The sequence below is a fragment of the Marinobacter sp. X15-166B genome (genome assembly GCF_001752365.1).
In the GTDB taxonomy this organism is placed as follows: domain Bacteria; phylum Pseudomonadota; class Gammaproteobacteria; order Pseudomonadales; family Oleiphilaceae; genus Marinobacter.
The window spans coordinates 1,590,604-1,647,585 of sequence record NZ_MEIY01000001.1 but is presented as its reverse complement, the minus strand read 5'-3'; the positions used below and the strand labels follow the sequence as shown (position 1 = coordinate 1,647,585).

54 protein-coding genes and 1 pseudogene (2 of these 55 cut by a window edge) are annotated in these 56,982 nt (G+C 61.5%); 14 read left to right on the top strand and 41 right to left on the bottom strand.

The window, feature by feature from the left end:
• Positions 1–465, bottom strand: partial view of a phenylacetic acid degradation protein PaaY gene (locus BG841_RS07750; RefSeq protein WP_070057136.1) — the 5' portion only. 126 nt of this gene lie to the left of the window's left edge; the window shows 465 of its 591 coding nt (coding positions 1–465); its start codon is at positions 463–465; its stop codon lies off the left edge, out of view.
• A gap of 327 nt (positions 466–792) precedes the next feature.
• Between BG841_RS07750 and paaF the strand changes: the two genes are divergently transcribed.
• From paaF to paaZ, 12 genes are all read left to right on the top strand, one after another.
• The gene (gene paaF / locus BG841_RS07745; RefSeq protein ID WP_070057135.1) at positions 793–1,566 is read left to right on the top strand and encodes a 2,3-dehydroadipyl-CoA hydratase PaaF; all 774 of its coding nucleotides are present in this window, start codon (positions 793–795) and stop codon (positions 1,564–1,566) included.
• Positions 1,567–1,635: 69 nt separating this feature from the next.
• Positions 1,636–2,427 (top strand): 2-(1,2-epoxy-1,2-dihydrophenyl)acetyl-CoA isomerase PaaG, encoded by a 792-nt coding sequence (paaG, locus tag BG841_RS07740; protein WP_070057134.1) that lies wholly within the window; start codon positions 1,636–1,638, stop codon positions 2,425–2,427.
• Between the two features lie 3 nt (positions 2,428–2,430).
• Positions 2,431–3,951 (top strand): 3-hydroxyacyl-CoA dehydrogenase PaaH, encoded by a 1,521-nt coding sequence (paaH, locus tag BG841_RS07735; protein ID WP_070057133.1) that lies wholly within the window; start codon positions 2,431–2,433, stop codon positions 3,949–3,951.
• Positions 3,948–4,394: a hydroxyphenylacetyl-CoA thioesterase PaaI gene (paaI, locus tag BG841_RS07730; protein ID WP_070057132.1), complete on the top strand. Its 447-nt coding sequence runs from the start codon at positions 3,948–3,950 to the stop codon at positions 4,392–4,394. Before paaH ends, paaI begins: the two co-directional genes overlap by 4 nt.
• Positions 4,391–5,641 carry a 3-oxoadipyl-CoA thiolase gene (gene pcaF, locus BG841_RS07725; RefSeq protein ID WP_322853365.1) on the top strand — a complete coding sequence of 417 codons (1,251 nt, stop codon included), beginning with the start codon at positions 4,391–4,393 and terminating at the stop codon, positions 5,639–5,641. The genes paaI and pcaF overlap by 4 nt, the downstream gene beginning before the upstream one ends.
• A gap of 87 nt (positions 5,642–5,728) precedes the next feature.
• Positions 5,729–7,036: a phenylacetate--CoA ligase PaaK gene (gene paaK, locus BG841_RS07720; RefSeq protein WP_070057131.1), complete on the top strand. Its 1,308-nt coding sequence runs from the start codon at positions 5,729–5,731 to the stop codon at positions 7,034–7,036.
• A gap of 274 nt (positions 7,037–7,310) precedes the next feature.
• Positions 7,311–8,300: a 1,2-phenylacetyl-CoA epoxidase subunit PaaA gene (gene paaA / locus BG841_RS07715; RefSeq protein ID WP_070057130.1), complete on the top strand. Its 990-nt coding sequence runs from the start codon at positions 7,311–7,313 to the stop codon at positions 8,298–8,300.
• Positions 8,301–8,314: 14 nt separating this feature from the next.
• Entirely contained in the window at positions 8,315–8,596 is a 282-nt protein-coding gene (gene paaB, locus BG841_RS07710) for a 1,2-phenylacetyl-CoA epoxidase subunit PaaB (protein WP_070057129.1), read from the top strand.
• Positions 8,597–8,606: 10 nt separating this feature from the next.
• A complete protein-coding gene (gene paaC / locus BG841_RS07705; protein ID WP_070057128.1) occupies positions 8,607–9,371 on the top strand; it encodes a 1,2-phenylacetyl-CoA epoxidase subunit PaaC in 765 nt (254 codons plus the stop codon).
• A gap of 31 nt (positions 9,372–9,402) precedes the next feature.
• A complete protein-coding gene (gene paaD / locus BG841_RS07700; protein WP_070057127.1) occupies positions 9,403–9,960 on the top strand; it encodes a 1,2-phenylacetyl-CoA epoxidase subunit PaaD in 558 nt (185 codons plus the stop codon).
• Between the two features lie 13 nt (positions 9,961–9,973).
• Positions 9,974–11,053 carry a 1,2-phenylacetyl-CoA epoxidase subunit PaaE gene (paaE, locus tag BG841_RS07695; RefSeq protein WP_070057126.1) on the top strand — a complete coding sequence of 360 codons (1,080 nt, stop codon included), beginning with the start codon at positions 9,974–9,976 and terminating at the stop codon, positions 11,051–11,053.
• Positions 11,054–11,070: 17 nt separating this feature from the next.
• Complete coding sequence (paaZ, locus tag BG841_RS07690) at positions 11,071–13,116, top strand: phenylacetic acid degradation bifunctional protein PaaZ (RefSeq protein WP_070057125.1); 2,046 nt, start codon at positions 11,071–11,073, stop codon at positions 13,114–13,116.
• 69 nt (positions 13,117–13,185) lie between these two features.
• Here paaZ and BG841_RS17360 read toward each other — a convergent pair whose 3' ends face one another.
• The 6 genes and pseudogenes from BG841_RS17360 to BG841_RS07665 all read right to left on the bottom strand — a co-directional run bounded on the left by BG841_RS17360 (position 13,186) and on the right by BG841_RS07665 (position 18,445).
• Positions 13,186–13,890: an ABC transporter ATP-binding protein gene (locus BG841_RS17360; RefSeq protein ID WP_070058737.1), complete on the bottom strand. Its 705-nt coding sequence runs from the start codon at positions 13,888–13,890 to the stop codon at positions 13,186–13,188.
• A gap of 210 nt (positions 13,891–14,100) precedes the next feature.
• Positions 14,101–14,550: pseudogene (locus tag BG841_RS17355) on the bottom strand (hemerythrin domain-containing protein); the annotation flags it as partial.
• Between the two features lie 19 nt (positions 14,551–14,569).
• On the bottom strand, positions 14,570–15,328 hold the full coding sequence (locus tag BG841_RS07680) for an ABC transporter ATP-binding protein (RefSeq protein WP_070057124.1): 759 nt from the start codon (positions 15,326–15,328) through the stop codon (positions 14,570–14,572).
• On the bottom strand, positions 15,325–16,329 hold the full coding sequence (locus tag BG841_RS07675) for a branched-chain amino acid ABC transporter permease (protein ID WP_070057123.1): 1,005 nt from the start codon (positions 16,327–16,329) through the stop codon (positions 15,325–15,327). Before BG841_RS07675 ends, BG841_RS07680 begins: the two co-directional genes overlap by 4 nt.
• A gap of 2 nt (positions 16,330–16,331) precedes the next feature.
• Positions 16,332–17,207 carry a branched-chain amino acid ABC transporter permease gene (locus BG841_RS07670; RefSeq protein WP_070057122.1) on the bottom strand — a complete coding sequence of 292 codons (876 nt, stop codon included), beginning with the start codon at positions 17,205–17,207 and terminating at the stop codon, positions 16,332–16,334.
• 80 nt (positions 17,208–17,287) lie between these two features.
• A complete protein-coding gene (locus tag BG841_RS07665; protein ID WP_070057121.1) occupies positions 17,288–18,445 on the bottom strand; it encodes an ABC transporter substrate-binding protein in 1,158 nt (385 codons plus the stop codon).
• Between the two features lie 431 nt (positions 18,446–18,876).
• Between BG841_RS07665 and paaX the strand changes: the two genes are divergently transcribed.
• Entirely contained in the window at positions 18,877–19,848 is a 972-nt protein-coding gene (gene paaX, locus BG841_RS07660; protein ID WP_070057120.1) for a phenylacetic acid degradation operon negative regulatory protein PaaX, read from the top strand.
• Positions 19,849–19,937: 89 nt separating this feature from the next.
• Here the strand turns inward: paaX and BG841_RS07655 are convergent, their stop codons facing one another.
• The 13 genes from BG841_RS07655 to BG841_RS07595 form a co-directional block, all read right to left on the bottom strand.
• The gene (locus BG841_RS07655; protein WP_070057119.1) at positions 19,938–20,984 is read right to left on the bottom strand and encodes a Rieske 2Fe-2S domain-containing protein; all 1,047 of its coding nucleotides are present in this window, start codon (positions 20,982–20,984) and stop codon (positions 19,938–19,940) included.
• Between the two features lie 126 nt (positions 20,985–21,110).
• A complete protein-coding gene (locus BG841_RS07650) occupies positions 21,111–21,947 on the bottom strand; it encodes an SDR family NAD(P)-dependent oxidoreductase (RefSeq protein ID WP_070057118.1) in 837 nt (278 codons plus the stop codon).
• Between the two features lie 35 nt (positions 21,948–21,982).
• Positions 21,983–23,038, bottom strand: a complete 1,056-nt coding sequence (locus BG841_RS07645) for an alkene reductase (protein ID WP_070057117.1) — start codon at positions 23,036–23,038, stop codon at positions 21,983–21,985.
• A 9-nt stretch (positions 23,039–23,047) separates the two neighbouring features.
• Positions 23,048–23,677, bottom strand: coding sequence for a nuclear transport factor 2 family protein (locus BG841_RS07640; protein WP_070057116.1), 630 nt, complete (start codon positions 23,675–23,677; stop codon positions 23,048–23,050).
• 61 nt (positions 23,678–23,738) lie between these two features.
• Positions 23,739–24,509 carry an SDR family NAD(P)-dependent oxidoreductase gene (locus BG841_RS07635; protein ID WP_070057115.1) on the bottom strand — a complete coding sequence of 257 codons (771 nt, stop codon included), beginning with the start codon at positions 24,507–24,509 and terminating at the stop codon, positions 23,739–23,741.
• Positions 24,510–24,520: 11 nt separating this feature from the next.
• The gene (locus BG841_RS07630; RefSeq protein ID WP_070057114.1) at positions 24,521–25,252 is read right to left on the bottom strand and encodes an SDR family NAD(P)-dependent oxidoreductase; all 732 of its coding nucleotides are present in this window, start codon (positions 25,250–25,252) and stop codon (positions 24,521–24,523) included.
• A 70-nt stretch (positions 25,253–25,322) separates the two neighbouring features.
• Positions 25,323–26,801 (bottom strand): FAD-dependent oxidoreductase, encoded by a 1,479-nt coding sequence (locus BG841_RS07625; RefSeq protein WP_070057113.1) that lies wholly within the window; start codon positions 26,799–26,801, stop codon positions 25,323–25,325.
• 107 nt (positions 26,802–26,908) lie between these two features.
• The gene (locus tag BG841_RS07620; RefSeq protein WP_070057112.1) at positions 26,909–28,075 is read right to left on the bottom strand and encodes an acyl-CoA dehydrogenase family protein; all 1,167 of its coding nucleotides are present in this window, start codon (positions 28,073–28,075) and stop codon (positions 26,909–26,911) included.
• 10 nt (positions 28,076–28,085) lie between these two features.
• A complete protein-coding gene (locus BG841_RS07615; RefSeq protein WP_070057111.1) occupies positions 28,086–29,264 on the bottom strand; it encodes a lipid-transfer protein in 1,179 nt (392 codons plus the stop codon).
• Positions 29,265–29,282: 18 nt separating this feature from the next.
• The gene (locus BG841_RS07610) at positions 29,283–29,702 is read right to left on the bottom strand and encodes a MaoC family dehydratase (protein ID WP_070057110.1); all 420 of its coding nucleotides are present in this window, start codon (positions 29,700–29,702) and stop codon (positions 29,283–29,285) included.
• A complete protein-coding gene (locus tag BG841_RS07605; protein ID WP_070057109.1) occupies positions 29,671–30,807 on the bottom strand; it encodes an acyl-CoA dehydrogenase family protein in 1,137 nt (378 codons plus the stop codon). Before BG841_RS07605 ends, BG841_RS07610 begins: the two co-directional genes overlap by 32 nt.
• Positions 30,808–30,817: 10 nt before the next feature.
• The gene (locus BG841_RS07600; RefSeq protein ID WP_070057108.1) at positions 30,818–31,801 is read right to left on the bottom strand and encodes a bifunctional MaoC family dehydratase N-terminal/OB-fold nucleic acid binding domain-containing protein; all 984 of its coding nucleotides are present in this window, start codon (positions 31,799–31,801) and stop codon (positions 30,818–30,820) included.
• Positions 31,802–31,871: 70 nt separating this feature from the next.
• A complete protein-coding gene (locus tag BG841_RS07595; protein ID WP_070057107.1) occupies positions 31,872–32,657 on the bottom strand; it encodes an SDR family oxidoreductase in 786 nt (261 codons plus the stop codon).
• Between the two features lie 146 nt (positions 32,658–32,803).
• Between BG841_RS07595 and BG841_RS07590 the strand changes: the two genes are divergently transcribed.
• Positions 32,804–33,589, top strand: coding sequence for an enoyl-CoA hydratase (locus BG841_RS07590; protein WP_070057106.1), 786 nt, complete (start codon positions 32,804–32,806; stop codon positions 33,587–33,589).
• A gap of 79 nt (positions 33,590–33,668) precedes the next feature.
• Here the strand turns inward: BG841_RS07590 and BG841_RS07585 are convergent, their stop codons facing one another.
• The 21 genes from BG841_RS07585 to BG841_RS07485 all read right to left on the bottom strand — a co-directional run.
• Positions 33,669–35,243, bottom strand: coding sequence for a FadD3 family acyl-CoA ligase (locus BG841_RS07585; RefSeq protein WP_070057105.1), 1,575 nt, complete (start codon positions 35,241–35,243; stop codon positions 33,669–33,671).
• Between the two features lie 89 nt (positions 35,244–35,332).
• Positions 35,333–36,580: a helix-turn-helix transcriptional regulator gene (locus BG841_RS07580; RefSeq protein WP_070057104.1), complete on the bottom strand. Its 1,248-nt coding sequence runs from the start codon at positions 36,578–36,580 to the stop codon at positions 35,333–35,335.
• Positions 36,581–36,801: 221 nt separating this feature from the next.
• On the bottom strand, positions 36,802–39,201 hold the full coding sequence (locus BG841_RS07575) for an efflux RND transporter permease subunit (protein ID WP_070057103.1): 2,400 nt from the start codon (positions 39,199–39,201) through the stop codon (positions 36,802–36,804).
• Between the two features lie 9 nt (positions 39,202–39,210).
• Positions 39,211–40,185 carry a WD40/YVTN/BNR-like repeat-containing protein gene (locus tag BG841_RS07570; RefSeq protein WP_070057102.1) on the bottom strand — a complete coding sequence of 325 codons (975 nt, stop codon included), beginning with the start codon at positions 40,183–40,185 and terminating at the stop codon, positions 39,211–39,213.
• 268 nt (positions 40,186–40,453) lie between these two features.
• Complete coding sequence (locus BG841_RS07565) at positions 40,454–41,659, bottom strand: acetyl-CoA C-acyltransferase (protein ID WP_070057101.1); 1,206 nt, start codon at positions 41,657–41,659, stop codon at positions 40,454–40,456.
• Between the two features lie 10 nt (positions 41,660–41,669).
• Complete coding sequence (locus BG841_RS07560; protein WP_070057100.1) at positions 41,670–42,140, bottom strand: MaoC family dehydratase; 471 nt, start codon at positions 42,138–42,140, stop codon at positions 41,670–41,672.
• 31 nt (positions 42,141–42,171) lie between these two features.
• Complete coding sequence (locus BG841_RS07555) at positions 42,172–42,969, bottom strand: SDR family oxidoreductase (protein ID WP_070057099.1); 798 nt, start codon at positions 42,967–42,969, stop codon at positions 42,172–42,174.
• Between the two features lie 2 nt (positions 42,970–42,971).
• Positions 42,972–44,156, bottom strand: a complete 1,185-nt coding sequence (locus tag BG841_RS07550) for an acyl-CoA dehydrogenase family protein (RefSeq protein WP_070057098.1) — start codon at positions 44,154–44,156, stop codon at positions 42,972–42,974.
• Positions 44,153–45,349, bottom strand: a complete 1,197-nt coding sequence (locus tag BG841_RS07545) for an acyl-CoA dehydrogenase family protein (RefSeq protein WP_070057097.1) — start codon at positions 45,347–45,349, stop codon at positions 44,153–44,155. The genes BG841_RS07550 and BG841_RS07545 overlap by 4 nt, the downstream gene beginning before the upstream one ends.
• Positions 45,350–45,364: 15 nt before the next feature.
• The gene (locus BG841_RS07540; protein ID WP_070057096.1) at positions 45,365–46,249 is read right to left on the bottom strand and encodes an SDR family oxidoreductase; all 885 of its coding nucleotides are present in this window, start codon (positions 46,247–46,249) and stop codon (positions 45,365–45,367) included.
• Between the two features lie 22 nt (positions 46,250–46,271).
• Positions 46,272–47,426, bottom strand: coding sequence for an acetyl-CoA C-acetyltransferase (locus BG841_RS07535; RefSeq protein ID WP_070057095.1), 1,155 nt, complete (start codon positions 47,424–47,426; stop codon positions 46,272–46,274).
• Positions 47,427–47,430: 4 nt separating this feature from the next.
• Positions 47,431–48,489, bottom strand: a complete 1,059-nt coding sequence (locus BG841_RS07530; protein ID WP_070057094.1) for an acyl-CoA dehydrogenase family protein — start codon at positions 48,487–48,489, stop codon at positions 47,431–47,433.
• 11 nt (positions 48,490–48,500) lie between these two features.
• Complete coding sequence (locus BG841_RS07525; protein WP_070057093.1) at positions 48,501–49,667, bottom strand: acyl-CoA dehydrogenase family protein; 1,167 nt, start codon at positions 49,665–49,667, stop codon at positions 48,501–48,503.
• 27 nt (positions 49,668–49,694) lie between these two features.
• Complete coding sequence (locus BG841_RS07520) at positions 49,695–50,447, bottom strand: enoyl-CoA hydratase family protein (protein WP_070058736.1); 753 nt, start codon at positions 50,445–50,447, stop codon at positions 49,695–49,697.
• 8 nt (positions 50,448–50,455) lie between these two features.
• The gene (locus tag BG841_RS07515) at positions 50,456–51,565 is read right to left on the bottom strand and encodes an NAD(P)H-dependent flavin oxidoreductase (RefSeq protein WP_070057092.1); all 1,110 of its coding nucleotides are present in this window, start codon (positions 51,563–51,565) and stop codon (positions 50,456–50,458) included.
• Complete coding sequence (locus BG841_RS07510) at positions 51,562–52,473, bottom strand: enoyl-CoA hydratase (protein ID WP_070057091.1); 912 nt, start codon at positions 52,471–52,473, stop codon at positions 51,562–51,564. Before BG841_RS07510 ends, BG841_RS07515 begins: the two co-directional genes overlap by 4 nt.
• Complete coding sequence (locus BG841_RS07505; RefSeq protein ID WP_070057090.1) at positions 52,470–53,279, bottom strand: CoA-transferase subunit beta; 810 nt, start codon at positions 53,277–53,279, stop codon at positions 52,470–52,472. Before BG841_RS07505 ends, BG841_RS07510 begins: the two co-directional genes overlap by 4 nt.
• Before the next feature lie 11 nt (positions 53,280–53,290).
• A complete protein-coding gene (locus tag BG841_RS07500; RefSeq protein ID WP_070057089.1) occupies positions 53,291–54,166 on the bottom strand; it encodes a CoA transferase subunit A in 876 nt (291 codons plus the stop codon).
• Positions 54,163–55,065 carry a VOC family protein gene (locus BG841_RS07495; RefSeq protein ID WP_070057088.1) on the bottom strand — a complete coding sequence of 301 codons (903 nt, stop codon included), beginning with the start codon at positions 55,063–55,065 and terminating at the stop codon, positions 54,163–54,165. Before BG841_RS07495 ends, BG841_RS07500 begins: the two co-directional genes overlap by 4 nt.
• 203 nt (positions 55,066–55,268) lie before the next feature.
• Entirely contained in the window at positions 55,269–56,213 is a 945-nt protein-coding gene (locus tag BG841_RS07490; RefSeq protein ID WP_070057087.1) for an OB-fold domain-containing protein, read from the bottom strand.
• A gap of 2 nt (positions 56,214–56,215) precedes the next feature.
• Positions 56,216–56,982, bottom strand: the 3' portion of a protein-coding gene (locus BG841_RS07485; RefSeq protein ID WP_070057086.1) for a thiolase family protein. It continues 445 nt past the right edge of the window; only the last 767 of its 1,212 coding nucleotides appear in the window; its start codon lies off the right edge, out of view; the stop codon is at positions 56,216–56,218.

Here is a 56,982-nt window from a genome sequence, read left to right as displayed (position 1 = left end):
GCCGCGCAGCTTCCAGCCCACCTCTTTCTCACTCAGTTGACGCACCACCTTGGCGGGCGAGCCCACGATCAGTGAAGCCGGTTCACAACTGAAGCCGGCTTTCACAAAGGCCGCGGCTCCCACAATGGAGCGTGCCGCAATCACGGCTTCGTCCATCACCACGGCGTTCATGCCCACCATGGCATCTTCTTCGATCACGCAGCCGTGCAAGACCGCGCCATGCCCTATGTGGCCATTGCGGTGGATTACCGCATCCCGGCCGGGAAACGCATGCACCACGCAGGTGTCTTGCAGGTTGGCGCCCTGCTCCATCACGATGCGACCAAAGTCGCCGCGCAGCGACGCACAAGGGCCGACATAACAATCCGGTCCGATATGCACATCGCCAATCAGCACGGCACTCGGGTGTACATAAGCAGACGGGTGCACCACGGGCGTGACACCGTCAATCTGGTAACAGGGCATAAACCTCTCCTTTTAACGTGTTTGTAGTTTTACATGGGCAACAGACAATTTTGTATCAAAACCCCGACCCTGTCGCGCTGAAACAGTCGCCGGCGCCTCTGCGCTGTGCATCCGGGACGCCGAGGTACGCTCACCCGAAATAAACGCCCCTCACAATCAACATCTTGGGGGTAAAGCTCACCAGTACCCGACCACCCACCTGCAACGTGATACAAAAAATCACCCCTAGAGCTATTGACCGGTATCAATTCAAACCTATACTCTTCTAGAACTCAACGGGTAGGCATCCATACCGACAACCAACAACAAGGTCAGACCGGAAACACTATGCCACAGATACTGCTCTCTCACGGGCCGGATCAGGGCGTTCGCCTGTTAACACTGAATCGCCCCGAAGCCTTGAACGCCCTCAACACCGCCCTGCTTGAAACCCTCAGTGAGGCGCTGGACGCCGCGGAAGCGGACCCTGACACCCGTGCGGTGGTTATTACCGGCAGCGAGCGGGCGTTTGCTGCCGGTGCCGACATCAATGAGATGGCCGCCCGCGACACGGTCGGCATGCTGACCGACCCCCGTGTCCAGCACTGGGCCCGTATCGCACGTTTTACCAAACCCCTGATCACTGCGGTGAACGGCTTCTGTCTGGGCGGTGGCTGCGAACTGGCCATGCACGGCGACATCCGGATTGCGGGCCACAACGCCCGCTTTGGCCAGCCGGAAATCAACCTGGGCATCATGCCCGGGGCCGGCGGCACCCAGCGGCTGGTGCGCGCCGTCGGCCAGTCTCTGGCCATGCAGATGGTGCTGACCGGCGAACCCATCAGTGCCCAGCGGGCCCTGGAGGCGGGGCTGGTGAGTGAGGTGTGCCAGCCGGAACTGACCGTTGAACGCGCCGTCGCGATCGGCCGCACCATCGCCTCCAAGGGACCCATTGCGGTGCAACTGGCTCGCGAGGCGGTCCAGCGTGCGGAGGATATGGATCTGGCGGCCGGCCTGCGGTTCGAGCGCCACGCCTTTACCATTCTGGCCGCGACCGACGATCGCCGCGAAGGCCTCGAGGCTTTTCAGAACAAGCGCAAGCCAGCGTTCTCCGGGCGTTGACCCCGGGTTCATTCACCACTTCCATCCGCCGCATGGCGGCGGGTGCCATGGCTACCACAAGGATTTTTCATGACCGAGCAGAGCGTGCTTCTCGATATCGATCAGGGCATTGCCAAAGTGACCCTGAACCGCCCCCAGAGCCTCAACAGTTTTAATGTTGACATGCATGAACAGATGCGGGCGGCGCTGAAAACCATTCGCAACGACGCCAGTGTGCGGGTTCTGTTATTGACCGGTAACGGACGTGGATTCTGTGCCGGTCAGGACTTGTCGGATCGCAGCGTCAAACCCGGTGAAGCTGCACCCGATTTGGGGTTGTCCATTGAAAAATACTACAACCCGCTGCTGCAATCCCTGCGGGATTTGCCCATGCCGGTTGTCTGTGCGGTCAACGGCGTCGCCGCCGGGGCTGGTGCCAACATTGCGCTGGCCTGCGACATCACCCTGGCGGCCCGCTCCGCCAGCTTTATTCAGGCGTTTTGCAAAATCGGCCTGATTCCTGATTCCGGCGGCACCTGGACCTTGCCACGGCTGGTCGGCATGGCCCGCGCCAAAGGTCTGGCGATGCTGGGCGACAAACTGAGCGCCGAACAAGCGGAACAGTGGGGCATGATCTGGCAGTGCGTGGACGACGACGACCTGCAGGCCGAGGCCATGAAGCTGGCCCGCCATTTTGCCAGCCAGCCCACCAAAGGCCTGGCGCTGATCAAGCGCGCGCTGCACGCCAGCGCCACCAACAGTTTCGAGGAACAGGCGCTGGTCGAGCGCGACCTGCAGCGCCTGGCCGGGCGCACCAACGACTACCGCGAAGGCGTAGCCGCCTTTATGGAAAAGCGCGCCCCCGAATTCAAGGGGAACTGAACCATGCAACCACTTGCCACTGAGATTGCCGTTGCCGTGATCGGCGCCGGCGCCATGGGTTCCGGTATTGCTCAGGTGGCCGCTCAGGCCGGCCACCGGGTGCTACTGCTGGACCAGCGCGAGGGCGCCGCCCGCGCAGGCCGTGAGGGTATCGCCAGACAACTGCAACGCCGGGTGGATAAGGGAAAAATGCCCCAGGCGGCGCTGGATGCGCTGCTCGATCGGATCCAACCGGTGAATACGCTTGACGAACTGGCCGAGGCCGGGCTGGTCATCGAAGCCATTGTCGAAAATCTGGACATCAAGCGCAGTTTGCTGACCGAGCTGGAAGGGGTGTGCACGGCAGACACCATTCTCGCCACCAACACCTCGTCCCTGTCGGTCACGGCTCTGGGCGCCCACCTGGCACACCCCGAACGCCTGGTGGGCATGCACTTTTTCAATCCGGCGCCACTGATGGCGCTGGTGGAAGTCATCAAAGGTCTGGCCACCAGCGACCAGGTGGCCGATTGCATCTACGCCACGGCGGCCCAGTGGGGCAAAAAGCCGGTCACGGCCACCTCCACCCCCGGCTTCATCGTGAACCGGGTGGCCCGGCCGTTTTATGCGGAGAGTCTGCGCCTGCTGCAGGAACAGACCGCCGATTGCGCCACCCTGGACGCCATCGTACGCGAGGCCGGCGGGTTTCGTATGGGGCCGTTCGAGTTGACCGATCTCATCGGCCACGATGTGAATTACGCGGTGACTTCCTCTGTGTTTAACGCCTACTACCAGGATCCCCGCTTTTTGCCCTCACTGGTCCAGCAAGAACTGGTGGAAGCCGGTCGCCTGGGGCGCAAGAGTGGCCGGGGGTTTTACGATTACGCAGACGGTGCGCACCAGCCAGAGCCCGCAACCGTGGCAACGGTGAGCGCCACCGCCGACACCCTGATTGTGGAAGGCGACCCGGGGCCGCTGGCGCCTCTGGTGAACCGCTTGCGTGACTGCGGCCTCACCGTGATCGAACGGGACGGCCCCGGCCGCCTGCGCTTTGGCGATGCGGTGCTGGCCCTGACCGACGGCCGGATGGCTACGGAACGCGCCGCGGCCGAAGCCTGCGCCAATCTGATATTGCTGGACCTGGCGTTTGACTACGCCAGCGCCAGCCGCCTCGCGGTAGCGGCCGCCGCGCAAGCGTCGGCCCAGGCGGTCAATGACGCCTGTGCGCTGCTGCAAACGGCCGGTCTGGCGGTGAGTCAGGTCGCCGACCGCCCCGGGCTGGTGGTCATGCGCACCGTCGCCACTCTCGCCAACGAAGCCGCCGACGCGGTCCTGCACGGCGTGGCTTCGGTCAGTGACATTGATCTGGCCATGAAAGCCGGCCTGAACTACCCGCAAGGTCCGCTGCGCTGGTGCGACCAGCTCGGCACCAGTCGGGTGCACCAGGTGCTGACCCACCTGCAGCAGAGTTATGGCGAGGATCGCTACCGGCCCGCACTGCTGTTACGCAACAACCACTTTGCCGAACGAGGGTTCTATTCATGAGCGACGCACAAGCCCAACAACTGGCCCAGGAGTGCGCCGAGTCCATCTATGCCCGGGATGAAGCCAGTCGCCACCTGGGCATGGAAATTGTTCAGGTCGCCCCCGGCGAGGCGACGGTTACCATGCCGGTCACCGGCATCATGATTCAGGGTCACGGCTCCTGCCATGGCGGCTACCTGTTTACGCTGGCTGACTCGGCCTTTGCCTTTGCCTGCAACAGCTACAACAAAGCCACGGTCGCCTCCGGCTGCTCCATCGAGTACCTGATTGGTGCCCGGGAAGGCGATCTGCTGACCGCCAGGGCAGTGGAACGATCCCGGGGCAACCGCACCGGGGTGTACGACATCACCATCAGCAATCAGCACAACGAAACCGTCGCCCTGTTTCGCGGCAAGTCCTATCAGGTGCGCGGCCCAGTCATCCAGTCGGAGGACCCACAATGAGCAACCCCAAACCTCTGCAAGAGGCCTACATAATCGACGCGGTACGCACCCCCATTGGCCGTTACGGGGGCGCGCTGGCGTCCGTGCGAGCCGACGATCTGGGTGCCATTCCCATGAAAGCCCTGACAGACCGTTACCCCGATCTGGACTGGACCGCCATAGACGATGTGCTCTACGGCTGCGCCAACCAGGCTGGTGAAGACAACCGCGACGTGGCCCGCATGTCGCTGTTGCTGGCCGGCCTGCCGATTGACGTGCCGGGCAGCACCATCAACCGGCTGTGTGGTTCCGGGATGGACGCCATTGGCAGTGCCGCCCGGGCGTTGCGCACCGGCGAAGCGGCGCTGATGCTGGCCGGCGGCGTGGAATCCATGTCGCGGGCGCCGTTTGTGATGGCCAAGGCCGACACCGCTTTCAGCCGCAGCGCCGAACTGTTCGACACCACCATCGGCTGGCGGTTCGTCAATCCGCTGCTGAAAAAACAGTATGGCATTGACTCCATGCCGGAAACCGCCGAGAACGTGGCCGCCGATTTCAATATTTCCCGGCAAGATCAGGACGCCTTCGCCCTGCGCAGTCAGCAACGCACCGCCGCCGCGCAACAAGCCGGCTTTTTTAACCAAGAAATCGTGCCGGTCAGCGTCCCCCGCCGCAAGCAGGATCCGCTCATCGTGGACACCGACGAGCACCCCCGGGAAACCAGCCTGGAAAAGCTGGCCAGTCTGGGAACGCCCTTCCGTGAACACGGCAGCGTCACTGCCGGTAATGCCTCCGGGGTCAACGACGGCGCCTGCGCGCTGTTGCTGGCCAGTGGCGAAGCCCTGCAACGGCACCAGCTCACCCCCCGTGCCCGGGTCGTCGCCATGGCCACCGCCGGGGTTGAACCGCGCATCATGGGCATGGGGCCGGCACCTGCCACCCGCAAGGTACTGAAAACGGCCGGGCTGGAGCTGGCGGACATGGACGTCATCGAACTGAACGAAGCCTTCGCCGCCCAGGCGCTGGCTGTGCTCCGCGATCTGGGCCTGCCCGACGATGCCGAACACGTTAACCCTAACGGCGGCGCCATTGCTTTGGGGCACCCTCTGGGGATGAGCGGCGCCCGCCTGGTGACCACCGCCCTGCACGAACTGGAACGCCGCCACCAGCAGGGGCAGCGTGCGCGCTACGCGCTGTGCACCATGTGCATCGGAGTGGGTCAGGGCATTGCGCTCATTATCGAACGGGTCGACCGCGCCGACCGATGAACCCGGCCCGGCCAGCCCCGGGCCCGAGTAACAACCGAAACTGGCACGGTGACACGCCGGGTCAACAAGAACAACACAGGAACAACCATGAATCTGCCCATGCAACACCTCGGAAAACTGGACCGGATGGAAACCGCCAGTGTGGACGAACTGCGCCACGAGCAACTCCAGCGTCTGCGCTGGAGTGTCTGGCACGCCTACACCAACGTGCCGTTTTATCGCCAGGCCTTTGATGCCATTGATCTGAAGCCGATGGACATCAACTCCCTGGAAGACCTCGCCAAAGTGCCATTCACCGTTAAGGCGGACCTCAGGGACAACTACCCGTTCGGCATGTTCGCCGTGCCCATGGAACAGGTGGTGCGTGTGCACGCCTCCAGCGGCACGACCGGCAAACCCACCGTGGTGGGTTACACCCAGGGCGACATCGATACCTGGGCCGACATAGTGGCCCGCTCCATCCGCGCCGGCGGCGGCAGCGCCGGTGACAAGATCCACGTGGCCTACGGTTACGGCCTGTTCACCGGCGGACTGGGCGCCCATTACGGTGCCGAACGCCTGGGCTGCACCGTCATCCCCATGTCCGGTGGCCAGACCGAAAAGCAGGTGCAACTGATCCGGGACTTTGCGCCGGACATCATCATGGTCACCCCGTCCTACATGCTCAACATTGCCGACGAAATGGATCGCCAGGGCATTGACCCGAAGGCCCTGCCTCTGCGCCTGGGCATTTTCGGGGCCGAACCCTGGACCAATGAAATGCGCGCCGAACTGGAAGACCGGCTGGGGATTCAGGCCCTCGACATCTACGGCTTGTCGGAAGTGATGGGCCCCGGGGTGGGCATGGAGTGTCTGGAAACCAAAGACGGCCCGACCATCTGGGAAGACCACTTCTATCCAGAGATCATCAATCCCGATACCGGTGAAGTACTGCCCGATGGCGAATACGGCGAACTGGTGTTCACCTCGCTCACCAAAGTGGCCATGCCGGTGCTGCGCTACCGCACCCGCGATCTGACCCGGCTGCTGCCCGGCAGTGCACGCCCCATGCGCCGGATTGACAAGATCACCGGCCGCAGCGACGACATGCTGATCATCCGCGGCGTTAATGTGTTCCCCAGCCAGATCGAGGAACAGGTGCTCAAGTGCAACGCTTTGGCGCCCCATTACGAAATCGAGGTGTACAAGAAAGGCAATCTGGACTGCGTGGATATCCGCGTCGAACTGAAGCGGGGCGCCGAAGGCGAGCAGCTCAAAACCGAGGCGGCCAACGAACTGGCGCACCACATCAAATCGTTCATTGGCATCAGCACCACCGTCCACGTGCAGGACAGCGGCACCCTGAGTCGCTCCGAAGGCAAGGCCAAACGGGTGTTTGACCGTCGCCAGGACTGAGGTCCGAGGCCGGGGAACGGCTGAGCCGCCCCGGTCATTTATTTTTCAACGAGCCACACTCAACCCAAAACAAATCATTAAACAGCAACACTTAACCCTTAAAAATCAACAAGTTAAATAAGAACCAACAGACCACACCCGACAACGTGATACGAAATACGATCTATTGATATTTATTCAGTATCATATACTATGGAGCCATAGCCCGTGACCTGTCGCGGCGCCCTGCTGTTGACCGCCAGCAGACCTACAAGCCTGATTCGGAGAGAGAGTTATGTACGCACAACTCGTTGAGACCGGCAGCAAGCGTCTCAAGACCCTGGAAGAGATGTCGCCGGAAGAGCGTGAGTTCCAGCAAAAAATTGACGCCGAAACCAAGATTGAAGCCAAGAACTGGATGCCGGACGGCTATCGCAAGACGCTGATCCGGCAAATCTCCCAGCACGCCCATTCGGAAATAGTGGGCATGTTGCCGGAGGGCAACTGGGTGACCCGCGCGCCCACCCTGAAGCGCAAGCTGCAACTGATGGCCAAGATCCAGGATGAGGCCGGCCATGGTCTGTACCTGTACAGCGCCATGGAGACGCTGGGGGCCGACCGGGACGAAGAAGTGCAGAAACTGCATGACGGCAAAGCCAAATACTCCAGCATCTTCAACTATCCGACCCTCAACTGGGCAGACATGGGAGCGGTGGGCTGGCTGGTGGATGGCGCCGCCATTGTCAACCAGGTGGTGCTGCAGCGCACCTCCTACGGCCCCTACTCCCGCGCCATGGTGCGGATCTGTAAGGAAGAGAGCTTCCACCAGCGTCAGGGCTACCAGATTCTGCTCGACATGATGCGGGAAGGCACCCAGGCACAGAAAGACATGGTGCAGGACGCCATCAACCGGCTGTGGTGGCCCGCACTGATGATGTTCGGCCCCCACGATGACGAATCCCCCAACTCCCAGCAGTCCATGGCCTGGAAGATCAAGCGCAAGAGTAACGACGAACTGCGCCAGATGTTTATCGACCAGACCGTTCCTCAACTCGAGTTTCTCGGCTGCACCGCGCCCGATCCGGATCTCAAATGGAACGAAGAACGGGGACACTACGATTTCGGCGAGATCGACTGGAAAGAATTCTACGATGTGCTCAAGGGCAATGGCCCCTGCAACCGGGAACGTCTGGCCACCCGCAAAAAAGCCATCGATGAGGGCGCCTGGGTCCGGGAAGCCGCCGTGGCCTACGCCAAAAAACAACAACAGCGCGCTGTCGCGTAAACAGGAGAACGATGATGTCTGAATGGCGCCTTTATGAAGTCTTTGTGCGCAGCAAGCACGGTCTGAACCACAAGCACGTGGGCAGTGTGCACGCCGCCGATAACGAAATGGCCATGGAAAATGCCCGCGAGCTGTACACCCGTCGCAGCGAAGGGGTCAGCATCTGGGTGGTTCCTTCGGAAACCATTACCGCCTCCGCCGCGGACGAGAAAGAAGTGCTGTTCGATCCGTCCGACGACAAGGTGTACCGGCATGCCTCATTTTACGAGCTGCCTGACGAAGTCGGCCACATGTGAGGAGTCTGGAATGAGCGATCAACACGCCCTGCAGGAATACCTGCTCCGCCTGGCGGATTCCGCCATGATTCTGGGCCAGCGCCTGAGCGAACTGGTTGGTAAGGCCCCCGCCCTGGAAGAAGAGCTGGCGTCCACCAACGTGGCGCTCGACCTGATCGGTCAGGCCCGCAACTGGTACGAGTACGCCGCCGAGCTGCTGGATGACGGCCGCGACGCCGACCAACTGGTGTTTCTGCGGGATGCACACGAGTATCGCAATCTGCTGCTGGTGGAGCAGCCCAACGAAGACTATGCGTTCACCATCGCCCGGCAGTTCTTTTACGACGTGTGGCACTACCACACCCTGACCCGGCTGGTGGACGCCAGTGACGACCGCATTGCCGGCATTGCCGCCAAGGCGGTGAAAGAGGCGACTTACCATCTGCGCCGTTCATCCGAGTGGGTGCGGCGCATGGGGGACGGCACCGACGAGAGCCATCGCCGCATCCAGGACGCGTTTGATGTGCTGTGGCGATTCACCGGCGAACTGGTCACCGCCGATGACATCGACCAGGCCATGTTCAAGGCGGGTATTGGCCCCGACCCCGAGCAGTTGAAGCAGGACTGGCACAACACCGTGCGCGAAGTCGCGACTCAGGCCACCCTCACCACCGGGGCGGAAGACGCCTGGATGTATCTGGGCGGCAAACGCGGCGAGCATACCGAGCATCTGGGGCACATTCTGGCGGTGATGCAGTTTTTGCCGCGCGCCTACCCGGATGCCACCACCTGGTGAGTCCGGCGGATTGATAGAGGGAGCCTGTGGGATGCATGACCATCAACCATCGTCTGTCGACGTATTGATTGCCAGTGACCGGGTGCCGGCCAATGCCCACCCGGAGCGATTGACCGAAGCGGCCATCTGGGACTTGCTGGACCGGGTCAAAGATCCCGAAGTGCCGGTGGTCAGTGTGGTCGAGCTGGGCATAGTGCGTGGCCTGAGCTGGGATGGCAAACACCTGCAGGTGGATGTCACCCCGACCTACTCCGGCTGCCCGGCCACCGAGCTGATCGAAGAACTGATCGCCGAAGCCATGCGCGCCGCCGGCATCCGCGATCCGCAGATCAACCGGGTGCTGACCCCGGCGTGGACCACCGACTGGATCACCCCGGAAGGGCGGGACAAGCTGCGCGCCTTTGGCATAGCGCCGCCCCAGGGCAGTGCCAGCAAGATGAGCCTGCTGGGTGCCGACGAGATCGTGGCCTGCCCCCGCTGCAACAGCGAGCACACCGAACGCCTCAGCGAATTCGGGTCAACCGCTTGCAAGGCGCTGTACCGCTGCCGGGATTGCCTGGAACCCTTCGACTACTTCAAATGCATATAGAGCCGATACGATCATGAACAAATTCTACTCTCTGGCCATCAAAGAGGTCAGACCGGAAACAAGAAACGCCGTATCCCTGAGCTTTGACCTGCCGGACGATGTGGCAGAGAAATTCACCTACAAGCACGGCCAGCATCTGGTGGTGCGCACCCATCTGGACGGCGAAGAAGTGCGCCGCACCTATTCCATCTGCGCCAGTGAGCAGGATCAGGAGCTGCGCATTGCCGTCAAACGCGTCCCCGGTGGGGTATTTTCCCATTTCGCCAATGAACAGTTGAAGCCCGGTTCCACCCTCGAAGTGATGCCCCCACAAGGCACCTTCGGCACTGCGCTGGATCCGCAGCGGGAAGGTGATTATCTGGCGGTCGCCGCCGGCAGCGGCATTACGCCGATTCTGTCCATCGTGAAAACCACCCTGGAGACCGAACCCAAGAGCCAGTTCACCCTGTTCTACGGCAACAAGGGCACCAGCAGTACCATGTTCCGGGACGAGCTTCAGGATCTGAAGAACGAATACATGACCCGTTTCAACCTGGTGTACATCTTCACCCGGGAAGAACAGGACATAGACCTGTACAACGGCCGGATCGACGCCGCCAAGTGCGATCAGCTGTTCGATCACTGGATCGACGCCAAAGATCTGACCGCCGCGTTCCTGTGCGGCCCCCAGGCGATGACCGAAACCGTGCGTGATTCACTGGTACGTCACGGCCTGGACAAAACCAAAGTGCATTTTGAACTGTTTACCCCCGCCGGTGGCAAACCCAAGGCCCGCAAAGACCGCGCGGACGCCCACATCGACCCGCAAGCGGTCAGCGTGGTCACCGTCAAGGCCGATGGCCGCTCACTGACTTTCGACCTGGTGCGAGACACCAAAAGCATCCTTGACGCCGGCAACGATGAAGGTGCCGATCTGCCCTACTCCTGCAAAGCCGGGGTGTGCTCCACCTGCCGGGCCAAGGTAGTAGAAGGAGAAGTGGAAATGGATCAGAACTTCGCTCTGGAAGACTACGAAATCGACGCCGGTTACGTGTTGTCCTGCCAGTGCTATCCGATCAGCGACAAGGTTGTGCTCGACTACGACGAACTGTAATTCTGGAGTTTTTTCACATGTCAGTTACCCAAAGTTTTATTGCCGGTGAGTGGGTTGGCGAACAGCAAGCCAAAGCCCTGCCCAGCGCGATCAATGGCGAGATTGTCGCCCACACCCACGGCGAGACCCTGGATTTCAGCCAAGCCGTGAGCTACGGCCGCCAGGTCGGCGGCAAAAACCTGCTGGCGATGGATTTTCAACAGCGTGCCCTGGCCCTCAGGGAGATGGCCCTGTACCTGCAGGAGCACAAACAGCAACTCTACGATCTGTCGATGCACACCGGTTCCAGCAAAGCGGACAACGGCATCGACATCGACGGCGGCTTCGGCACGCTGTTCTCCTACGCCAGCATGGCCCGTCGCGAGCTGCCCTCCGGCAACGTGGTGCACGAAGGCCCCGTTACCCAGCTGGGTAAAAACAACCACTTCGCCGGCACCCACATCATGGTGCCCCGGGGCGGCGTGGCGGTGCACATCAACGCTTACAACTTCCCGGTATGGGGCATGCTGGAGAAGTTTGCGCCGACGTTCCTGGCGGGGATGCCCTCCATCGTCAAACCGGCCACCGCAACCTGTTACGTAACCCAATTGGCGGTGCGCCTGATGCAGGAATCCGGCGCCCTGCCGGAAGGCAGCCTGCAACTGATCATCGGCAGCACCGGTGATTTGTTCGAGCACCTGCTGGAGCAGGATGTGGTGACCTTCACCGGCTCGGCCAACACGGCGCGCATGCTGCGCAACCATCCAAACATCATCAACCGGTCCATTCCGTTCAATGCCGAAGCCGATTCCCTGAACAGCGCGGTGCTGGCCCCGGATGTTACCCCGGATCACGAAGAGTTTGATCTGTTTGTGCGGGAGATCGGCCGCGAGATGACCGCCAAAGCGGGTCAAAAATGCACCGCCATCCGCCGCATCCTGGTACCCGAGGATCGCGTCGAGGCGCTGTGCGACAAGCTGAAAGCGCGACTGTCCAAAGTGACCGTGGGTGACCCGTCGGTCGAGGGCGTGCGCATGGGTGCGCTGGCCTCCCGGGACCAACTGGAAGACGTGCAAGCCAACATTCAGGAACTGCTGAAAACCAGTGAACTGGTGTTCGGTGGTGACGGCAGCTTCACCCCCACCGGCGACGGCACCGACCAAGGCGCCTTTATCGAGCCACACCTGTTGCTGTGTCGCAACCCGGACAATGGCTGCGGTGCTCACGACATTGAAGCCTTCGGGCCGGTGGCCACCGTCATCCCCTATGCCAGTATCGACCAAATTGTGCCGCTGGTAGCGCAGGGACGGGGTTCTCTGGTCACCACGGTGACCACCCGGGATCCGGCCATTGCGGGCACGTTGGCACCGGCGCTGGCCGCCTACCACGGGCGCCTGCACCTGCTGGATGCGGAAGCGGCCAAAGAGTCCACCGGTCACGGTTCGCCCCTGCCCATGCTCAAGCACGGCGGTCCCGGACGCGCCGGCGGCGGCGAGGAGCTGGGTGGCATGCGGGCGGTATTCCATTACCTGCAACGCACCGCCATTCAGGGCTCGCCCACCATGCTGGCGGCGGTCACCGGCGAGTACGTGCGCGGGGCCCAGGTGATCGAAAACGATCTGCACCCGTTCCGTTACCACTTCGAAGACCTGCAGATCAACCAGTCCCTGCTGACCCACCGGCGCACCGTCACCGAGGCGGATCTGGTGAACTTCGGCTGCCTGTCGGGCGATCACTTCTACATGCACTTTGACGAAATTGCGGCCAAAAACAGTCAGTTCGGCAAGCGCATCGCCCACGGCTACTTTGTGCTGTCGGCGGCTGCGGGGATGTTCATCCACCCGGCGGAAGGCCCGGTACTGGCCAACTACGGGCTGGATACGCTGCGCTTTATCGAACCGGTCGCCCCGGGTGACACCATCCAGGCCCGCCTGACCTGTAAGCGCAAGATCGACCAGGGCCGCACTTCTCCGGATGGTCATCCGCAAGGTGTCGTGGCGTGGGACGTGCAGGTCACCAACCAGCACGACGAGCTGGTGGCCAGTTACGACATTTTGACCCTGGTGGCCAAAAAGCCGCAGTAAGCTTCACCGCCATAAAAAAACCGCCAGCAGCTTCACGCTCTGGCGGTTTTTTTTTGCCCCTGGCTGGCATCACATACCCAGATAGGCCTCACGCACTTTCTCGTTGCTGAGCAGTTCACGGCCGGTGCCTTCCACCACCACCCGGCCGGTTTCCAGCACATAGCCCCGGTCAGCCAGCGCCAGCGCCTGGGAGGCGTTCTGCTCCACCAGAAAGATGGTAATGCCTTCCTCTTTGAGTTCTTTAACGATGTTGAAGATCTCTTCAATGATCAGCGGCGCCAGTCCCATACTGGGCTCATCCAGCAACAGCAAGCGCGGCTTGGCCATCAGTGCCCGCCCCATCGCCAGCATCTGCTGCTGACCACCGGACAATTCCCCCGCCAGATTGCGGCGCTTCTGCCGCAGGATGGGAAACTTGCTGTACATGCGTTCCAGATCGTCATTCACCTCGGCACTGCGTCCCCGGGTGTAGGCGCCCAGCACCAGGTTGTCCTCCACACTCAGGTCCTTGAACACCTGCCGCCCTTCCGGTACCTGCACAATGCCCTGGGCGACCCGTTGGTCGGCCCCGACTTTCGCCAGATCCTTACCTTCGAAGGTAATGCTGCCGCTGTCCGTGGGTTGCAGACCGGAGATGGTCATCAACAATGTGGATTTGCCGGCACCGTTGGCCCCGACCAGAGACACGATCTCACCACTGTTGATGCGGATATCGACGCCGTGCAAGGCTTCGATCTGACCATAGGAAGTTTTCAGACCTTGAATCGCCAGCAATTCCCCGCCGGCCGCCGCAGCCGCCGCCTGGGGGGCCGGTTGCAACCCGAGTCCGCCCAGACGCTCCGGCGTGTAGCTGACGATATGGTGGCGCAGTTCACGGAATTCCTCGCGCACCCGCTCGCCAAACAGCGGATCGTTGGCCTGGTCGCGGGTTTCAACAATCAGCCGCCAGTCGTCCTCGGTCAGCAGTTGGCGCGCCCGGGGGATAACCACGCCTTCTTCTTTTTTGATGTGCTTGCGCAGGGCTTCGGTAAACCGGGCCAGGGCGTGACTGAAGTCTTCCCGACCCTCGGGCCAGTGCTGCATGCAGCGCGCCAGCAGATCACGCAGCTCGTTGATTTTTCCGTCGCCAATCACGTAACCGTGGGCAAGCTTATCCAGCAGGGGCCGGGTCTCCGGAGATTTCTCTCCCAGCAGGCGATACAGCACGATTTCCTCGGCAGATCCACGCACCCGGCGGGCAAAGTGCTGAATGTAGTCAAATACCTTACTGAACAGGGCACCATCCGGCTGCTGTTCGTTGATGTTCATATCGTGCTGGAGCTGATCCAGCAGATCCAGTATGCGCCACAGCGACTGGTGCTCCCGGACAATGGTGCTGATAACCCGCTGTCTGTAACTGGTTTCAGGCGCAGCGGTCGTCGGTTGTTCGGTCATAGTCTTGATTCCTTCTCCGTCAGCCGCCCAGATAGGCCGCGATCACATCGGGGTTGACGCGAATTTGCGCCGGCGTACCTTCCGCCAGCACCCGCCCATAGTTCAGCACCAGCAAACGGTCGGAGATGCCCATCACCAGCTTCATATCGTGCTCCACCAGCATCACCGTAATGCCCTGCTCGGCGATCTTGCGGATCAGCGCTTCCAGCGCTTCGGTTTCCACCGCGTTCAGACCCGCCGCCGGTTCATCCAGCAGAATAACCTTCGGTTCGGCCGCCAGCGCCCGGGCAATTTCCAGCCGTTTGAGCGCGCCGTAGGACATGGCCGCCGCGTCCCGATCCAGATAATTGCCACAACCGACAAACTCCATCAGCTCGGCGGCCTTGTTGCGCGCGGCGGTCTCCCCACGGGTGAGCGCCGGCAAGCGGAACAGGGTGGTCAGCAGGTTGCTTTTCAGGGTCAGGTGGCGGCCCAGCATGACGTTTTCGATCGCCGTCATGTTCATACAGATCTGCATCTGCTGGAAGGTACGGCACATGCCCCGTTCCGCCAGCTGGTTGGGCTGCAGCTTGCCCGTGGGTTCACCGTTGAGTTTGACCTCGCCCCCGGTGGGCGTATACAGACCGGTAATCAGGTTGAACAGGGTGGTCTTCCCGGCGCCGTTGGGACCGATCACCGAGTACACCTGCCCGGCTTCCACCGCAAAGCTGACATCCTCGACGGCGTGTACCCCGCCGAAATCTTTGGACAGGTTGCTCACTTCCACCAGAGCCGTCATGCCTTACCCCCGGCCGTTTGCGCGCGTCGCTTGGCCCAAAAACCGGCTGCCGTGGGCAACAGGCCTTTGGGCATGAAAATCATGGTCAGCATCAGGATCAGCCCAAACAGCACCATTTCCATTTCCTGGAAATCCGCCAGCACCTGGGGCAGCAACTCCAGCACCACCGCACCAATGATCACACCAATGGTGGAACCCATCCCGCCCAGCACCACCATGGTGATCAGCAGAATGGAAAAATCGAAACTGGCCACGGAGGGGGTGATAAACCCCTGAAAATGGCCGTAGAGCGCGCCCATCACACTGGCATAGATGGCAGAGATGACAAACACCAGGCTTTTGTATTTGGCGGTATCGACCCCCACCACACTGGCGGCCACCTCAGAGCCGTGCACCGAGCGCAAGGCCCGGCCGATGGGCGAATCGATCAGGTTCTGGGCCAGCCACACCGCCACCAACAGCACCACTCCGGCGAACAGATACCAGGCCAGATCCCCGCTGATCTCCACACCCAGCAGGGAGTACTGGTTAAAGGGACTGAGTTCCCAGCCGAACACGTCGAACGAGGGCACCGGCATGCCATCCGGGCCACCGGTGAGCGCGCGTTCGTTATTGAGGATGATGGCAATAATGAAACCTACCGCCAGGGTGGCCATGGACAGATAATGGCCTTTCAGACGCAAGATGGGACGACCTACCACCCAGGCGATCAACCCCACGCCCACCGCACCGACCAGCAGCGCCGGCACCGCAGACCAACCGTAATTGCTGGTCATGATGCCACTGAAATAGGCCCCCAGACCAAAAAATCCCGCATGCCCCAGACTGATCTGCCCGGCAAATCCCACCAGCAGATTGAGGCCCACCACCGCGCCGGCAATCAGCGCGATCTGGGTGGCCAGACCGTAATGAAACGGGTTGGATATGAACAGCGGCAGCGCAAAGACCACGATGGCCAGCAACAGCAGCCCTTTGAGACGGAAATTCGCCAGTTGTGCCATGATTACACCCGCTCCACAACTTTGGCGCCAAACAGGCCGCGGGGCATGAAAAACAGCACCACCAGGATCATCGAGAAGGCCACTGCATCCTTGTAATCCGACGACAGATAGCCCGCCGACATGGCTTCCACCACGCCCAGTGCCAGTCCTCCGACCACCGCACCCATGCCGTTACCCAGACCGCCGATGGCTGCCGCCACAAACCCCTTCAGCCCCAGAATGATGCCGATGTCATAGGAGGTGAAGGTGATGGGGGCCACCACCACACCGGCAATCGAGCCCAGCAGGGCCGACACCATGAACGCCAGCATCAACACCATTTGCGTACGGATCCCCACCAGCCGGGCCGCGTCCTTGTTCATCGACGTGGCCAGGATCGCCTTGCCGGTCAGGGTGCGGGTGAAAAAATACACCAGGATCGCCACCAGCACCGCCCCCACGCCCAGCACCCACAGGCTCTGACTGTTGAGTACCGCACCGAAGATCTGGATAGGCTCATCGCTGCTGAAATTGGCCATCACGTGGTATTCCTTGCCCCACACCAGCTGGGCCAGACCGCGGATGAAGATCGACGCCCCGATGGTGATGATGATCAGCGTCACTACGTCGGCGTTTTTGGCCGGCGCGATCGCCAGGCGCTGCAGGGCGATGCCGAGCACCCCCGCCAGTACAACCGCGAGGATAATCGCGAGCAGCATGGGCACCCCCATGGCCGTGAGGGAGACGGTCGCCATGCCACCAATCATCAGGAACTCGCCCTGGGCAAAATTGATCACATGGCTGGCGTTATAGATCAGGGTGAAACCCAGCGCAATCAAGGCGTAGGTGGCACCAATGGTGATCCCGGTAAACAGGTACTGCAGGAATTCTGAGAACATAATCGTGTCCGCTCGCGAAGCGGCAGAGGTTGTCACCTCACGGAGGTGACAACCTGCCTGTGGTACAGATAGGGCAAGGGTTAGTTGACCAGCTTCCAGCCGCCGTTGTGGACTTCCAGAATGCGGAACGAGTCCGCCGTCAGGCCGTTGTGGTCATCGGGCGACATGTTGAACGTGCCGGTGACGCCCACATGACCCTGAATGCTTTCGAGGGCATCGCGCACCGCGGCTTTGTCCGTGGAACCGGCTTTCTCGATGGCGGCAACCGCCAGCATCAGGCCGTCGTATGCGTAGGCACCGAAGGTGGATACCTTGGCGTTCCAGCGGGCTTCGTAGTCGCTTTTATACGCCTGCACCACGGCTTTTTGCGGATCCGAGTCCGGCAGCGAGTCGGGCACCAGCAGCGGCGAAGCCGGCAGTCGCAGACCTTCCGCACTGCTGCCCGCCAGCTCAAGGAAGCCATCCGAGGCCACACCGTGGGACTGGTAGAACGGTCGCTTGATGCCCAACTGAGCGTAGTTGCGGGTCACAATGGCCGGGCCCTGTCCAAAACCGAAGTTGAGAATGGCCTGCACATCTTTGTTCGAGCGGATGCTGGTGAGCTGGGCCGTCATATCGGTGTCGGAGCCGCTGTAAGTCTCGTCCGCCAGAATTTCAATGCCCATTTCCTTGGCGACGGCCAGCGTCTGCTCGCGTCCGGAGCTGCCAAAGCCGCCGGTCCCGGAGATCAGACCGATCTTGGTGAGCCCCCGGGATTTCATGTCGGCCAGCACCCGCTCTGCCGCCATCCGGTCCGATTGCGGGGTTTTGAACACCCATTTTTTCACCGGCGTGGTGATCACCACCGCGCCCGCCAGCGAAATGAACGGGATTTTGGCCTGTTCCACCATGGGCACCGCCGCCATGGTCGCGCCGGTGGTGCTGCCACCGACAATAATATCCACCCGATCGGAGCGGATCAGGCGACTGGCGAAGTTGCGGGCATTGGAGGCGTTCCCCGCGTCGTCGTAGTGCACCAGCTCCAACGGACGGCCGATAACCCCGCCGTCCTCGTTGATCTTGTCCACATACATTTCCAGGGTTTTGAGCTCGGGGTCGCCGAGAAAGGATGCCGGGCCGGTAACGGACAGAAACGAGCCGATACGGATGGGATCCGCCGCCTGGACACTCATGGCCAGCAGACCAGCAGCTGCAACAGTCGCAACCTTGCTGGCGCGACGCATCATAGTTTTCAACATTGTTGTTATTCTCCTGAGGAGTTGCCGGGAGGGGGTGTTGATCTGGCACCCCTGAAAACCAAGAAACCTAATGGTTTTTATTGTGCTCTTAACGTTTTTCGTATCATGAAAAACGTTCTTTTCATTTCGCTATCGGCTTAGCATGACAGAAAAACACCCGTCACCGCCATCAAATACTATCCGTTGACGGGATAATACGATACCGTTAACTGACACCAACAAAAAATATTGTATCGCTATGCCCGTGTCAACCAAGACTCGCATTAACTTGCGTACTTTGCGGCGCAATCCGGTCCGGAACCCAGGCGCCGACCGAACCCACCCCGGTAAACCGCAACTTTACCCCTCGACCAGAACGGGGATAATGTGCCCACCGGCGGTCAGCGTGCCCTTACTCTCACGATGCAGGAATGCCGTACAGGAATGAAATCATGTCTGCAAAACACCAGCTCAGCAATCTGATCAACGATTTTCAGGAACGGCGACCGTTACGGGCCGGTTCGCTGATCATCACCGCCTATGGCGACATCATCCACCCGCGGGGCGGCAGTGTCTGGCTGGGCAGCCTGATGAAGTTGCTGGCCCCCATGGGCGTCAGTGAACGGCTGGTCCGGACCTCGGCCTACCGGCTGGTGCAGGACGGCTGGCTGCAGACCCGCAAGGTCGGCCGCTGCAGTTACTACAGTGTGACCGGCGCCGGCCTGCGGCGCTTCCAACAAGCGTTCGAGCATGTCTACAGCCTCGGTAACGAAGACTGGGATGGCAGCTGGTGCCTGGTGTTTCTGAACCAGCTTGACCCCGAGGTGCGCGCCAAGGTCCGGGAAGAGCTGAGATGGCTGAGTTTCGGCAGCATGGCCCCGGGGGTGATGGAACATCCGCGCTTCAGCCGTCAGGAGCTGATCCCCCTGTTGCAGGAATGGGGCGCCCTGGACGACACCATCGTCATGAAGACCCAGCCCATGGAGCAACGCAGCCCGCGGGCGCTGCGCCGCCAGGTCAAGGACAGCTGGAATCTGGATGAACTCGGCTTGCGCTACAAGCGCTTTCTGGAAAAATTCCGGCCGCTGTGGCGCGAACTCGACAACAACGACAATCTGAGCCCGGCAGACTGCGCGATCGCCCGGCTGCTGCTGGTGCACGAATATCGGAAAATTCTGCTACGGGATCCGTTGCTGCCCGACGAACTCTTGCCCGGCGACTGGGAAGGCCGCAGCGCCAAGCACCTGTGTCGCAATCTCTATCGGGCCATATACAGCCGTGCGGATGACTATCTGGCCAGCATTCTGGAGGGTTCTTCCGGCCCGCTCCCCGGTCCCACAACCGGCTTCTACCGCCGGTTCGGCGGGCTCCGTGACGATAGCGGGGTCGCCGGTGTACCCACGGTTGCCGAGACGAGTGCCTGATCAGGATCCCGCCTTGCCGACCAGCCGGATACGCCCCGGCGCCCGATGGTGAGCGGGAGCGGGGGCTGCCCCTGCTCCCCGCCTAGTGGTTACTGCTGCGTTTTTTCCATGGTGACGATTTCCTGGCGCTCTTTCAGCTTGGCCGGAATGTCGCTTTCATCCATAAAGAACTGCGAGTACCACTCCCGTAACTGGTAGATCGGGCCATCACCCTCGGCCAGCACCGGGTTGTCGACGCGGGCTTTGGTTTTCCAGATGTCCACGTCCTGGTAAAACGAAACCCGGTTGGCCTGCACGTACTCCTTGGCCACTTCGTTGTTCTGCTCGTCCGTCCACTCCGGGTTTTTCTTCACCAGCACCCCAAAGCGCAATTCGAAACTGTCCGGGGTGATCGGCACGTGGCAGTTCAGCAGTATGGTTTCGATGGTGCGGCCGTCGTATTCGGCACTCATGCGGGTGAAGTGGGTTGCCGGACCGTAGTAGGCCGATTTCGCCACCAGACCACCGCCCAGGCGACCGGAATCACCGTGGAATTCCTGGGTCCCGATGTGGCCGTCAAAAATGTTGGCAAAATAGGTGCAAGGAGCGCCGTGTACCGGACCAAAATGCTGGATGTCGGACAGATTGTCCACCAACTCCCGCGGGTTGGTTTCAATGATCATCAAGTCCAGATGCCAGTCGTTGTTCCACTCGTCGCTGTCGATCTCGGGAAAATAGGGAATCTCGACCCCTTCCCCCGGCGGGTTGCCTTCCGGGTTGTGCCAGACAAACAACAGTTTGTTCACTTCGCAGGTCAACCAGGCCTTGGTTTTTGCTTTTGGCGGGATACGGTCGCAGTAAGGGATCTTGGCACAGCGGCCATTGGCTTGAAATTCCCAGTGATGGAACGGGCACACCACACGCCCGTCGACGATTTCACCGGTGGACAGATCAGCACCCATATGGGGGCAATGGCCGTTCAACACGCTGATGTCACCATTGTTATCGGCAAACGCCACCAGACGGGTGCCGAATACGTTCAGCGCATGGGGTTTGCCATCGCGGAAGCTGTCGGCCTCGCCGACGCAGTGCCAGCCTCTCGCATAACGGTATTCTGCCGTGGTAGCAGAGGGTTGGATGTCGATCATTTTTGTCATTTCCCAGTCCTCAAAGGTACGGATTTAGCCTGTCCCATGGCACCATTGGCCATCTCTCAGTGCTCATCATCGCCAAGCAGTCAGGCAAACTCATCCTTCAACCGGACTAGATTGGCGCGGGTCCGGTTACTTTCGCCAGTCACTCACCAGGTAATGATCCAGCGCAAGCGTCTGGGCCTGCACCGTGTCTTTGGTGTAGCGGCCGGCGTGATCCGCCCGGGCCAGCCACACAATGGCTTCGGCGGGCACTTCCGGGGGAGCGGCCACACCGCCCAGGGCAGCAACGCCCCGGGCGCCAATGGTCGCCTGCAACGCTTCCGTGGACACGACGCCGGGGTTGATGGTGTAGGCCCGCAAGCCACGGTGACCCAGCTCCACGTTGAGAATGCCCGCCAGCCGCGATACCGCCGCCTTGCCGGCACCGTAGGCGTAGCCCCAGCCGCCTTTATCGGCGGCAACCGGCGGGTTGCGCTCACCCGCCCCCGAGGTCACATTGACCACCACCCCGGCGCCCTGCGCTACCATCAGCCGGGCGATCCCCTGGGTCAGCGCAACCGGGCCCTGCACGTAACCGCGCCAGACCCGGTCCAGAGTGTCGACACTGAGATCCAGAAATGTGTGGTTCAGATCGGCGCCCTGATAAATGGCATTGTTGACCAGCACGTCCACCCGCCCGCAGGCAGTGGTCACCTCTTCGACCGCCCGGCCAACGGACGCTTCATCGAGCAAATCCAGCGGGATCATCCACACTTTGCGACCCAGCGCCTCAACGGCGGCTGCGGTTGCTTGCAGACTGCCCGCCAGCGGCGTGCCGTCGGGGGCGACCACCTGGTGCTCATGCCGGGTGCCGTCAGCGACCGACCGGGCACTGATGACCAGGTCGTAGCCTTCACGGGCAAACGCCAAAGCGGTGGCCCGCCCGATCCCCCGGCTGGCGCCGGTTACCATTGCAATTTTGTTCACCCCACTGTCCCTCTCGTTATCACTGCGTGTGCCGGTCAGGCCGGGTAATCGCTGTAGCCCTCGGGGCCACCGGAATACAGGGTCTTCCGATCGAATTCGGCCAGTTCACGCCGGCTCGCAAAACGCTCCACCAGATTCGGGTTGGCGATATAGTGGCGCGCGAACGACACCGCATCGGCCGCATCGGAGTCGACCATGGCTGCGGCGCTGTCACGGTCGAAGCCATCGTTGATGATCAGCGGCCCCTTGAAGTGCGCGCGGGCCACAGCAAACGCGTCGACCTTGCGGGTGTGGGCCTTCATGATGTGCAGGTACGCCAGATCCAGATCGGCCATACCGTCCAGCAAGGCCTGCAAGGTTGCCCCCGGCTGGCTGTCGCTGACATCGTTAAACTTGTTGCCGGGGCAAAAGCGGAAGCCGACGCGCCCGGGGCCGATCGCCTCGGCCATGGCTTTGAGCACCAATAACGGGAAGCGGACCCGGTTTTCCACCGAGCCACCAAACTCATCGGTGCGCTGATTGGCGTTCTCCGACATGAACTGCATGGGCAGATAACCGCTGGTACCGTGCAGCTCGACGCCATCAAACCCGGCTGCGCGAGCGTTGATGGCCGCTTGCCGGTATTCCTCAATCACCCCGTACACTTCACTGGTGCTCAGCTCCCGGGGCGTATCGGTCGGGGCCATGCCCACGGCATCGGTAAACAGTTCAACCTCGGCTTTGAGGGCGGAGGGTGCCACCGTGTCCGTGCCCGCGGGCTTATTGTAGTGGGTAGCCACCCGGCCACAGTGCATCAGTTGCAGTACGATGCAGCCACCGGCGGCGTGCACCGCATCGGTGACCTTGCGCCAGGCGGCGATCTGCCCGGCGTTGTAAATACCGGGGGTGCGACAGTAGCCGAGACCATCGGCGGACGGCGCGGTGCCCTCGGCTATGATCAGCCCGGCACCCGCGCGCTGGGCGTAATAGTCCACCATTTCCGGGGTGGGCACCGCCTGGTCGGTAGACCGGCTGCGGGTCATCGGCGCCATCACCACCCGGTTTTTCAGCGCCAGCTCGCCAAACCGGGCCGGCTCAAACAACTTACTCATAGGACCTCCTTAACGTACCCGGATTTTGGGCGTCGGCGCGCCACGCCGCATACCTTTCAAGAAGCCATCCAGTGGCTGGGGCTCGGCAACTTCGGGCAGCGTGTCGTGGTCTGGCGCCTGGCGCCAGAATTCCTGCCACGACGGAAACAGGTCGTGAAAGGTACCCTGGTAGGGTTCCCGGCCGGGCCAGCGCATTTTCATGTCACCGATCGGCGGCTTGTTGAGATCCGTGGCGTACCAGTAACACGGCAGGCGCCGACGAAAATACCACTCGCCATCAATCCGCTCGTAATCATCCCAATACAGCATCTGCATGATCACCCACTCGGCGCCGGTTTCATGCTCGTTTTTGGAATAGACCACGCCGATGGCATGATCCGGATCGGTGAATTCGATAATGTGCTGGCCAATATGATGGGAGGTGCCGGTAAACTGGTGCCGCAGGGTGTCGTCAACCCAGGCTTTCAGTTCCGCCCGGCCGGTTTTGCCGCCGCCCACGCGGATATCGGGGGCGAACAGTCCCACATGGGCGTCCAGATCGCGCATGTCCAGCGACAGGGAATATTTGCCCGCCAGCTGGCGAATGGCTTCGGTCGATTCCAATCGGTCAAGTCGCGCCAGCAGTTCGTTCTGTTCCATGGTGTCCGGTCTCTGTTTTAATGCAACGAAGTCTTTGTCTTGCCCGGTCTGAACCGGTCGGTTAATCCATCGCGGTATACAGATCGGAACTGCGGCCACCGTCCACCGCCAGGGTGGCGCCGGTAATGTACGAGGCTTCATCGGAGGCCAGGAACAACACCGCGTTGGCCAGCTCTGTGGCATGCCCGACCCGTTGCAGCGGAATCAGCTTGGCGGTGTTGGCCCGTGCGGTATCGTCGCTGAGCATACCGGCGGTCGCATCGGTCTCGATCACCCCGGGAATCACCACATTACAGCGGATGTTGGCGGCGGCACCTTCCGAGGCGGCCGCCCGGCTGAAGTTGGTCACTGCGGCTTTGGCCGCGGAATATCCGGACATCCAGGCGGTACCGAACACGCCACAAATGGACGACAGGTTGACAATGGAACCGCCGTTTTTCTGCATCAGCTGCATGGCCCGGCGAGTGCCCCAGAAGGTGCCGTCGACGGTGGTCTTGAAGTTGGCATGCCAGTCTTCCGTGGTCATCTCGGTCAGCGCCCCCCAGGTAAAGGCGGCCGCGTTGTTGACCATGATGTCCAGTTTGCCGTAGTCACTGACCACCTCGTCGATGGCGCTGACAAACGCGGCTTCGTCGCTGACATCGGCAACCCGATAGTCGGCCTTGCCGCCGTTTTCGACGATACTGGCCACGACATCCTTCAGCGGGGCTTCGCGGCGACCGAACACCACTACGGTAGCGCCTTCTTCAGCCATACGGGTAGCGGTCGCGGCACCAATACCGGTGCCCCCACCGGTGACTATGGCCACTTTGTTTGCGAGTCTCTGAGTCATCGTGCTGCTCCTTAAAGAAAGGCCATGCCGCCGTTAACGGCGATGTTCTGACCGGTGATAAAGCTGGCGTCGTCACTGCCCAGGAATGCAACCACCCGGGCGATCTCGATGGTTTCACACAGACGCCCCAGGGGAATGCCCTGAATCATCGCGTCCATCCACTCTTTGGGAATGTCGGCCATCATCGGGGTGTCGGTGGCCCCCGGCACCAGGCTGTTCACGCGAATACCGCTGGCCGCGAGCTCCCGTGCCGTGCTGCGGGTCAGGCCCATCATCCCCGCCTTGGAAGCCACGTAATGGCAGGGGCCTTCGCCGGTCTGGGCGGCGGTGCTGGAGAAATTGATGATCGATCCCTGGCCGGTTTTGGTCATGATGCGCACCGCTTCCCGGCTGCACAGAAAAGCCCCGGTCAAATTGACGTTGATCACCCGCTGCCAGGTGTCCAATGGCGTTTCCAGCAAGCTGTCCACCGAGCCGATGCCGGCATTATTGACGAGCACATCCAGACGGCCATGGTCCTGATCGATACGGCTCATCAGCTCGGTCACTGCGCTCTCGTCGGTAATGTCACACACCACCGGGTGCGCCTTACCATTCAATCCCTTGACGGTTTGCTCCAGTGCTTCGGCGTTAACGTCCACGGCATACACCGTGGCGCCCTGTTCGACAAAATGCTGCACGATGGTACGCCCCATGCCTTGTCCGGCGCCGGTGACCACGCTGATTTTGTTAGTCAGTTTCATGGCTGTTCCTGTTGTGTTGGGTTTTGTTCATCATCGGATTGCCGGCCCGTTGAAACATCGTCCGTTGAGACTAAGGGGCGCCAGCATTAGCTGCGCTTCGTCCCGCCTGACGGCCGAAGAAAGTGGAATCCCCCAGCGACAGACCCGAGCTGTAGCCTTCTCCCCAACGGGGCAGGCCGCAGGCGGTGCGCCCGGCCGCATACAACCCGGAGATGATCTGACCATCGGCGTTCAGCACCTCCCCTGTGGGCCGGGTGGCCAGACCGCCGAGGGTAAAGGCGTGGCCTTCGATATCCCCGCGGCAATAGCTCAGGGCCGCAAACGGCGGACTCAACAAAGGCCGCAACCAGCCGGCGTGTTTGTGGAAGTAGGGATCCTGACCGGCGCGGGCCTGGCGGTTGAACTCAGCCACCGTAGCGGTCAGCGAACCGGGTTCCAGCGCCAGTTCCTGCTCCACTTCGTCCCAGGTGTCTCCGACGGCGGCGACGGTGATGTCCGGCTGCAGGAGCGGACGGTCGAAAATGTCGTTGTCCACCAGCAGCCAGGCCCGCCCGTTGGGCTGGCGCAGCACGTAATGCGCCACCCGACCGTGGTAGGTGTCTTCATTGATAAAGCGCTGGCCGCGCTCATTGATGAAGATCCCCTTGATCAGGGATTCCGGCGGAAAGAACGGCAGGGTGGCGAAAAATTCCTGCATGTTCAGCGTGGTTGCCCCCACGCTGATCCCCATACGAATGCCGGACCCGTCGTCATTACCCGCAGTGACCTGGTGCTCGCACACCAGCGCTTCAGGGGCATGGCGCGCGACCATGTCACGGTTGGCAATAAACCCGCCGGCACAGAGCACCACGCCGCTGCGGGCCTGAACGAACAATTCCTGGCCTTCACGGCGCACCACCAGGCCTTTGACCGCACCGTTATCATCGGTGATCAGACACAATGCCCGGCTGTTGTAATGGGCGGTCGCGCCCAACGCCAGGGCCCGCGCGCACAACTTCTCCATCAACAACTGACCGCCTCCCCAGCCCTCGAATTCCACGGTGTGCCCCCGGGGGGCCGGTTTGGCCTTCGCGGAAAACGGCCAGGCTTGTTCGTTGCCCGACCAGATCAGGGTGTCATCGGTGGGGGGTTCAATCCATTTGCCGGGCAGGTAGGTGCCCTTGAAGGGTACGCCCTGGGCACGCAGCCAGCTGAAATGAGCGGCGGCCTGTGCGGCGTAGAGGCCAACCCGGTCGGCATCCGCGGTGGGGCCACCGGCCATCAGCAGGTACTGGCGCAGGTCGTCGGTCTCATCGGCAAAGCCGTGTTCCCGCTGCACCTCGGTGCCGCCACTGCCGCCCACATACACCTCACCACCGGACAAGCTGGCACTGCCGCCGGGGGCACTGGCCACTTCGAACACATCCACTTGCGCGCCGGCGCCTCGGGCTTCGATGGCGACACAGCTGCCGGCGGCACCGAAGCCGACCACCGCCACATCGGTAACCAGATCCCACCGGGGTACTTGATCGACCGGACAGGCCCGGCCGGGGCTGAAGTTGTTGCTCATGACTCACTCCATTTATTGTTGTGTGACTCACCAAACGGCAGAAATAAAAAAGCCGACCACTCAGGCAAGGGTCGGCTTTTCCCGTGTGAGGACAGCGTGGATCCGCCCTAGCGCGAGCGGGGTAAGCCCAGCCCGAACTGGGCGATCAGCTCCCGCTGGATTTCGTTGGTACCGCCCCCAAAGGTCAGGGTCGGTGCCGCACGCACGTCGTACTCCAGCTCCCCCATCAGGAAGGCGGCCGCTGACCCGGAACGCACCAGCCCGTTGGCACCGACCACCTCGGTCAGCATCCGCAGAATGTCGATCACCGATTCCGAGCCAAACACCTTGGTGGTCGACGCCAGCGCCACATCCATCTTGCCGTTATCCAGATCCGCGGCAATGCGGAAGTTGATCAGACGCATGGCTTCGAGCTTGGCGTAGCACACCGCCAGATTGCGGCGCACCCAGGCATGGTCGGTGGCCCGACGGCCATTTTCGTCCGCGGTTTTGGCCCACAGATACACCTTGCGGAACATGCCCACTACCCGGTCGGCCCAAGACCCCAGCCCGAGACGTTCGTGGTTGAGCTGCGCGGTGATCAACTGCCAGCCTTTATGGAGTTCGCCCACCAGCATGTCTTTGGGTACCACCACATTGTCGTAATAAGTCGCCGCAGTGCTGTTGCTGCTGGTGGGAATAACGGTGTGCGAGAAGCCTTCGCTCTGGGTGTCGACGATCAGGATCGAAATGCCTTTATGGCGTTTTTCGTCCGGGTTGGTGCGGGCCGCCAGCCAGATGTAATCCGCCGATTCGGCGCCGGAGGTCCACAGCTTGTTGCCGTTGACCACAAAGTGGTCGTCTTCCACCCGGGCTGCGGTTTTCAGCGTGGCCAGATCACTGCCGGCACCGGGTTCGGAATAACCGATGGCAAAATGGATGTCGCCACTGGCGATCCCGCCCAGAAACTTGTCTTTCTGGGCGGCGCTGCCATAGGCCATCAAGGCCGGTCCGACGGTGCTGATGGTGACGAATGGCAGGGGCGCCCCGGCGATGTTGGCTTCCTCAAAAAAGATCAGCTGCTCGGTCGGGCCGTAGCCCTGACCGCCGTACTCTTTCGGCCAGCCCACCGCCAGCCAGCCGTCTTTGCCCATCTGGCGGACGATATTCCGATACTGATCCCCCCCTTCCGTGCCCCGCAGCTCATTACGCAGTTCCGGGGTCATCAGGTTGGTAAAGTAGTCGCGCACCTTCAGTCGCAGCGCCCGCTGTTCTTCGGTCAGATCAACAAACATAATTCGCTCCTCAGGCAACGCCCAGAATCAGGCCGCTGGTGGGCACGCCGGTACCGGCGGTCACCACCACGTTTTCCACATCATCGACCTGATTCACCGACTGGCCGCGCACCTGACGCACCCCTTCGGCGACCCCGTTCATGCCGTGGATGTAGGCTTCTCCCAGCTGCCCGCCGTGTGTGTTGATGGGCAGTCGCCCGCCACGGGCATGGTGGCCGGCGCGAATAAAGTCTTTCGCCCCACCCCGTTCGGCGAAGCCGAATTCTTCCAGCTGGGGCAGCACAAACGGGGTGAAGTGGTCATAGATGACCGCAGTCTGGATCGCATCCGGTCCCAGACCGGCCTGGCGGTAGATTTCTTGCGCCACCACGCCCATCTCCGGCAATCCGGTGATGTCGTCGCGATAAAATGAGGTCATGCTCTGCTGGCCATCGGCGATGCCCTGGGAAGCACCCTTGATAATGACCGGTTTCTGCTTCAGGTCACGGGCCCGTTCCACCGACGTGATCACCATGGCGACCGCACCGTCGGATTCCTGACAGCAGTCCAGCAGATGCAGGGGTTCACAGATCCAGCGCGAATTCTGATGGTCTTCCAGGGTAATCGGCTTCTCATAGAAGAACGCGTTGGGGTTGGTAGCGGCAAAATCCCGCACCGCCACCGCCACCCGGCCGAAATCCTCCGAGGTGGCCCCGTAGGTGTGCATGTACCGCTGGGCGAACATGCCCACCCAGGCCGCCGGGGTGTGGAAGCCGTGGGGCATGTACCAGCCGTAGTTGACGTTGTCGAACACCGGGGTGTTACCGAACCCGTAATCACCGGTGCCAAACCGGTACCAGGAGCGCTCGTTCATGGCGCGGTACACCACCACGGTTTTGGCCACCCCCGTGGCGACGGCCATGGCCGCGTGCATCACCGGCCCACAGGCCGCACCGCCACCGTGAGGAATCTGGGAGAAGAACTTGACCTCCTTGCACCCCAGCAAGCGGGCGATTTCATATTCGGGCACCTTGTCCACCGAGTAGCTGCTGAAGCCGTCCACGTCGCCGGGATCAATCCCGGCATCCGCCAGCGCTTCCAGCGTGGCCTCCATCGCGAGCCGGAGCTCGGTACGGCCCGAGTTTTTGGAGAATTCGGTGGCGCCAAGCCCGGCGATGGCCGCTTTACCTGACAAAAAAGAATCACTCATAACTAATATCTCCTAAGCTCAAGGCAGTACCACAGTGACCGTGCCGGCCACATGGTTACCCATGGAATTTTTACCCTTGAAGCTCACCACCACCGAGCTGGTGGCTTGGTCCCGTTCGACCACTTCGCCGGTGAAGGTCATGGTGTCGCCCGGATAGTTGGGCGCACCCAATTTGATCTTCTGGTCCCGGAATCGGGCTCCGGGCCCGGCCCAGGTTTCCACGAATCGCTGCACCAGGCCGTTGGTGGTCAGTATGTTCATGAAGATATGGGGCGAACCCAACGCCTGTGCCGCCTCTTTGTCATGGTGACCGGGAAAGTAATCCCGCGTGGCAATGGCACCGCCATTGATCAGCGTCACGGTGATCGGAATGCTGAGTGCCTCCAGCTGATCACCAACGTTCACTTCAGCCAGTGATTTGGTTTTCTTCGAGATCATATTTCCATCCCAGTTTGTCGTTGTTGGCTAACCAGTTACCGAGGCGCTCCAGGCTGCCCGAGGAACTTCCCAAACTCATTGAAAGGTGGCGACTCCAGTACAGAAAGCGGTGAATCGGATAGGTCAGGTCGACCCCGATGCCACCATGCACATGCTGGGTTTTGTGGCCCACCAGATGCGCCGCTTCAGCACTCAGATACTGTGTGGCCAATGCCTCTGACGGGCTCGGCAGGCCGGCATCCAGCCTGTACAGCAACTGATACAGGGTGCTGCGCAGCGCTTCGGCGGCGATATGGCAGTCCGCCATGGTCATCTGCACCGCCTGAAAGGTGCCGATGGCACGGCCGAACTGTTCCCGTTCCTGCAGGTATTCGGCGGTGCGGCGAATCTGTTCTTCACTGACCCCCAACTGCAGGGACGCTACTGCGGCGATCGCCCTTTGCTCCAGCCAGTCGGTCGCGGCGACCGGGAGCAGATTCGCCTCGGTCACGCTGACGTTGTCACAGTGCACATCAGCCAGGGCGACCCCGTGGTTGGCAACGCCTTCCACCAGCCGCACCCCCTCTGCCACCGGATCCACGAGCACCGGTTGCAGACCATCGGCCGAGTGCGCCAGTACCAGCAGCCGCTCCGCCTGAGCCGCGTAGGCTACCGCGCCCACCTGCCCCGACAGGCTGAAGCCTGCTTCGGTCGGCTCCACTACCAGCTCCGCACCCTGGCTGCTGTTCAGGGTACCTAACCCCAATCCCAGCAAAGCTTCGCCACGGGCGGCCCGGGCAATCAATGAAGCCTGGGCATCGCCGGCAAACTCCGCCAGGGCGCAGGCGGTGAGCTGGTGCTCCCAGACAGGCACCAGCGCCAGACTGGCGCCCTGCGCCTGCAGCACACAGAACAGCTCGGTCATGCCCAGACCACTGCCGTCAAACCGCTCGGGAATGGCCAGCGCGTGCAGGCCGGTGTCGATACAGGTTTGCCACAGGTCGTCCATAAAGGGTCTGGACGCCAGATCAAACGCCCGCATCTGCTCATCCGAGCAGTTGTCACGGAACAGCCCGTTGGCCATTTCGCCGATCGCGCGTTGGTCGTCACTTAATGAGAAATCCATAGTGCCCCCCTTACTGAGCCACAGGCCGGAATTGCGGCAGGGTTTGTCGGTCGTCAAAACGGGTGAACTCGACCTGCACCCGCTGACCGATTTCGAGGTCCTCCCGGTTGACGCCAACCAGTCCGGCGATCAGGCGCACGCCCTCGTCCAGCTCAATCAGACCAATCGGGTTGGGGTAGTCAAACGGCGGGACTTCCGGGTAGTGCATCACCACAAACGAATACACCTGGCCCTTGCCACTGGCCTCAACCGCGTCCCAGTTAAAACTGTGACACTGAATGCACACCGGTGCCGGTGGGTGGCGCAGGGTCTGGCAATCGGTACACCGCTGAATCAGCAGTTTGTTCTGCTCACAGCCTTCCCAAAAGAACCGGCTATCGTCACTCACCCCGGGCAAGGGGCGTTTGGCTACGGGCTTGTCGGCTTTCGGTTGGTCGGCCTTGTCGGCTGGCTGTCCGCTGTGGGCGGGCTTGAACTTGAACACCCGGAACAACAACTCGCCCACTGGTTCGTCGTCGGCGCCGTCCCGCTCGGAATAGAACGGCATGGACAGGGTCACAAAAAACCCGGTACCCAAACCGGTGGTTTTCTCATCACTGATCGACGCCACCCGGCTGGTGTAATACAGCTTTTCACCCAGACCGATGTAGCGTTCGAAGGTCAGTTCGGTGTTGACCGCCACCACCGCGGGGTAACCGTAACCTTCGATCAGTTTCAAGACTTCAAAGGAGTTTTCGTCGGTGGACCCGGGGGGGTAGTTTTCGTTGTCCAGACCCGCCATGCACCACACCTGCAACATGGCCGGCGGTGCCACCACATCGTCGTAGCCGGCTTCACGGGCAAACGCCGGGTCCGTATACAACGGATTGTCCACCCCCATGATTTCACACCACTGGCGGATCATCGGCGCATTCACCCGATCCCAGGCGTACACCCGACCGTACTCACGCCCCACAAAGGCTTCAATCTGCTCGGTTAGTTTTGGATCAGCCAATTTCGTCTCCTGATATTGTCCTGTGACAGCACCACTTCAGATATTGCAAAGTTGCCACTGTCGGGTTGTGTCAATCCCGGTTGGTTGTCGCGGAATCCAGAAACGCCGGCTTTTCACCTCCGCCGTGGAGCAGCAGGTTGGTGCCACTCCAATAGCCCGCCTGGGGCGATCCGGCAAACAGACAGGCACCGGCCACGTCATCGGGTTGTCCCATTCGGCCGGCGGGGATGGTATCGCCCACCGCCCGAATACCGGCTTCATCACCGTAATGCAGATGGGATTGCTCGGTGCGGATCAGTCCCGGGCTTACCGACACCACCCGCACTTTCGGGGCCCACTCCACCGCCAGGGAGCTCACCAGTGACAGCACGCCGGCCTTGGCCGCACCATAGGCGGCGGTACCCGGCGAAGGCCGCGAGGCACTGACGCTGCCGATAAAGATGATGGTGCCGCCGTCATCCTGCCCCTGCATGATGCGATTGGCGTGCTGGGCGACGTTCAGCGGCACCAGCAGGTTGAGCCGGATGATGCTTTCGCTGAACCGGGGCGACGCCGTGGCGGCGTCGGCGGCCGGACTGCCACCGGCGTTGTTGACCACCACATCGAGACGGCCATAGCGCTCGACGATATGGGCAAACAACTCGGCCAGTGCATCCACATCCCGTAAGTCCAGGGCAAAAAAATCGGCGCTGCGACCGGCGGCTGCGGGCAAGCTGTCGGGAGCCTGTCGGCCACACACCACCACGCTGGCGCCCGCCTGCAGAAAACTTTGCGCAATGCCCGCGCCTATTCCCTTGGTGCCGCCGGTCACGAGTACAACTTTTCCGGTGTAATCTGAAGTGTTCGTAGCTTGCATCTGGACCTTCCTTTAAACCCCGTTATGGAAACACTGTATTGCCTTGCCGGAAGGCGGTCGTCGTCTGAACGGACGATGAGGTCTGAGGGGCGGAAAACCAGAATGTCTGCTGTAATGACCCCAGTTTTCCGTAGAGAGCTTCACCCATGACTGATCATGATGAATGTCCGGTACTGCTTGACCGCCCGGAGCCTGGCGTCGCAAGGCTGACGCTGAACCGCCCGCGGGTGAACAATGCCCTCAGCCTGGAATTGCAGGCGCTGTTGTCGGAGCATTTTCTGGCCCTCGGCAACGATCCCGAAATTCGCTGTATCCTGCTGACCGGCGGCGATACCGTGTTTGCCGCCGGCGGTGATATCTCCAGCATGGCGGACACCGGTGCCATCGATATTTATCAGCGCCATACCGAACGGGTGTGGGCACCGATCCAGCATTGCCCCAAACCGGTGATTGCCGCCATCTGCGGCTACGCCTACGGCGGCGGCTGCGAACTGGCCATGCACGCTGACATCCTCATCGCGGGGGAAAGCGCCCAGTTCTGCCAGCCGGAAATCCGCATTGGCATCATGCCGGGCATCGGCGGCACCCAGCGGCTGGTGCGCGCGGTGGGCAAGGCCAAGGCCATGCAAATGGCGTTAACCGGCAAGCCCATCAGCGCCCAGGATGCCTGGGTAGGCGGACTGGTGAGTGAAATCGTGCCCGACGATCAGGTGCAGGCTCACGCCCTGAGTCAGGCCAGGCTGATTGCCCGGATGCCGCCCCTGGCGGCCGAGCAGATCAAAGAGGTGATACTTGCGGGTATGGATGCGTCGCTGGAAGCCGGCCTGGCGCTGGAGCGCAAGGCCAACGCTTTGCTGTTTGCGTCCAACGACCAGAAAGAAGGCATGAGCGCCTTTATCGAAAAAAGAAAGCCCCGCTTTCAGGGCGATTGAGACGCCGGCAAGGACACCGTCAACCACAACGCCCGGAATTTGCCGGGCGTTGTGGTGCGGGTCGCCGGGACCGCGGTATTTACGCGAGACCGCGGCGCAGCGCCACCTTGTCGACTTTATTGGAGGCATTCTTGGGCAGATCCGGGTAGAACACCACCCGCCGTGGCACTTTGTAATTGGCCATTTGCTGGCGGCTCCAGGCAATCAGTTGCTCCTCATCCAGCTCGACCCCGGATTTCAGCACCACGCAGGCGCAGCCAACCTCCCCCATACGCTCATCCGGTATGCCCACCACCGCCACTTCGGCAATCGCCGGGTGGGCGAACAGCCCCGCTTCGATTTCCGCCGGGTAACAGTTAAACCCGCCCACAATGAACATGTCCTTGAGCCGGTCGGTGATGGTGAGATTGCCATCGTCATCCACGTGGCCCACGTCACCAGTGCGCAACCAGCCGTCGGCGGTGATCGTTTCTGCGGTGGCGACCGGGTTATTGAAGTAGCCCTGCATGACGTGAAATCCGCGCAGGCAGATTTCACCGGACTCACCGGCGGCCACCGGGTTACCCTGGGCATCACGGATACTCAGCTCGGTACCGGGGATGGCCCGGCCACTGGTGCCGGCGATGGTCTCCGCGGGTGCCCCGGGGTCACAAATGGTCGCCAGACCGCCGCACTCGGTCAGACCATAGGCGGTGGTCACGGTGGTAAAGCCCAGCTCCTGACGGAGACGTTCGATCAGTATCGGTGGAATGGCCGAGGCCCCGGTGACCGCGATGCGCAAACTGCTCAGATCGGCGGTTTGCAGGCGCGGATGGGCCAACATGGACAGATACAGGGTCGGAGGACCGGGCAGCACGGTGATGCGCTCCTCTTCGACGCGACGGAAAATATCCTCGGCGTCGAAGACCGCATGGGGAATGATGGTGGCCCCGGCGATCAGACAGGTCAGCCAGCCGGCTTTGTAACCGAAACTGTGGAAAAACGGATTCACCACCAGATAGCGGTCGCCGCATTCAATGCCGAGAATACGGACAAATTCGGTGAACGCCTGCAGGGTCTGGCCATGGTTGCTCATCACCCCTTTGGGCTTGCCGGTGGTGCCGGAGGTAAACAACAAATCGGATAGGTCATCCGCACGAACGGCATCGGCCCGGCGGCGCGCCGCGTCCGGGGCAATGCCCCGGCCGGCGTTGATGAACTCCGCCAAGGTCAGCCCGCCGGCGGCCCCGGGCTTGTCGATCACCACCACCTGCTCGAGTGTTTCCGGGCGCTGCGCGGCCAGCATGGCCGGATAATCGACCCCCAGGAATTCGCCCACCACAAACGCCATCCGTGCGCCGCTGCGTGCCAGGATGTCCGCCGCTTCGGCCCCCTTCATACGGGTATTGATGGGCACCAGCACGCCGCCGGCACAATGGATGGCGAGGGCGATCAACACCCAGTCGGCGCCATTGGGTGCCCACACCCCGACGCGATCACCCTTGTCGACACCAGCGGCCATCAGTCCGCGGGTAATCGCCAACACCCGCTCGGGCAGCTCGGCGTAGCGGATGGTTTCTCCCGGGGCCTCGAGGGCTATGCGCTCAGCGTAGGTGTCGGCTCCGGCAAACATCAGCTCCGGAATGGTGTGTGCATTTTTGCTCTGGTCGTTCATCTGGATGATCCCACTCGTTGGCGTATCGGTCACTCCTGCAATGCTGCAAGAGTAGCGACCGCGCCGGGATCACTCATCGTCAAGGTGGACTAGGGTCCTTTCTTCAGCGGCTTGAGCTGGTGCTCGGGCCCCAGGGCTTTTGATCCGCCGGCCACCGCGCCGGGGACATCCGCACTGAGCGCCACCACGCTGTTCAGCATGACCCGCACCAATTCGGCCTGCCGGCGCACCCCGGTTTTCGAAAAGATGGCCCGCAGGTGGGCGCGCGCCGTATTGCGCATAATGCCCAGACTCTCTGCCGCATCCTCCAGCGACAAACCGTTGGCCAATTCCAGCGCCAGAGCGGTCTCTGCCGGGGTAAAATCAAACAACTGCTTGGCGGCCGCGCTGCTGACCGTGGATTTATTGACCGCGTCCCGCACATACAACAACAGGGTCGGCTGGTCCTTGTCGTCGATCCAGCCGGCGTCGGGTATGGCTTCCAATACAATGCCAAGATTCACTTCCCCGGAAGGGCGGGTAACCGACAGCGCCTCACCGGACAGCGCCTCGCCACGGGCCCGTGCTTCAAAGGCTTCTTTGATGCGCTTCTGCAACTCTTTGTTGTCGCTGGGGTAACTGGCCTCCAGTCGGTCGCCCACCAGTTTCAGGCCATCGGCGTGTTCCAGCAACTGGCGGGCATAGTCGTTCAGTTTTTGCACGGTGCCTGTTTCGGTCAACAGGATGGTGGCCACGGACAACCGGTTTATGGCATCGGCGTAGATCGCACCCAGGGACTCGCTGCGTCCGATCAGATTGTGCACCTGGAGTGCATGGCGTATGTGGGGCAGCAACAAGGTGCACAAGGCCTTGTCGTTGCTGTCGAACGCCGGGGCGCGCTTGGACCGGGTGATGCGAAACCGGAAGGTGCCCTCGCTTTCGGTGGAGATGTCGGCCCCCATGACGTGGTAAACATCTTGCTGCAGACAGTACTCCTGATAATAATCGGAGGCTTCCCATTCCGACGCCGACAACACATCCTGCTGGGTAAAGACCTTATCTGCCGGCTGGTTCGAGAAGGGGGTGCGCCGGCGATGGTAGGTCAGCCGGGTTACCCGCCCCTGGGCCTCGATGTCACCGGAGACCAGCATCAAGCCGATATCTTCGACCTCCGGAATGCGCAGGATCAGGGTGACAAAGTTGGCCGCGAATTGCTGGCGCACCATATCCAGCGCCCGGGTCAGGGCCTGATCGTCAAAACTGCCGTCATGGATGGCACAGATGAGTCGATTGTATTCGCTGATCGATATCCCCTGCGGTTCCATCACACCTTCACTGTCAGGGTTGTCGGTTTTCATGCGCACCTCTTGTTCTTATCAGCAGACTTGGTCTGCGGAGCACACGCCTGAAGACGCCCCCGGCGCCGGCAGGTTTTGCTCCCAGCCTGAATCTAACGTTACCTCATTTTCAACCAATGCGCTCCAATCGGGCGCCTAAGACGCTCATTCCACTGAGTAAACGAAAAACAGCCGCTGGACACCCGGAGGGCGTGCAGCGGCTGTCACCTGCTCATCGCCGGTCAGCCGGCGGCTTCAGACACTGCCATCTCGGCCCCCTTTACCCGTTCGACGCGCACCAGACGCTTGGCCCGGTTAAACCAGGCGGCCAGGGCGGGCAGCAGGAAGATGGCACCAAAGACGTTTACCAGGAACATAAAGGCCAGCAAAATGCCCATATCGGCCTGGAATTTGAGCGGCGCGAACGCCCAGGTCCCGACACCGATGGACATGGTGACCGCCGTGAACAGCGAAGCCGTACCACGCTGGACCATGGCCTCGTAAAAGGCCTCGCGGAAATCTTTGCCCAGACTGAGTTCGTGCTGCAAGCGCTCATAAATGTAGATGCCATAGTCCACCCCGACACCGACCCCCAGCGCCAGCACCGGCAGGGTAGCGACTTTGAGCCCGATGCCGAGGGACGCCATCAGCGCATTGCACAGGGTCGCCACAATGGCCAGCGGCATGATGATGCACAGTACGGCGCGGAACGAGCGGAAGGTGAGCCAGCAGAACAGCGCCACCGACGCCAGCAGGGCACCGTGCATCTGCACTTCGGCCTTTTTCACCGCTTCGTTGGAGGCCGCCTGCACGCCCACGTTACCGCCCGCCAGCTTGAATTCGACTTTCGGTTCATCGATGCTGGCGATGATTTCTTCGATGCGGTTGATGGTGCGTTCCACCTGGGTGCCCTCATGGCTGCTCAGATACACCACCACCTGCATGGTTTCGCAACCCTCTACCACCAGACCGTGTTCGTCTGAATAGGCTTGCGAGCCCGCCTGCAGCCCCCGCTCGGACCCCGGAATGGCCGCCCAGCGCGGATTGCCTTCGTTATTCCCGGCAATGGTGACCTTGCCCATGCCGGCCACACTGGCTACGGATTGCACGCCGGGAATGCTGCGGGTATGGAAGTCCAGCTTTTCGACCGCGCGCATCACATCCGGATCCAGACAGGCATCGCCGTCGCCCACCTGGTTCTCCACATACACCGTCAACAGATCAAGACCGATCGAGTAGCGTTCAACGATGCTGGCGTTGTCCTGATTGTAGCGGGATTCGGCCCGCAACTCGGGGGCCCCTGCACTGACATCGCCGACAATGAGATCACGGCTCTTCCAGGCACCGCCGACCAGCAGTAACAGACTGACCGCAAACACCACCAGCCCGGTACGGGGCTCGGCGACGCGGGACAGGGGCCACCAGACTTTATGACGGCGGCCGTCCGGAACCACATTGATGGATTCTGCGGCCCGTTCGAGCTGCAGGTGGGAAATGATGATCGGCAGCATCATTTTATTGGTGATGATCATCAGCAGCACACCGAGGCACGCAGTGACCCCCAGCTCATGCACGATGGGGATATCGATCAGCATGATGACGCCAAAGCCGAGGGCGTTCATCAGCAGCGCCAGCGCCCCGGGCACAAATATTTTGCAGAAAGCGGAGTGCGCCGCTTCCATGGAAGTTTTGCCTCCGAGCACGTCCTGTTTCCAGGCGTTGGTCATTTGCACGGCGTGGGAGACCCCGATGGAAAATATCAGGAAGGGCACCAGAATGGACATGGGATCGATCCCCATGCCCATGATCCGCAACAGGCCCAGCAGCCAGACCACGGGTAACATGGCCACCAGCAGGGACACCACGGTCAGCTTGACGGAACGGCAGTACAACCACAGCAACAGTGTGGTGATCACAAAAGCGATCAGGAAGAACCACATCACGTCGATCAAGCCGGCCACCACATCCCCGGTCAACTTGGAGAAACCGACGATATCGATGCCAATGTTGTCGTTCTCAAAGGTCTTACGAATGTCCTCCAGCTGGCGGGAGATGGCGACGTAGGAAACCTTGTCGCCGGTTTGCGGGTTAATCTCCTGCAGATCGGCGCGCACCATCGCCGCGCTCAGGTCGTTCGCCACCAGTTGACCGATCTGCCCGGAGCGTTCGGTGTTGCGACGTACCTGCTGCAGATCCTCCTCACTGCCATTGAAATGAGGCGGCACCACCACGTCACCGATGTATCCCTGTTCGGTCACTTCGATATACCGGGTATTGGGGGTAAACAGCGAGCTGACGCTGGCCCGGCGGACACCCGGAATGAAAAACACTTCATCGGTCACCTGGCGCAAGGCGGACAGGAACTCGGGGTTGTAGATGTCCCCTTCTCCTTTCCAGCGCACACTGACCAGCACGTTGTTGGCACCGGAAAAGGTGTCACTGTAATGCAGCAGGTTCTGCATGAACGGGTGGTTGACGGGTATTTGTTTATTGAAACCCGGGTCCAGCCGGATGCCGGTGGCGCTGTAACCAAACGCCACGGTAATTAACAGAAACAGGGCCAGCAGGGGCTTGCGCCAGGCGATCAGCCGGTCAGCGGACCACTCCACCATCCGTTCAACATTCTTATGCTTGTTACTCATGGTCCTCTCCTATTTTGCCCAAGCCGCCACGAGATTGTGAGACCTCTGCATTAATCCACGCTGGCCGGCGACGAAGATCTCGCCATCGGGCAAGATCACCGCCGAGGTCAGCGTGCCCAGGCCACCGATGCTGCCCGTTTCCAGCAGCTCGCCCTCATCGTTCATGATCACCAGGAAACCGGCGGTACCGACGATCAGCATCTGTTTACCGCTGCTCGCCACCGCGTGGCCGTACAACGGCAATTCACCGCCAACGTTGACCTGGGTCCAGCTGTCGCCGTCATCGCCACTGAAGAACACGTGCCCCCGCATGCCATAGGCCACCCAGCGGGTGCCATGAAGATGGGCCACCCCGAACAGGGAACCGTTGTAGAACGGATCAAGCTTCTCCCAGGCGTCTCCCCCGTCAAAGCTGCGCAATACCAGCCCCATCTCGCCCACGATGATGCGGGTTTTGTCTTCGTCACCGGCCATGGCGCTCAGATGCTCGCCGTAGATAGGCAGCTCCTGGGGCTCGAAGGTACGCCCGGCATCTGCGGACAACCAGAACTTGCCAAAACTGCCGTAGACATACACGTTTTGACCGTCCGCGCTCCAGCTGCCCAGCAGCGGTTCCCCCAGCTCGCTGTCCCGCTCGATCAACTCCCAGCTCAGACCGGCGTCTTCGCTGCGCAGGATAACGCTGTCATGCCCCACCGCCAGCAGCACTTGATCCGTCAGCGCGGTGATGTCCGTCAGGGTGACCGGTATCTCGCCGTCCCGGTGGGTGACCTGCCAGTTCTGGCCGTTATCTTCACTGACCACGATGGTGCCGCGCTCGCCAACGGCGATCAGGCGGCCGTTCACGGCGACCAGATCGTTGATCTGCACGCGGCCCAGATTCAGCGGCTCACTGTTTTCTTCCTCCGCCCCACGGGGAGAGAACGCAAACAAAACAAGCGCTGCGACCAGTAAACAAAACGAATAGCTGATGACTCTGTACATGCTCTCTCCCGCTGTCAGTGCACGCCAGGGATGTTGTGGTTAGGTGTTGCCACCGGCGGACCGCTCATTGTTGTTCAGATATCCAGGACTGTTCTGATGTTGATCCGGATACCCTCAGCGAACATCGTCCAAACGGCTTATACCTTTGCACCAATCCACTCTGAACTTCACCAATCGGTCTTGACAGTCTAGAAATAATCCGTCAGGAGCCGCTAACAAAAAAACCGCCGATGCTTGCGCAGCGGCGGTTTTCAGGACAACCCGGCAATTACTGAGGCAATTCGAACAATCCCGCCGCCCCCATGCCGCCGCCGATGCACATGGAGACCACCACGTAACGCACCTTGCGCCGCCGGCCCTCAAGCAGTGCATGACCCACCATGCGGGCGCCGCTCATGCCGAAGGGGTGACCGATGGAGATGGCCCCGCCGTTGACGTTCAGCTTATCGTTGTCGATGCCCAGCTGGTCGCGGCAGTAGAGGACCTGGGAGGCAAACGCCTCGTTGATTTCCCACAGGCCTATGTCGGAGACTTGCAGGTTGAAACGTTGCAACAGCTTGGGAATGGCGTACACCGGGCCGATGCCCATTTCTTCCGGGTCACAACCCGCGACGGCGATACCCCGGTAGATGCCCAGCGGGGTCAGCCCACGGCGGTCAGCTTCGTCCCGTGACATCAGCAGACACGCCGCCGCACCGTCGGAGAACTGGGAGGCGTTTCCGGCGGTCACGCACTTGCCCTCGGCCACCCAGGCGCAGTCTTTCCAGACCGTTTTCAATCCCTGCAGTCCTTCCAGGGTGGTACCCGGGCGGTTGCACTCGTCCCGATCGGCCACCACCTCTTCATGGCCCGCCGGGGTGCCGTCTTTTTCAAACAATTGCTTGCGCGCCCGCAGCGGGACAATTTCATCGTCAAACAGCCCCTCGCTCTGGGCGGCCGCGGTGCGCTGCTGGCTCTGCAGGGCGTAAGCATCTTGCGCGTCCCGGCCAATGCCGTAGCGCTCGGCGACAATTTCCGCGGTCTCGATCATCGGGATGTAGGCCGCCGGGGCCACTTCCATCACCGCTTCCGAGCGCGCCCGGTAGGCGTTCTTGTGCTTGGTCTGGGTCAGTGACAGGGATTCCACGCCACCGCCAATGGCCACGTCCAGCTCGCCACACATAATTCCCTTGGCCGCTTCACTGATTGCCACCAGACCGGAGGCACACATGCGGTCAACCGCCATACCGGCGACGCTGTTGGGCAGACCGCCGGTATAGGCACACAGGCGGCCAATGTTGTACCCCTGGGTGCCCTGTTGCACGGCTGCGCCCATGATGACGTCATCGACGTCTGCGGGATCGATGCCGGCACGCTCCACTACCGCACGGATCACGTGACCGCCCAGCACCGGCGCTTCAGTGTCGTTGAAGGAACCCCGGAAGGATTTGGTCAGCGCAGTACGCGCCGTCGCTACAATTACTGCTTCTTTCATGGAAGACTCCTCAGTCGTTTTCTGCAAAGGTGTAGCGGCTGATGGTGTCCACCACGCACGCGGGGCGGTCACTGCCTTCGATTTCCACAGTGACCCGGACAACCACCTGGACCGAGCCATTGGCCAGGGTTTCTACCTGCGTGATTTCACCGGCACCGCGGATGCGTGAGCCCACCCGCACCGGGGCCGGAAAGCGGATGCGATCGCAACCGTAATTCACCCCCATCAACAGATTTTCAACACTCATCAACTGGGGCAAAAAATAGTTCACCAGTGACAAGGTCAGGTAGCCGTGGGCCACTGTGGCACCAAAGGGGCCGTCTTTGGCCCTGTCGGGGTCCACATGGATCCACTGGTGATCGCCGGTGGCGTCCGCAAAGGTGTCGATCCGTTGCTGGTCGATCGGCAACCATTCCGACACCCCCAGCGACTGGCCTTCCGCTTCCTGCAGACTGGCTGCGTTTGAAAACACCCTACTCATAGCTTTCTCCATTAACACTCGATTGACCGCGTCAGGCTTGTTGCGAGCTGCACGACAGGACTTCACCGGTCATATAGGAGGCGTAATCGCTGGCGAGGAACATCATCACGTTCGCCACCTCCCACACTTCGGCGCCCCGGCCGTATGCTTCCCGGCCTTCCAGTTCTTTCAACAGGGCCTCCGGGGCCGACTTGCGCAACATGGCGTGTACCGCCAGCGAGGGTGCCACCGCATTGATGCGCACCCCGAACTCGGCAGCTTCCAGCGCGGCACAGCGGGTAAAGGCCATCACCCCGGCTTTGGCGGCGGCGTAATGGGACTGTTCTTTCTGGGCCCGCCACCCCAGCACCGAGGCGTTGTTGACAATGGCACCGCCCTGGCCCCGTTGTTTCATGATTTTCAGCATGTAGCGGGTCATGCGCATGGTGCCGTTCAGGGTCACGTCCAGCACCTTGTTCCACTCGCTGTCTGCCATCTCGAGCAGCGCGCGAGTGGTGCCCAGACCCGCGTTGTTGATCAACACATCCACCCCACCGAGTTTGTCTTCGGCGAAATCGATTAACGCTTGTACCTCGCTTTCATCGGTGACATTGCACACCTTGCCCCACACCTGGTCGGAGCCGCTTTGTTCTTTCAGTTTCGCCACCGAAGCGTCCAGCCGGCCTTCGTGCACATCACTGATGACAATGCCGCGACAGCCTTCTTCCATGGCTTTGGTGGCGGCGGCAAAACCGATGCCGGCCCCCGCCGCTGCAGTGATCAGCACCGAGCGACCTTTCAGCAAGCCATGGCCCGGCACATAAGTGGGGTTGCGGGTTACATCGTTCATGGTTATCTGCCTTTTGCTTCTTTGGGCATACCAAGGCCGCGCTCGGCAATGATATTGCGCTGAATTTGATTGGTGCCGCCGTAGATGGTGTCGGAGCGGGTGAACAGGAACAGGGATTGCAGCCGGGTCAGCTCGTAGGGCGCACCGTCCAGCAGCTCGGCCTCCGGCCCCAGTACGTCCATGGCCAGTGCCCCGAGGTTGCGATGCCAGCTGGCCCAATGCAGTTTGTACACCAGCGCCGAGCTGTCCGGGCCGCTGCGCTCATCGCCGGACAACATGCGCAGGGCGTTGTAACGCATCAAGCGCAATCCGGTGTGGGCCTCGGCAATGCGCTGGCGAATGGCCGGGTCGCTGGCGGCGCCGTTACTGCGGGCAATGCGAATGATTTCATCGAGCTCGTTCTGGAACTGCATTTGCTGCCCCAGGGTGGACACACCCCGCTCAAACCCCAGCAGGGTCATGGCGATGCGCCAACCGTCGCCTGGCTCACCGACCAAATCTTCGGCAAGGGCGTCATCGAAAAACACTTCGTTGAACTCCGAGGTACCGGTGAGCTGCTCAATGGGCCGGACGGTAATTTCCGGCTGTGCCATCCTGACCAGAAAGAATCCCAGTCCCCGATGGGCCACCGAACCGGGTTCGGTGCGTGCCAGCACAAAACACCACTGGGACTCGTGAGCCAGGGAGGTCCAGATTTTCTGACCGGTGATCCGCCACCGGCCGCTGTCCGGGTCACGCACCGCCCGGGTGCGCACATTGGCCAGATCGGACCCGGCGGACGGTTCCGAATACCCCTGACACCAGAACTCGGTGCCGTTGAGAATACCCGGCAGGTATTTCGCCTTTTGTTCCGGCGTACCAAAGGCGATGATGGTAGGGCCGGCCAGTCCTTCACCGATATGACCAATGCGACCCGGCGCCCCGGCGCGGGCGTATTCTTCGGCGAAGATCACCTGTTGTTCGATGGAGGCGCCACGGCCGCCGCAGGCTTCCGGCCAGCCAATACCGACCCAGCCACCGGCGGCCAGCTCCTGTTCCCAGCGTTTGCGCTCTTCCGGAAACATGTGCTCGTCGCCCGGACCGCCGCGAAACTTCAGGTGTTCGAATTCGCCCACCAGATGGGCTTGCAGCCAGCTGGCAATGTCTTCGCGAAAGCGTTCGTCGGCTGCGTTGAAGGTCAGTTTCATTGCGCACTCTCCCCGTCCAGCAGCATGGCCGCAATTTGTTCCCGCTGAGCCGCCCCGTTGCCCAGATACAACTCGCTGGCCTTGGCCCGTTTGAAATACAGCTGGATGTCGTACTCGGCGGTAAAACCGACCCCGCCAAACAACTGCAAGGCACTGCCCGCATTGAAAAACACCGTATCGGAGCAATAGCCCTTGGCCATGGCCGCAGCCTCGTCCAGCTCCGCAGCGATGTTGACGTCGCCGTCAGGCGCCAGTACCTCACTGGCCACACAGGCGGCGTAATACACCGCCGAACAGGCCACTTCGGCCTTCAGCTTCATATCGGCGGCCTTGTGTTTGACCGCCTGATAGCTGGCAATGGCACGCCCAAACTGCTCCCGCTCCAGGGTGTAATTCACCGCCATATCCAGCGCCTCGCTGGCTACCCCCAGTTGCTCAGCCGCCAGGGACACCTTGGCCAGCGCCAGAATTTTCTGCAGCTGAGGCCAGCCTTCGCCGGCCACTCCCAGACACTGGTCGGCCGCCACGCTTACCCCGCGCAGGGTGAGGTTTGCCAGGCGCCGGCTCTGGTCCAGGGTCGGGGTCCACTGGCGCTCCACCCCGGCGCTGCTGGCCGGCACCACGAACAGCCCGATCCCTTCGCTGCCGCTGGAACCCGGTGTCCGGGCGGCGACGATGAGCAGATCGGCGGTATCCCCGTCGATCACATAACGCAGGTCACCGTCCAGCTGATAGCCTTCTGCGGTGGCTGTCCAGGTTGCCGAGACTGCCTCCGCCCCCCAACTGCCCCCGGCACGGGCCGCCTGCGGGCCGGTCCACGCCAGGGTGGCGGTTTGCGTGCCTTCGGCGATCGCAGGCAGCCAACGTTGCTTTTGTTCGTCAGAGGCCACCAGCAACAGCGCATTGGTCGCCATGCCCACCGTGGCCATAAACGGCGAACAAAACAGTTTGCGGCCCATCTGTTCCAGCACGATGGCCAGGTCCACATAGCCCAGACCCAGCCCGCCATACGCCTCGGGAATGGTGACCGCTTGCACGTAGAGTTCGGTGCACAATCGCTGCCACACTGCCGGGTCGTAGCTGCGTGCGGCGGTCATTGCCCTGCGGACCTGCCCGGAACTGGAGGCGTCCGCCAAAAAGGCTTGCGCCGTGTCGCGGACCATGTACTGCTCGTCGGTTAAGCGGAATTCCATGACGGCCTCCGGGGCTCAGGTACCGTAGACTTTCTGGGCGGGAACTTCTTTGGCCAACAAGGCCTGCATGGCTTCGCCCACTTCGGCCGGGGCCCAGCGTGCCCCCTTGTCCACACCTTCGGTGGTGCGCCAGCCATCGGCGATGGAAATTTTGCCACCTTCCGCCTCAAATACCCGGCCGGTAATCCCGGCCGAGGATTCAGAAGCCAGCCACGCCAGCAAAGACGACACGTTCTCAGGAGCCCAGTAATCAAAGCTGCCATCGGTCGGTGCCGCCATGCGAGTGGCCATGGCTTCCACTGCGGTGGTCATACCGGTGCGCGCCGCCGGCGCAATGGCATTGGCAGTCACCCCATAGCGCCCCAGTTCGGCGGCCTGATTGAGGGTCAGCGCGGCAATGCCGCCTTTGGCCGCGGCGTAGTTGGACTGCCCGATGGAGCCCTGCAAGCCGGCACCGGAGGTGGTGTTCAGAATACGTGCATTCACCGGCTGGCCGGCTTTGGACTGATTGCGCCAATACTGCACCGCGTGGGAGGTGATGCAGAAATGGCCTTTGAGGTGCACACTCATGATCGCGTCCCAGTCCGCTTCGGTGAGCGAGGCAAACATGCGGTCCCGGTTGATGCCGGCGTTGTTGAGGACGCAATGCAGGTCACCCCAGGTATCAATCGCCTGCCGGACCGCACGGGCACTGTCTTCATAGTTGGTGATGTCGGAGGTGTTGACCGCGGCGTCACCGCCCGCGGCGACAATCTCGTCCACCACTTGCCGGGCGGCCCCTTCGTTGATGTCGTTCACCAGCACCCGCGCACCTTCCGCTGCGAAGACCCGCGCGTGGGCGGCACCGAGACCGCCGCCTGCGCCGGTAATAATGACAACACGCTCGTTCAGAATTCCCATAATGCCTATCCTTCTACTGAGGTTAGCCCAGACGTTCGATGATGGTGACGTTGGCCTGACCACCGCCTTCGCACATGGTCTGTAAGCCGAACCGTTTGTTGCTGTGTTCCAGCTCGTGCAACAGGGTGGTCATCAGCCGTGCACCGGTGGCCCCCAGCGGGTGCCCCATGGCAATGGCACCGCCATTGACGTTGGTGCGCGCCGGATCAAAGTCCAGTTCCTTCTGCCAGGCCATGACCACCGAAGCAAAGGCTTCATTGATTTCGACCAGATCGATATCGGCCATGGTCATGCCGGCTTTTTTCAGCGCCGCCCGGGTGGCCGCAATCGGTGCGGTGAGGTGCCAGATGGGATCATCCGCCAGCACACTCAAGTGGTGGACGCGGGCTCTGGGGGTCAGGTTGTAGCGTTTGAGTGCGGCTTCCGACACCACCAGCAGCGCCGCAGAGGCATCGGCGGTCTGACTGGAAACTGCCGCGGTGATATCCGGGTAGTCCGGATTCACCGGCTCCAGCGTGGCCATCTTTTCCAGACTGGTGTCACGGGGGGTCTCGTCCTGGGTGGCCTTCCCCAGGGGCACGATCTCCCCGGCCAGGCGGCCGCTGGAGATGGCCGCCAGCGCCCGCCGGTGGCTTTCCAGGGCAAAGCGCTCCATGTCGGCACGGCTCAGCCCCCAGTGGCTGGCTATACGCTGGGCGGCGTAAAACTGATCCACCGGTTGGGTGCCAAACCGGGCCCGCCAGCCTTCGCTGCCGGAAAAGGGGTCGGGAAAACCCAACGGCTGCCCCGCCAGCATCGCGGTGGAGATGGGAATCTGGGTCATGGTCTGCACACCGCCGACCGCGACCACATCCTGGGTGCCACTCATCACCGCCTGAGCGGCAAAATGCAGCGCCTGCTGGGACGAGCCGCACTGGCGATCCACCGTGGTACCCGGCACGTTCATGGCCAGGCCGGCCGCCAGCCAGCTGGTGCGGGCGATATCGCCCGCCTGGGAACCGACGGTGTCGACGCACCCGAAGATCACGTCGTCGTAGTCCTGGTCGGGGATGTCGTTACGCTCCACCAGCGCCTTGAGGACATGGGCGCCCAGATCAATGGCGTGCACATGGGACAGACCGCCTTTACGCTTGCCGGTCGGGCTGCGCAAGGCGTCAACAATATAGGCTTCAGCCATGGTGTTATTCTCCAAAGGTGTAGCGTGGACCAATCTGTGCGTCATCCGCGAGGATATCGTCGGCGATGCGCTGGCGATGGAAATCACGGGTGCCCCAGGACGCATTCAGCGCCCAGGCCCGCTTCATGAACATCTGCAGATCGGCTTCCCAGGTGTACCCCATGGCGCCGTGCACCTGGATGCCGTGACGGGCGGCCACCCAGGCCGCCTCGCAGGAGGCCAGTTTGGCGTGGGACACATACAGATCGGCGCGGGCATCGTTGTTGGCCAATGCATAGGCGGCCCGATACAGGGTCGGCTTGGCAAACTCGATGCCACTGACCACATCCGCCAGTTTGTGTTTCACCGCCTGAAAACTGCCAATCGGTTTGCCGAACTGTTTGCGCTGCACGGCGTAATCCACCGACAGATCCAGCATGCGCTGCGCCAGCCCCAGACTCTGCCCGGCTACCGCCAGCGCGCCCCGGTTAAGGGTCTGTTCCCAGATGGCAGCCCCGGTGTCAGCAGCTGCAATCTGGCTGTCGGCGGTGGGGGTGACGCTGATCTTGCTCAACCGGCGTGAGCTGTCGATGCTTTCATTACGTTCATAGCCGGCCTGCTCGCGGGACACCAGATGAATCGCACCCTGATGCTCGACAATAATCTTGTCCGCCAGGTGCACATCGGCCACCAGCGGATTGATGCTGTGACTGATGGCAATGCGGATGCTGCCGTCGGCCACCCGCGTCAGCATGTCCTCACGACCGGTGGTGCCGTCGGGCAAGGCGCGCAACAGCCCGGCCGCCACATAGGCCGTGTCGGCCATCGAATCGGGAATGGCGTAATAGCCCAGCTCCTGGGTCAGCAGTGACCAGGCGATGTCGTCCATGCCCAGGCCACCCTGCTCTTCGGGTACCGACAGCGCCATCAGTCCCTGCTCGGCAATTTTGCGGCGCAGTTCCGGCGAACGGCCGTCTTCGGTTTCCCAGATATCACGCAGCATTTCGGGGGGAGCTTCGGTCATCAGGAAACGGCTGATGGCTTCTTTGAAGGCGAGTTGATCTTCGGTAAATGTAAAATCCATGGCCAGTCCCCTTACACGCGCGGCAGGCCGAGCATGCGCTCGGCGATGATGTTGCGTTGAATTTCGTTGGTGCCGGCGTAGATCGGCCCCGCCTGGGCAAACAGGAAACCTTCCAGCCAGCTTCCGCCATCCACCGCCTCGGGTGCCCCGGCACGGAGTTCCCCATAGGCGCCCAGCATCTCCATCGCCGCTTCATGCATTTTCAGATCCAGCTCGGACCAGATGATTTTGTTAATGCTCGACTCCGCCCCGATGCTGGCGCCTTTTTCGATCAGACCAACGGTGTGATAGGCGGCCTGGGCGTAGGCTTCAGCCCCCATCCAGCTCTCAATCACCGTGTCCCGCAGGCCATTGTGGTCGCCGTAATCCCTGGCGTACTGGCGGTAGAGCGCCACCAGCCGTTTGGCGGTTTGCTGGAACCGGGCCGGCGATCGCAGCAACAGGCCCCGCTCAAAGCCGGCGGTCGCCATGGCCACCGCCCAGCCCTGCCCCATGTCACCAATGCAGTTGGTGACCGGCACCCGGACGTCGTCGAAAAACACTTCCGCAAAGGCCTCTTTACCATTCAAGGCCTTGATCGGGCGTATTGTCACCCCCGGGGCATCCAGCGGCACCATCAGGTAACTCAGGCCGTGGTGGCGCTTGCTGTCCGGATCGGTGCGGAACAATCCGAACACCCAGTCGGCAAAGATGGCGCGGGTGGACCAGGTCTTTTGGCCATTGATCACCAGTTCATTCCCCTCGCGGGTGGCCCTGCTGCGAATGGCCGCCATATCGGAACCGGCGTCCGGCTCCGACCAGCCCTGTGCCCACATATCCTGACTGGAGGCGATGCGAGGCAGAAAATGACGCTTCTGCGCTTCAGTGCCAAACTCCATCAGGGTGGGCCCCAGCAGCAACTGGCCGTTCTGATTGACCCGCATGGGGGCACCGGCGGCGTAGTATTCTTCCTCGAAAATCAGCCACTCGATCAAATCGCAGCCACGGCCCCCCAGATGCTCGGGCCACATCACCATCGACAGGCGGCTCTCATACAGCTTGCCTTCCCACTCGCGGTGTTCTTCAAAGCCTTCCCGGGTGTCGTAGCTTTGCAAGGGTTCAGCGGGCACATTCTCGGCCAGCCAGGCCCGTACTTCCTGGCGAAAAGCATTCTGTTTGTCGTTAAATTTCAATTGCATGGGAGTTCTCTCCTGCGGGAGCCTGAATCAGAAACGGGCTTCACGCTTCTCCACAAACGCCCGGCGGGTTTCTGCAGAATCAGCGGTGGTATAGGCTTCAAGGGTAAACCCTTGTTCCCAACGATATTTCTTCTCAAGATCGCCGTCTTCGATGCCATTGAGGGCTTCTTTGGCAATGCGGATCATGGCACCGCTTTTGGCCGCTATCTTGCTCGCGATGTCGCGGGCCGCGCCGGGCAACTCGTCTTTGCTCACCAACCGTTCGATAAACCCGTACTGCATGGCGTCGGGGGCGCTCACCGCTTCCCCGGTGAAGAACATGTGGCGAACCTTTTGCACCGGGAACAGACGCTGCAAATGAGCCCCGCCGCCCATGGCCCCGCGATCCACTTCCGGCAGGGCAAAACTGGCACAGCCGGAGGCCACCACAATATCGGCCGCGCCGGTGATGCCGATTCCGCCCCCCAGGACGAACCCGTGTACCGCCACAATGACCGGGACCGGGCAACGATGCACCGCCCGGAAGGTGGCGTAGTTACCGGCGTTCACCCGCACGATCAGCTCCGGGTTGGCGTCCAGCTCCTTGATATCCACACCGGCACAGAACCCGCGGCCTTCGGCGCGAATAATGACCACCCGGACGTCCTGATCCGCACCCAGCTCCTCGATGCGCTGGGCCAGTGCCAGCCATTCATCACTGTTGAGGGCGTTAACCGGGGGTTTACAGATCACCAGCTCGGCGATGCCGTCGTTGATTTCGGTCGTGAATGCAGAGCTAATTGTGCTGCTCATTGTGAGGCTCCTGCTTGCTGGGGTTCGACATCAGTTGAGGGAACACGGCGACTGTAGAGCCGCTCCAGGCACTGCTCCGCTTCGTGGACAATGCCGTCAATCAATTCAGCGCAGCTCGGCAGCGCATCGATGGCCGCCGCCACCTGGCCACTGGGCAGAATGCCCTCATCGGGGAAACCCTCGACCATGGAGCGTTGCAACAACACCGGCTGGTTGGCCGCCATGATCACCTGGGACATGGCGGAGGGATCGTCTTTAACCGCGCGGATAAAGGTCTTGAGCATGTGGGCGGTGCTCATGCCGGTCTGGGCCTTCCACTTGCGCGCACTGCGCAGGGCGATCCACAACCGGCCGATGGGGCCCGCAGCTTCCAGCTGACGGATGAAGTCGTTGTCGATCATGCGATGGCGCATGCCATCCACCGCCGTGGTGACACGGATTTTCTGGGTATCGGCAATGTCCACATACCGGGCCAGGGTGTCTTTCGGGGTGGGCGAATCCGAGGTCATCATAAAGCGGGTGCCCATGGCGATGCCCTCCGCACCGGCCGCCAGGGCCGCTGCCAGACCACGCCCGGTGGAATAGCCACCGGCGGCAATCACCGGCACCGACACCGCATCCAGCACCTGGGGCAGCAGAATACTGCTCGGTACGCCACCGGTGTGGCCGCCCCCTTCCGCGCCCTGGATGGTGATCATGTCGGCACCCAGCTCAATCGCCTTGACGGCGTGCTTCACCGCGCCCACGGTGGGGATGCACAACACCCCGGCGGCCTTGAACCGGGCAATGGTCTGTTGGTCCGGACCGCGACCGTAACTGACCGCTTTCAGGCGGTGTTTGATCGCCAGATCCACACACTGGGCGGCGTTTTCCTGAAACATGTGAAAGTTAAGGCCGAAATTACTGCCACCGGTGCTGCGGATGACGCGCTCGATTTCACGTTCCAGTTCGGCCGCGTCGATGGTCGCCCCGGCAAGGAAACCAAAGCCGCCGGCTTTGGTGGTCGCGATCACCAGATTGGCATCAGACACCCAACCCATAGCCGTCTGAATAATCGGGTAACGGCAGCCGAGTGCTTCTGTCAAACGGGTGCGCGGCAGGGTCATGACTGATCTCCTCCTGACGCCTCGGCCTTGTTGCGCTCGGCCATGGCTTTACCGTCGTAACCGCCCAGTTTGTCACCGGACACCTGCTCGTTATGCACATGGGCAAAGTGGTGCATGGCGAACACCGCTTCCATACCGGTGCGCTTGCCCTGCACATCTTCGATATGGTTGACCGCCTGCTTGGTCAGTGCCAGCCCCATGCGGGGCTGACCGGCAATGCGTTGCGCCAGCTGCAGCGCCTCGCTGTGCAGTTCGTCCCGGGGAACTACCCGGTTCACCATGCCCAGTTCGTAAGCCCGCGCGGCCGGCATACGGTCACCGAGGAACAAAAACTCCTTGGCAATGCGCGGATGCATTTCAAAGGCGTGGGCAAAATACTCCACACCGGGAATCCCCATGCGCACCACCGGGTCCTGGAAAAAGGCATCGTCGCTGGCAATGATCAGATCACACACCCACGCCAGCATCAGGCCACCGGCAATGCAGCCGCCCTGCACCACCGCAATGGTGGGCTTGGGCATGTCGCGCCAGCGCCGGCACATGTTGAGATACACCTCCTGCTCGCGCACGTACAGAAATTCGCCGCCGGGTTTGTTGGTGTGATCCCACCACAGGTGCTTGTGCTCGAACGACTTGTTGACATCCCGGCCGGGGGTGCCGATGTCGTGGCCGGCGGAAAAATGCTTGCCGGTGGAGGTCAGCAGGATGACCTTGACCGCGTCGTCGTTGATGGCCCGGCGGAAACAGTCATCCAGCGCATAGGTCATCTGCGAATTTTGCACATTGTTGTACTTGGGACGGCTCATGGTGAGGGTGGCAATGCCGTCCTCGACCCGGTAAAGCACCGGCTCGTCCGTTTCGTATACCGCGTTGTCTTCCCGCGGCGTTAACCGGTCCAGATCGCTCATGCTTCCACCTCTGCGGCAGTGCGCACGCCCGCCGGGTTGCCCTTGAGCTGCTTGGCGCGCAGGTTGTGGGGGTCGAGCCGGGCGATCAACGCCAGTTGCTCGGCGGTCGGTGCGGCGGTTTCCTTGAGGTCATCGGCGCGCAGCAGCGGGAATCCGGTGTTGTTCTGGACATGCTCGAATGTCACGCCGGGGTGCAGGGACAGTACCCGCGCGGCGTTATCCGGACCGTTGAAATCCAGCACACACAGATCGGTCACCGCCCGGCCGATACCCATGGTGTCGCGGCGCATGTGCTCACTCCAGCGCTCCGCTTTGAAGCCGACACCGGAGACCATGTCCACCTCGCCCTCCACAAACACCCGCTTGCTGTGGCTGGGCACGTAAAACGAGTTCAGATGGTTGATGCTGTTGCCCGGCAAGCCGCGCACCCCGAGCATCGCCACCTTGGGTTTGGCGTAGTCGCCAATCACCGACAGGTTGGTCTGGGCCCAGCGGTCAATCTGGGTTGGCCCGACCATGGCGTGACGCTGGCCGTGCCAGACGTTGTCAAATATGCGCTCAAACGGCATGTAACCAGAGTACTTGGGCTGATAATCACCACGGGGACCCACGGGAATCGGCTCTTCCACCAGGAAGGCCTCGCTGTCGGTCATCAGCAATTCCGGCGAGTGGGTCATCTTGGCCAGACTGGCCCCCAGGCGGGGAATGATGCCCAGACCGGATGCCAGCATTTCACCATTACCGCGAAAGGCTTCCGACGCTGCCACGATCATAAGTTCTGCAAGACTGAAATTAGGGGTCGTCATGTCGATACTCCTCAGAAAGTTGGCAGCGGAATGGCGGCAAGCTGCTCGTCACCGCCGTTAAGCTCGCGGTACTTCTGTTCACCGCCTTGCACGTACTTTTCAACGTAGGCATCCCAGCCATGATCTTCTTTGGCACCGTCGCTGTATTCTTTCAGGTGGTTCATGTCCCAACCGTAATCCGGACTGCAGGCCGTCGGATGTGCACCGAAGCGGGCTTCCACCACACCGGTCACCAGCGAGCGCTCGAATGTATTGAAGCGCGCCTGCTCCTTGGTCAGCTCCAGCTTATCCTCCACCACTTCGGCGGACACAATGGCGTGTTTGGCCGCCCGCACCACATGGTGGTCAAAGTAGGCGTCATTGCCGGTGACCAGGGTGTTGCCCAGCCGGTCGGCGCGGTTCACGTGGACAAACGCCATATCGAGATAGAGCGCCGGCATGGCCAATAATTCTTCACCGTCGTCATAAGGCGAGCGAATGGTTTTTAACTCGGGGTTGTGGGTCAGCACATCGGTGGCCAGACCCGCACGGGCGGGTAAAAACGGCACCCGCATACCCGCGGCCTTGAGCCCCCACTGGAACAGACCTTCGTCCAGCTCCATCACGTCCAGGGTGCCGGCCTGGCGCGCCTTGCGGAAGTACGGCTCCAGCGGAATCGCGTCGAGGGTGGCAAACCCGAAAATCAGTTTTTTAACCTTGCCGGCCGCGCACAGCATGCCCACTTCCGGACCGCCGTAAGCCACCACGGTCAGATCCTTCACATTGCTGCGCAGAATTTCACGCACCATCGCCATGGGTTTGCGGCGCGGTCCCCAGCCACCAAAACCGATGGTCATGCCATCCCTCAGTTGCGCGACCGCTTCCGCCGGTGTCATTTGCTTGTTCATTCTGCTGCTCCTCGCTGGCCCACACTGAAGTCGTGGCCCCAGACGCTTACACGGTTGAATTCGAAAACAGAGTGCGTGTCCCAATCGACCTGCAGGCCACCCCAGCCGTACTCAAGATCGAACCCGGACGGTGTTTTCATATAAAAAGAGGTCATCTGGTCGTTCAGGTGCTGCCCCAAAGTGGCGGACAGCGGCACCCCGTGGGCTTCGCGACGATCGTGGGCCCGACCGACCTCGGTCATGCTGTCCACTTCCACCATCACATGAACGCATTTGCCGGGTACGTCGTATTCCGCAATGGCCAGACTGTGGTGGCGGGCGTTGCCACAATGCATGAAATGGATGCGCACCGGATCCGCAGCGGGATCAGGCTGAAAATTGAAAATATCGGAGTGGCGGAAGCCCAGCACATCGCGGTAAAACGCCAGGCAATCGTCAAACCGGGGCGCAGGCAAGACGGTGTGTCCCAGCCCCATGTCACCGGTAATAAAGCGCGGTACGCCTTGCGGGGACACAAAGGGCTGGCAATCGGAAACATGCCCCCAGGTCAGCTCGTGGCGGTTGCCGGACGGATCCGTCACCGTGGCCACGGCCTGCACCCCACGGGATGCACACAACGCCCGACTGCCGCGCTCATACTGGACGCCTTGCTGCTCAAGGTGCGCGAGCATGGCGCTGAAATCTTCTTCACCACCCAGTTCCCAGCCGGATGCCAGATACACGTCGGGGGCACCTTCCTGCACCAGCATCCGAAACGGGCGCTCGTCCATCTTGATTCGCAGGGTGCCGTCCGCCGTGGTGGTGGTCATCATGCCAAGCACTTCTTCGGCGTAGTGACGCCAGGACTCGAGGTTGCGGACCTGGGCAACAATATAACTCAGCGACTTGATCGTGCTCACGTGATTGCTCTCCTGAAACACCTGGGTTTTTGGCTGTTTTTAGATTGTTGCGTGAACCGCGGGATTACTCATCGTCCATTGAGACTAAGGGGTTCGGGGCTGAAATCCGGCTCTTTTCGAGGCCCAAAAAAAACCGCCTTGCGGATGCAGAGGCGGTGAATGGCAACTAGTGCACTCGAGTTAAAGCTTTTTAGCTCAATGCCTTACATATACAGAATAATCAGGTCGTTGATGACCGCCGGGCGCTCCTGCCCCACCACGTGTACGTTCAGCTCAAGCACCAGCTGGGTGCCCCGGCGGCTGCGCTCGACCGATTTGACCCGACCGCGGGCATGAATCAGCGACCCCGCGGGTACCGGGGACGGAAAGCGCAAGCGCTCCGAGCCATAATTGACCATGTTGGTGAAGCCGGTAATTTCATAGCCCAGATCGACCTGCATACGGGACATCAGAATCTGCACCAGCGCGCCATGGGCAATGGTGCCCCCAAACGGGCCTTCCTTGCGGGCCCGCTCAGGGTCGGTGTGAATCCAGTAACGGTCGCCGGACAGCTCGGCAAACTGGTTGATCATGTCCTGATCCACCAGCACCTGATTGCTCCAGGGGCTGAATTCTTCCGACACCAGGGATTGCAACGCGGTCTCATCGCTCAAAGGTATCTGGCGGACCGGGCGGGCGTCCTCAGCCGGCGCCGTTGCGGCGGGCTGCCGGGGCACCTCGTCCACCTCCTCCAGATCCACATGGGCACTGGTAAACCGCAACAGCACGGTGCCGTCTTCGGCCACCCGGGCGCGCACCGGTTTGACGCGCATACCCACCTCAACCTCATCGGCGCTCACCCCCACCAGAGTGGTATTCAGGCGCACGCCTTCATCCAGCTCGACCACGGCCATCAACTGGGGTTCAGGGCCGGCGAATTCCGGCAGGGTCGGCACCCGGGCCACGGTAAAGGTATACAGCCGGCCCTCGCCGGAGACCTCCCGGAACTCGACCTGGGAGGACCAGCAGTGGGAACAATGCCGGCGCGGGTAAAACGTCCATTGGTCGCAGGCACCACAATGCTGCATCAGAATGCGGCCGGCCTTCAGACCTTCCCAGAAAGGTGCAGAAATGCTGGTGGGCATGGGCATGGGTTTATTGGTCGACATAATCACGCTCCCTCAAGAATCAATGCACCCTGCTCGCTCATGACGCCTCCGGTACCGGACACGAACACACGATCGCAGTTTTTCAGTTGCCGCTCACCCGCCTGGCCGCGGATCTGGTCGAAGGCTTCAATCACCTGGGAAAAGCCGCCGGCGGAACCCGCCTGACCGAAACTCAGCTGGCCGCCATGGGTATTGACCGGAAAGTTACCCCGAAAGGTCAGGTCGTTTTCCAGCACAAAGCGCATGCCTTCGCCCTTGGGGCAAAAGCCGGCGTCTTCGAGGCTTAACAGCACCGTAATGGTGTAGCAGTCGTAGATTTGTGCGGCGTTGATATCAGAAGGCTTCAGGCCGGACATTTCAAAGGCCCGCCGCGCCGCCGGACCGACCGGGGTTTCGGTCATGTCCGGAGAATAGCTGGGGGACTTGTAGCCCAACCGCTCCCCGAATCCGGTAATGTGTGCGCCCCGGTTGCGGGCGCGAGCCGCGACTTCTTTGGAGGCCACGATGACGGCGGCGCCACCGGCCACCGGCATGACAATTTCCAGAATACGCAGAGGGTCAGCCACCATCTTGCTGTTGAGGACGTCTTCAATGGTGAGCGGTTGTCCCTGGAAAATCGCCTTCGGGTTGGCCTGGGCATTGGTGCGCTGATCGACCGCGATTTTCGCCATAGCACGCTCGTCGTAGCCGTACTGGGCCGCATAGCGCTGGGCGATCATGGCATACCCGGTGTTCTGGCCCATGTGTCCATAGGGCAAGTCGAATTCCG

Excerpts from the sequence above, each read along its gene's own strand:
- paaF (WP_070057135.1), top strand. The coding sequence starts at position 793 with ATGCCACAGATACTGCTCTCTCACGGGCCGGATCAGGGCGTTCGCCTG.
- paaG (WP_070057134.1), top strand. The coding sequence starts at position 1,636 with ATGACCGAGCAGAGCGTGCTTCTCGATATCGATCAGGGCATTGCCAAA.
- paaH (WP_070057133.1), top strand. The coding sequence starts at position 2,431 with ATGCAACCACTTGCCACTGAGATTGCCGTTGCCGTGATCGGCGCCGGC.
- paaI (WP_070057132.1), top strand. The coding sequence starts at position 3,948 with ATGAGCGACGCACAAGCCCAACAACTGGCCCAGGAGTGCGCCGAGTCC.
- pcaF (WP_322853365.1), top strand. The coding sequence starts at position 4,391 with ATGAGCAACCCCAAACCTCTGCAAGAGGCCTACATAATCGACGCGGTA.
- paaK (WP_070057131.1), top strand. The coding sequence starts at position 5,729 with ATGAATCTGCCCATGCAACACCTCGGAAAACTGGACCGGATGGAAACC.
- paaA (WP_070057130.1), top strand. The coding sequence starts at position 7,311 with ATGTACGCACAACTCGTTGAGACCGGCAGCAAGCGTCTCAAGACCCTG.
- paaB (WP_070057129.1), top strand. The coding sequence starts at position 8,315 with ATGTCTGAATGGCGCCTTTATGAAGTCTTTGTGCGCAGCAAGCACGGT.
- paaC (WP_070057128.1), top strand. The coding sequence starts at position 8,607 with ATGAGCGATCAACACGCCCTGCAGGAATACCTGCTCCGCCTGGCGGAT.
- paaD (WP_070057127.1), top strand. The coding sequence starts at position 9,403 with ATGCATGACCATCAACCATCGTCTGTCGACGTATTGATTGCCAGTGAC.
- paaE (WP_070057126.1), top strand. The coding sequence starts at position 9,974 with ATGAACAAATTCTACTCTCTGGCCATCAAAGAGGTCAGACCGGAAACA.
- paaZ (WP_070057125.1), top strand. The coding sequence starts at position 11,071 with ATGTCAGTTACCCAAAGTTTTATTGCCGGTGAGTGGGTTGGCGAACAG.
- BG841_RS07680 (WP_070057124.1), bottom strand. The coding sequence starts at position 15,328 with ATGACGGCTCTGGTGGAAGTGAGCAACCTGTCCAAAGATTTCGGCGGG.
- BG841_RS07675 (WP_070057123.1), bottom strand. The coding sequence starts at position 16,329 with ATGGCACAACTGGCGAATTTCCGTCTCAAAGGGCTGCTGTTGCTGGCC.
- BG841_RS07670 (WP_070057122.1), bottom strand. The coding sequence starts at position 17,207 with ATGTTCTCAGAATTCCTGCAGTACCTGTTTACCGGGATCACCATTGGT.
- BG841_RS07665 (WP_070057121.1), bottom strand. The coding sequence starts at position 18,445 with ATGTTGAAAACTATGATGCGTCGCGCCAGCAAGGTTGCGACTGTTGCA.
- paaX (WP_070057120.1), top strand. The coding sequence starts at position 18,877 with ATGTCTGCAAAACACCAGCTCAGCAATCTGATCAACGATTTTCAGGAA.
- BG841_RS07655 (WP_070057119.1), bottom strand. The coding sequence starts at position 20,984 with ATGACAAAAATGATCGACATCCAACCCTCTGCTACCACGGCAGAATAC.
- BG841_RS07645 (WP_070057117.1), bottom strand. The coding sequence starts at position 23,038 with ATGAGTAAGTTGTTTGAGCCGGCCCGGTTTGGCGAGCTGGCGCTGAAA.
- BG841_RS07640 (WP_070057116.1), bottom strand. The coding sequence starts at position 23,677 with ATGGAACAGAACGAACTGCTGGCGCGACTTGACCGATTGGAATCGACC.
- BG841_RS07635 (WP_070057115.1), bottom strand. The coding sequence starts at position 24,509 with ATGACTCAGAGACTCGCAAACAAAGTGGCCATAGTCACCGGTGGGGGC.
- BG841_RS07630 (WP_070057114.1), bottom strand. The coding sequence starts at position 25,252 with ATGAAACTGACTAACAAAATCAGCGTGGTCACCGGCGCCGGACAAGGC.
- BG841_RS07625 (WP_070057113.1), bottom strand. The coding sequence starts at position 26,801 with ATGAGCAACAACTTCAGCCCCGGCCGGGCCTGTCCGGTCGATCAAGTA.
- BG841_RS07620 (WP_070057112.1), bottom strand. The coding sequence starts at position 28,075 with ATGTTTGTTGATCTGACCGAAGAACAGCGGGCGCTGCGACTGAAGGTG.
- BG841_RS07615 (WP_070057111.1), bottom strand. The coding sequence starts at position 29,264 with ATGAGTGATTCTTTTTTGTCAGGTAAAGCGGCCATCGCCGGGCTTGGC.
- BG841_RS07610 (WP_070057110.1), bottom strand. The coding sequence starts at position 29,702 with ATGATCTCGAAGAAAACCAAATCACTGGCTGAAGTGAACGTTGGTGAT.
- BG841_RS07605 (WP_070057109.1), bottom strand. The coding sequence starts at position 30,807 with ATGGATTTCTCATTAAGTGACGACCAACGCGCGATCGGCGAAATGGCC.
- BG841_RS07595 (WP_070057107.1), bottom strand. The coding sequence starts at position 32,657 with ATGCAAGCTACGAACACTTCAGATTACACCGGAAAAGTTGTACTCGTG.
- BG841_RS07590 (WP_070057106.1), top strand. The coding sequence starts at position 32,804 with ATGACTGATCATGATGAATGTCCGGTACTGCTTGACCGCCCGGAGCCT.
- BG841_RS07585 (WP_070057105.1), bottom strand. The coding sequence starts at position 35,243 with ATGAACGACCAGAGCAAAAATGCACACACCATTCCGGAGCTGATGTTT.
- BG841_RS07580 (WP_070057104.1), bottom strand. The coding sequence starts at position 36,580 with ATGAAAACCGACAACCCTGACAGTGAAGGTGTGATGGAACCGCAGGGG.
- BG841_RS07575 (WP_070057103.1), bottom strand. The coding sequence starts at position 39,201 with ATGAGTAACAAGCATAAGAATGTTGAACGGATGGTGGAGTGGTCCGCT.
- BG841_RS07570 (WP_070057102.1), bottom strand. The coding sequence starts at position 40,185 with ATGTACAGAGTCATCAGCTATTCGTTTTGTTTACTGGTCGCAGCGCTT.
- BG841_RS07565 (WP_070057101.1), bottom strand. The coding sequence starts at position 41,659 with ATGAAAGAAGCAGTAATTGTAGCGACGGCGCGTACTGCGCTGACCAAA.
- BG841_RS07560 (WP_070057100.1), bottom strand. The coding sequence starts at position 42,140 with ATGAGTAGGGTGTTTTCAAACGCAGCCAGTCTGCAGGAAGCGGAAGGC.
- BG841_RS07555 (WP_070057099.1), bottom strand. The coding sequence starts at position 42,969 with ATGAACGATGTAACCCGCAACCCCACTTATGTGCCGGGCCATGGCTTG.
- BG841_RS07550 (WP_070057098.1), bottom strand. The coding sequence starts at position 44,156 with ATGAAACTGACCTTCAACGCAGCCGACGAACGCTTTCGCGAAGACATT.
- BG841_RS07545 (WP_070057097.1), bottom strand. The coding sequence starts at position 45,349 with ATGGAATTCCGCTTAACCGACGAGCAGTACATGGTCCGCGACACGGCG.
- BG841_RS07540 (WP_070057096.1), bottom strand. The coding sequence starts at position 46,249 with ATGGGAATTCTGAACGAGCGTGTTGTCATTATTACCGGCGCAGGCGGC.
- BG841_RS07535 (WP_070057095.1), bottom strand. The coding sequence starts at position 47,426 with ATGGCTGAAGCCTATATTGTTGACGCCTTGCGCAGCCCGACCGGCAAG.
- BG841_RS07530 (WP_070057094.1), bottom strand. The coding sequence starts at position 48,489 with ATGGATTTTACATTTACCGAAGATCAACTCGCCTTCAAAGAAGCCATC.
- BG841_RS07525 (WP_070057093.1), bottom strand. The coding sequence starts at position 49,667 with ATGCAATTGAAATTTAACGACAAACAGAATGCTTTTCGCCAGGAAGTA.
- BG841_RS07515 (WP_070057092.1), bottom strand. The coding sequence starts at position 51,565 with ATGACCCTGCCGCGCACCCGTTTGACAGAAGCACTCGGCTGCCGTTAC.
- BG841_RS07510 (WP_070057091.1), bottom strand. The coding sequence starts at position 52,473 with ATGAGCGATCTGGACCGGTTAACGCCGCGGGAAGACAACGCGGTATAC.
- BG841_RS07505 (WP_070057090.1), bottom strand. The coding sequence starts at position 53,279 with ATGACGACCCCTAATTTCAGTCTTGCAGAACTTATGATCGTGGCAGCG.
- BG841_RS07500 (WP_070057089.1), bottom strand. The coding sequence starts at position 54,166 with ATGAACAAGCAAATGACACCGGCGGAAGCGGTCGCGCAACTGAGGGAT.
- BG841_RS07490 (WP_070057087.1), bottom strand. The coding sequence starts at position 56,213 with ATGTCGACCAATAAACCCATGCCCATGCCCACCAGCATTTCTGCACCT.